The organism is Pseudothermotoga hypogea DSM 11164 = NBRC 106472 (assembly GCF_000816145.1).
Taxonomy (GTDB): domain Bacteria; phylum Thermotogota; class Thermotogae; order Thermotogales; family DSM-5069; genus Pseudothermotoga_A; species Pseudothermotoga_A hypogea.
In genome coordinates this window covers 1,786,027-1,843,697 of sequence record NZ_CP007141.1, presented here as the reverse complement: position 1 = coordinate 1,843,697, position 57,671 = coordinate 1,786,027, and the positions used below count along the sequence as shown (strand labels likewise).

Annotated in this window: 59 protein-coding genes and 1 pseudogene (2 of these 60 only partly in view); 42 read left to right on the top strand and 18 right to left on the bottom strand. The window is 48.2% G+C overall.

The window, feature by feature from the left end; all coding sequences use genetic code 11:
- The 3 genes from AJ81_RS09035 to AJ81_RS09025 all read left to right on the top strand — a co-directional run.
- Positions 1 to 854: the 3' portion of a P-loop NTPase fold protein gene (locus tag AJ81_RS09035; protein WP_407636280.1), read on the top strand. The gene continues 106 nt to the left of window position 1, outside the view; 854 of the gene's 960 nt are visible here — the last part of the coding sequence; the start codon falls outside the window, past its left edge; its stop codon occupies positions 852 to 854.
- A 582-nt stretch (positions 855 to 1,436) separates the two neighbouring features.
- Positions 1,437 to 2,834 (top strand): YfcC family protein, encoded by a 1,398-nt coding sequence (locus tag AJ81_RS09030; RefSeq protein ID WP_031505386.1) that lies wholly within the window; start codon positions 1,437 to 1,439, stop codon positions 2,832 to 2,834.
- Positions 2,835 to 2,849: 15 nt separating this feature from the next.
- A complete protein-coding gene (locus AJ81_RS09025) occupies positions 2,850 to 4,148 on the top strand; it encodes a M20/M25/M40 family metallo-hydrolase (protein WP_051368777.1) in 1,299 nt (432 codons plus the stop codon).
- Between the two features lie 16 nt (positions 4,149 to 4,164).
- Here the strand turns inward: AJ81_RS09025 and AJ81_RS09020 are convergent, their stop codons facing one another.
- The 4 genes from AJ81_RS09020 to AJ81_RS10930 are packed head-to-tail and all read right to left on the bottom strand — an operon-like array spanning position 4,165 to position 7,579.
- On the bottom strand, positions 4,165 to 5,007 hold the full coding sequence (locus tag AJ81_RS09020) for a class II fructose-bisphosphate aldolase (RefSeq protein ID WP_031505382.1): 843 nt from the start codon (positions 5,005 to 5,007) through the stop codon (positions 4,165 to 4,167).
- A gap of 1 nt (position 5,008) precedes the next feature.
- A complete protein-coding gene (locus AJ81_RS09015) occupies positions 5,009 to 6,448 on the bottom strand; it encodes an FGGY-family carbohydrate kinase (protein WP_051368776.1) in 1,440 nt (479 codons plus the stop codon).
- Complete coding sequence (locus AJ81_RS09010; RefSeq protein WP_031505379.1) at positions 6,445 to 7,380, bottom strand: 1-phosphofructokinase family hexose kinase; 936 nt, start codon at positions 7,378 to 7,380, stop codon at positions 6,445 to 6,447. Before AJ81_RS09010 ends, AJ81_RS09015 begins: the two co-directional genes overlap by 4 nt.
- 7 nt (positions 7,381 to 7,387) lie before the next feature.
- A complete protein-coding gene (locus AJ81_RS10930; protein WP_174375502.1) occupies positions 7,388 to 7,579 on the bottom strand; it encodes a hypothetical protein in 192 nt (63 codons plus the stop codon).
- Positions 7,580 to 7,697: 118 nt separating this feature from the next.
- Here AJ81_RS10930 and AJ81_RS09005 point away from each other — a divergent pair, with 118 nt between their 5' ends.
- From AJ81_RS09005 to AJ81_RS08995, 3 genes are all read left to right on the top strand, one after another.
- Positions 7,698 to 8,012 (top strand): YkvA family protein, encoded by a 315-nt coding sequence (locus AJ81_RS09005; RefSeq protein WP_157724370.1) that lies wholly within the window; start codon positions 7,698 to 7,700, stop codon positions 8,010 to 8,012.
- Positions 8,013 to 8,253: 241 nt separating this feature from the next.
- Positions 8,254 to 8,808 carry a hypothetical protein gene (locus AJ81_RS09000; RefSeq protein ID WP_031505377.1) on the top strand — a complete coding sequence of 185 codons (555 nt, stop codon included), beginning with the start codon at positions 8,254 to 8,256 and terminating at the stop codon, positions 8,806 to 8,808.
- 45 nt (positions 8,809 to 8,853) lie between these two features.
- Positions 8,854 to 9,897 carry a hypothetical protein gene (locus AJ81_RS08995; protein ID WP_039658584.1) on the top strand — a complete coding sequence of 348 codons (1,044 nt, stop codon included), beginning with the start codon at positions 8,854 to 8,856 and terminating at the stop codon, positions 9,895 to 9,897.
- A gap of 73 nt (positions 9,898 to 9,970) precedes the next feature.
- Here the strand turns inward: AJ81_RS08995 and AJ81_RS08990 are convergent, their stop codons facing one another.
- Positions 9,971 to 10,855: a fumarylacetoacetate hydrolase family protein gene (locus tag AJ81_RS08990; RefSeq protein WP_031505372.1), complete on the bottom strand. Its 885-nt coding sequence runs from the start codon at positions 10,853 to 10,855 to the stop codon at positions 9,971 to 9,973.
- A 552-nt stretch (positions 10,856 to 11,407) separates the two neighbouring features.
- Between AJ81_RS08990 and AJ81_RS08985 the strand changes: the two genes are divergently transcribed.
- The 18 genes from AJ81_RS08985 to AJ81_RS08900 all read left to right on the top strand — a co-directional run bounded on the left by AJ81_RS08985 (position 11,408) and on the right by AJ81_RS08900 (position 29,754).
- Entirely contained in the window at positions 11,408 to 11,896 is a 489-nt protein-coding gene (locus AJ81_RS08985; protein WP_031505370.1) for a hypothetical protein, read from the top strand.
- A 363-nt stretch (positions 11,897 to 12,259) separates the two neighbouring features.
- Complete coding sequence (locus tag AJ81_RS08980; RefSeq protein WP_051368774.1) at positions 12,260 to 13,312, top strand: LacI family DNA-binding transcriptional regulator; 1,053 nt, start codon at positions 12,260 to 12,262, stop codon at positions 13,310 to 13,312.
- On the top strand, positions 13,309 to 14,262 hold the full coding sequence (locus AJ81_RS08975; RefSeq protein ID WP_031505368.1) for a D-ribose ABC transporter substrate-binding protein: 954 nt from the start codon (positions 13,309 to 13,311) through the stop codon (positions 14,260 to 14,262). Before AJ81_RS08980 ends, AJ81_RS08975 begins: the two co-directional genes overlap by 4 nt.
- Positions 14,263 to 14,311: 49 nt before the next feature.
- Positions 14,312 to 14,953, top strand: a complete 642-nt coding sequence (locus AJ81_RS08970; RefSeq protein ID WP_031505366.1) for a DUF2291 domain-containing protein — start codon at positions 14,312 to 14,314, stop codon at positions 14,951 to 14,953.
- 6 nt (positions 14,954 to 14,959) lie between these two features.
- Complete coding sequence (locus AJ81_RS08965; protein WP_031505364.1) at positions 14,960 to 16,516, top strand: sugar ABC transporter ATP-binding protein; 1,557 nt, start codon at positions 14,960 to 14,962, stop codon at positions 16,514 to 16,516.
- Between the two features lie 27 nt (positions 16,517 to 16,543).
- Positions 16,544 to 17,578 (top strand): ABC transporter permease, encoded by a 1,035-nt coding sequence (locus tag AJ81_RS08960; RefSeq protein WP_169728252.1) that lies wholly within the window; start codon positions 16,544 to 16,546, stop codon positions 17,576 to 17,578.
- 3 nt (positions 17,579 to 17,581) lie between these two features.
- A complete protein-coding gene (locus AJ81_RS08955) occupies positions 17,582 to 18,421 on the top strand; it encodes a transketolase (RefSeq protein WP_031505361.1) in 840 nt (279 codons plus the stop codon).
- Positions 18,414 to 19,367: a transketolase family protein gene (locus AJ81_RS08950; RefSeq protein ID WP_051368773.1), complete on the top strand. Its 954-nt coding sequence runs from the start codon at positions 18,414 to 18,416 to the stop codon at positions 19,365 to 19,367. The genes AJ81_RS08955 and AJ81_RS08950 overlap by 8 nt, the downstream gene beginning before the upstream one ends.
- A complete protein-coding gene (locus tag AJ81_RS08945; protein WP_031505358.1) occupies positions 19,357 to 20,829 on the top strand; it encodes an FGGY-family carbohydrate kinase in 1,473 nt (490 codons plus the stop codon). The genes AJ81_RS08950 and AJ81_RS08945 overlap by 11 nt, the downstream gene beginning before the upstream one ends.
- Before the next feature lie 10 nt (positions 20,830 to 20,839).
- On the top strand, positions 20,840 to 22,243 hold the full coding sequence (locus tag AJ81_RS08940; RefSeq protein ID WP_031505356.1) for an L-fucose/L-arabinose isomerase family protein: 1,404 nt from the start codon (positions 20,840 to 20,842) through the stop codon (positions 22,241 to 22,243).
- 169 nt (positions 22,244 to 22,412) lie between these two features.
- On the top strand, positions 22,413 to 23,126 hold the full coding sequence (locus tag AJ81_RS08935; protein ID WP_031505355.1) for a DUF3298 and DUF4163 domain-containing protein: 714 nt from the start codon (positions 22,413 to 22,415) through the stop codon (positions 23,124 to 23,126).
- A gap of 57 nt (positions 23,127 to 23,183) precedes the next feature.
- Entirely contained in the window at positions 23,184 to 24,587 is a 1,404-nt protein-coding gene (pelF, locus tag AJ81_RS08930) for a GT4 family glycosyltransferase PelF (RefSeq protein WP_031505354.1), read from the top strand.
- Positions 24,568 to 25,965, top strand: coding sequence for an exopolysaccharide Pel transporter PelG (pelG, locus tag AJ81_RS08925; protein ID WP_031505352.1), 1,398 nt, complete (start codon positions 24,568 to 24,570; stop codon positions 25,963 to 25,965). Before pelF ends, pelG begins: the two co-directional genes overlap by 20 nt.
- Complete coding sequence (locus AJ81_RS08920; RefSeq protein WP_051368772.1) at positions 25,946 to 27,154, top strand: GAF domain-containing protein; 1,209 nt, start codon at positions 25,946 to 25,948, stop codon at positions 27,152 to 27,154. The genes pelG and AJ81_RS08920 overlap by 20 nt, the downstream gene beginning before the upstream one ends.
- Positions 27,135 to 28,001, top strand: coding sequence for a hypothetical protein (locus tag AJ81_RS08915; RefSeq protein ID WP_051368771.1), 867 nt, complete (start codon positions 27,135 to 27,137; stop codon positions 27,999 to 28,001). The genes AJ81_RS08920 and AJ81_RS08915 overlap by 20 nt, the downstream gene beginning before the upstream one ends.
- Before the next feature lie 91 nt (positions 28,002 to 28,092).
- Entirely contained in the window at positions 28,093 to 28,398 is a 306-nt protein-coding gene (locus tag AJ81_RS08910; protein ID WP_144316867.1) for an ArsR/SmtB family transcription factor, read from the top strand.
- A gap of 1 nt (position 28,399) precedes the next feature.
- Positions 28,400 to 29,488, top strand: a complete 1,089-nt coding sequence (locus AJ81_RS08905) for a permease (protein ID WP_031505345.1) — start codon at positions 28,400 to 28,402, stop codon at positions 29,486 to 29,488.
- 23 nt (positions 29,489 to 29,511) lie between these two features.
- Positions 29,512 to 29,754, top strand: a complete 243-nt coding sequence (locus AJ81_RS08900) for a thioredoxin family protein (RefSeq protein WP_031505343.1) — start codon at positions 29,512 to 29,514, stop codon at positions 29,752 to 29,754.
- A gap of 760 nt (positions 29,755 to 30,514) precedes the next feature.
- Here the strand turns inward: AJ81_RS08900 and AJ81_RS08895 are convergent.
- The 3 genes from AJ81_RS08895 to AJ81_RS08885 are packed head-to-tail and all read right to left on the bottom strand — an operon-like array spanning position 30,515 to position 32,450.
- Positions 30,515 to 30,997, bottom strand: a complete 483-nt coding sequence (locus AJ81_RS08895) for a C-GCAxxG-C-C family protein (protein WP_064462346.1) — start codon at positions 30,995 to 30,997, stop codon at positions 30,515 to 30,517.
- 54 nt (positions 30,998 to 31,051) lie between these two features.
- Positions 31,052 to 31,822: a sensor histidine kinase gene (locus AJ81_RS08890; RefSeq protein WP_231845470.1), complete on the bottom strand. Its 771-nt coding sequence runs from the start codon at positions 31,820 to 31,822 to the stop codon at positions 31,052 to 31,054.
- Positions 31,800 to 32,450 carry a response regulator transcription factor gene (locus AJ81_RS08885; RefSeq protein ID WP_031505339.1) on the bottom strand — a complete coding sequence of 217 codons (651 nt, stop codon included), beginning with the start codon at positions 32,448 to 32,450 and terminating at the stop codon, positions 31,800 to 31,802. Before AJ81_RS08885 ends, AJ81_RS08890 begins: the two co-directional genes overlap by 23 nt.
- Before the next feature lie 123 nt (positions 32,451 to 32,573).
- On the opposite strand from AJ81_RS08885, the gene AJ81_RS08880 reads away from it, so the two are divergent.
- The 11 genes from AJ81_RS08880 (at position 32,574) to AJ81_RS11050 (ending at position 39,579) form a co-directional block, all read left to right on the top strand.
- A complete protein-coding gene (locus tag AJ81_RS08880) occupies positions 32,574 to 33,413 on the top strand; it encodes a phosphate ABC transporter substrate-binding protein PstS (protein ID WP_031505336.1) in 840 nt (279 codons plus the stop codon).
- A complete protein-coding gene (locus AJ81_RS08875; protein ID WP_064462379.1) occupies positions 33,413 to 34,282 on the top strand; it encodes a PstC family ABC transporter permease in 870 nt (289 codons plus the stop codon). Before AJ81_RS08880 ends, AJ81_RS08875 begins: the two co-directional genes overlap by 1 nt.
- Before the next feature lie 4 nt (positions 34,283 to 34,286).
- Positions 34,287 to 35,090 (top strand): PstA family ABC transporter permease, encoded by an 804-nt coding sequence (locus AJ81_RS08870; protein WP_031505332.1) that lies wholly within the window; start codon positions 34,287 to 34,289, stop codon positions 35,088 to 35,090.
- Positions 35,083 to 35,838, top strand: coding sequence for a phosphate ABC transporter ATP-binding protein PstB (gene pstB / locus AJ81_RS08865; protein ID WP_031505331.1), 756 nt, complete (start codon positions 35,083 to 35,085; stop codon positions 35,836 to 35,838). Before AJ81_RS08870 ends, pstB begins: the two co-directional genes overlap by 8 nt.
- 13 nt (positions 35,839 to 35,851) lie before the next feature.
- Positions 35,852 to 36,535 carry a phosphate signaling complex protein PhoU gene (gene phoU / locus AJ81_RS08860; RefSeq protein ID WP_031505329.1) on the top strand — a complete coding sequence of 228 codons (684 nt, stop codon included), beginning with the start codon at positions 35,852 to 35,854 and terminating at the stop codon, positions 36,533 to 36,535.
- 144 nt (positions 36,536 to 36,679) lie between these two features.
- Positions 36,680 to 36,919, top strand: coding sequence for a sulfurtransferase TusA family protein (locus AJ81_RS08855; protein ID WP_031505326.1), 240 nt, complete (start codon positions 36,680 to 36,682; stop codon positions 36,917 to 36,919).
- A gap of 22 nt (positions 36,920 to 36,941) precedes the next feature.
- Positions 36,942 to 37,937 carry a YeeE/YedE family protein gene (locus tag AJ81_RS08850; RefSeq protein WP_031505324.1) on the top strand — a complete coding sequence of 332 codons (996 nt, stop codon included), beginning with the start codon at positions 36,942 to 36,944 and terminating at the stop codon, positions 37,935 to 37,937.
- A 3-nt stretch (positions 37,938 to 37,940) separates the two neighbouring features.
- Positions 37,941 to 38,297, top strand: a complete 357-nt coding sequence (locus AJ81_RS08845) for a DsrE/DsrF/TusD sulfur relay family protein (RefSeq protein ID WP_031505323.1) — start codon at positions 37,941 to 37,943, stop codon at positions 38,295 to 38,297.
- Between the two features lie 11 nt (positions 38,298 to 38,308).
- Positions 38,309 to 38,662 carry an intracellular sulfur oxidation protein gene (locus AJ81_RS08840; RefSeq protein WP_031505322.1) on the top strand — a complete coding sequence of 118 codons (354 nt, stop codon included), beginning with the start codon at positions 38,309 to 38,311 and terminating at the stop codon, positions 38,660 to 38,662.
- A 12-nt stretch (positions 38,663 to 38,674) separates the two neighbouring features.
- Positions 38,675 to 38,944, top strand: coding sequence for a sulfurtransferase complex subunit TusB (gene tusB, locus AJ81_RS08835; protein ID WP_031505320.1), 270 nt, complete (start codon positions 38,675 to 38,677; stop codon positions 38,942 to 38,944).
- Positions 38,945 to 39,009: 65 nt separating this feature from the next.
- The gene (locus AJ81_RS11050; RefSeq protein WP_051368770.1) at positions 39,010 to 39,579 is read left to right on the top strand and encodes a sulfurtransferase TusA family protein; all 570 of its coding nucleotides are present in this window, start codon (positions 39,010 to 39,012) and stop codon (positions 39,577 to 39,579) included.
- A 42-nt stretch (positions 39,580 to 39,621) separates the two neighbouring features.
- Here the strand turns inward: AJ81_RS11050 and AJ81_RS08825 are convergent, their stop codons facing one another.
- Positions 39,622 to 40,077 (bottom strand): peroxiredoxin, encoded by a 456-nt coding sequence (locus tag AJ81_RS08825; RefSeq protein WP_031505316.1) that lies wholly within the window; start codon positions 40,075 to 40,077, stop codon positions 39,622 to 39,624.
- A 253-nt stretch (positions 40,078 to 40,330) separates the two neighbouring features.
- On the opposite strand from AJ81_RS08825, the gene AJ81_RS08820 reads away from it, so the two are divergent.
- From AJ81_RS08820 to AJ81_RS08810, 3 genes are read left to right on the top strand one after another with little or no spacing between them, the layout of a single operon-like run.
- Entirely contained in the window at positions 40,331 to 41,701 is a 1,371-nt protein-coding gene (locus tag AJ81_RS08820) for an MATE family efflux transporter (RefSeq protein WP_031505314.1), read from the top strand.
- Positions 41,702 to 41,718: 17 nt separating this feature from the next.
- Positions 41,719 to 43,521, top strand: a complete 1,803-nt coding sequence (locus tag AJ81_RS08815) for an LTA synthase family protein (protein WP_031505313.1) — start codon at positions 41,719 to 41,721, stop codon at positions 43,519 to 43,521.
- The gene (locus AJ81_RS08810; RefSeq protein WP_051368769.1) at positions 43,508 to 44,233 is read left to right on the top strand and encodes a pseudouridine synthase; all 726 of its coding nucleotides are present in this window, start codon (positions 43,508 to 43,510) and stop codon (positions 44,231 to 44,233) included. Before AJ81_RS08815 ends, AJ81_RS08810 begins: the two co-directional genes overlap by 14 nt.
- On the opposite strand, the gene AJ81_RS08805 is transcribed toward AJ81_RS08810, so the two are convergent.
- Positions 44,205 to 45,344: a lysoplasmalogenase gene (locus AJ81_RS08805; protein ID WP_051368768.1), complete on the bottom strand. Its 1,140-nt coding sequence runs from the start codon at positions 45,342 to 45,344 to the stop codon at positions 44,205 to 44,207. The genes AJ81_RS08810 and AJ81_RS08805 overlap by 29 nt on opposite strands.
- Entirely contained in the window at positions 45,335 to 46,270 is a 936-nt protein-coding gene (locus tag AJ81_RS08800; RefSeq protein WP_031505308.1) for an inorganic phosphate transporter, read from the bottom strand. The genes AJ81_RS08805 and AJ81_RS08800 overlap by 10 nt, the downstream gene beginning before the upstream one ends.
- Positions 46,271 to 46,380: 110 nt before the next feature.
- Here AJ81_RS08800 and AJ81_RS08795 point away from each other — a divergent pair, with 110 nt between their 5' ends.
- Positions 46,381 to 47,082, top strand: a complete 702-nt coding sequence (locus AJ81_RS08795; RefSeq protein WP_031505307.1) for an IspD/TarI family cytidylyltransferase — start codon at positions 46,381 to 46,383, stop codon at positions 47,080 to 47,082.
- On the opposite strand, the gene AJ81_RS08790 is transcribed toward AJ81_RS08795, so the two are convergent.
- Genes AJ81_RS08790 through AJ81_RS08775 form a run of 4 tightly spaced genes read right to left on the bottom strand, consistent with a single transcriptional unit; the run spans position 47,074 to position 50,883 of the window.
- Positions 47,074 to 47,847, bottom strand: a complete 774-nt coding sequence (locus AJ81_RS08790) for an SDR family oxidoreductase (RefSeq protein ID WP_031505306.1) — start codon at positions 47,845 to 47,847, stop codon at positions 47,074 to 47,076. The two genes, AJ81_RS08795 and AJ81_RS08790, sit on opposite strands and share 9 nt — an antisense overlap.
- A gap of 24 nt (positions 47,848 to 47,871) precedes the next feature.
- On the bottom strand, positions 47,872 to 48,714 hold the full coding sequence (locus AJ81_RS08785; RefSeq protein WP_031505304.1) for a carbohydrate ABC transporter permease: 843 nt from the start codon (positions 48,712 to 48,714) through the stop codon (positions 47,872 to 47,874).
- The gene (locus AJ81_RS08780) at positions 48,711 to 49,598 is read right to left on the bottom strand and encodes a carbohydrate ABC transporter permease (protein ID WP_031505302.1); all 888 of its coding nucleotides are present in this window, start codon (positions 49,596 to 49,598) and stop codon (positions 48,711 to 48,713) included. The genes AJ81_RS08785 and AJ81_RS08780 overlap by 4 nt, the downstream gene beginning before the upstream one ends.
- 58 nt (positions 49,599 to 49,656) lie before the next feature.
- On the bottom strand, positions 49,657 to 50,883 hold the full coding sequence (locus AJ81_RS08775; RefSeq protein WP_031505300.1) for an ABC transporter substrate-binding protein: 1,227 nt from the start codon (positions 50,881 to 50,883) through the stop codon (positions 49,657 to 49,659).
- A 585-nt stretch (positions 50,884 to 51,468) separates the two neighbouring features.
- Here AJ81_RS08775 and AJ81_RS08765 point away from each other — a divergent pair.
- The gene (locus AJ81_RS08765) at positions 51,469 to 52,302 is read left to right on the top strand and encodes a DegV family protein (protein WP_031505296.1); all 834 of its coding nucleotides are present in this window, start codon (positions 51,469 to 51,471) and stop codon (positions 52,300 to 52,302) included.
- A gap of 234 nt (positions 52,303 to 52,536) precedes the next feature.
- Here AJ81_RS08765 and AJ81_RS08760 read toward each other — a convergent pair whose 3' ends face one another.
- Complete coding sequence (locus AJ81_RS08760; RefSeq protein WP_031505294.1) at positions 52,537 to 53,637, bottom strand: AAA family ATPase; 1,101 nt, start codon at positions 53,635 to 53,637, stop codon at positions 52,537 to 52,539.
- Positions 53,638 to 54,034: 397 nt separating this feature from the next.
- On the opposite strand from AJ81_RS08760, the pseudogene AJ81_RS08755 reads away from it, so the two are divergent.
- Positions 54,035 to 55,002: pseudogene (locus AJ81_RS08755) on the top strand (RNA-guided endonuclease InsQ/TnpB family protein).
- 25 nt (positions 55,003 to 55,027) lie between these two features.
- On the opposite strand, the gene AJ81_RS08750 reads toward AJ81_RS08755, so the two are convergent.
- Both AJ81_RS08750 and AJ81_RS08745 read right to left on the bottom strand, forming a co-directional pair.
- Positions 55,028 to 55,252 (bottom strand): hypothetical protein, encoded by a 225-nt coding sequence (locus AJ81_RS08750; RefSeq protein WP_031502277.1) that lies wholly within the window; start codon positions 55,250 to 55,252, stop codon positions 55,028 to 55,030.
- 104 nt (positions 55,253 to 55,356) lie between these two features.
- Positions 55,357 to 55,698, bottom strand: a complete 342-nt coding sequence (locus tag AJ81_RS08745) for a hypothetical protein (protein ID WP_197536862.1) — start codon at positions 55,696 to 55,698, stop codon at positions 55,357 to 55,359.
- 96 nt (positions 55,699 to 55,794) lie between these two features.
- On the opposite strand from AJ81_RS08745, the gene AJ81_RS08740 reads away from it, so the two are divergent.
- A protein-coding gene (locus tag AJ81_RS08740) for a vWA domain-containing protein (RefSeq protein ID WP_031502281.1) crosses the window boundary here: on the top strand, positions 55,795 to 57,671 show its 5' portion. It continues 601 nt past the right edge of the window; the window shows 1,877 of its 2,478 coding nt (coding positions 1–1,877); it begins with the start codon at positions 55,795 to 55,797; its stop codon lies beyond the right edge, outside the window.

Sequence of the window (57,671 nt, the reverse complement as noted above, 5' to 3'; positions counted from 1 at the left end):
AGATCAGAGAGTGGATCACCGAAGAAGTCGCAAGCGTTAGAGGTTTTGCGCTCGGATTTTCAATGGTCGCGAGCGCCAACGTGAACGTTCAAAAGAGCGAAATGCCCAGGTTCAACTTCTTCGCCGCGAAGGAAAAGCTCGCAGAGTTGATAGAAAAAACTGTACGAATGAAGGAAAAGCTGATCTTGCTCATCGATGAGCTCGATAAAGAGAGAAAGGAGGACGTTTTGAGAACGCTGGATGCCATCAAATCACAGATCGTTTTCGAAGGCTTGGTCGTCATCTTAGCACTTCCATACTCCATCTACAGAGAGTACAGCGCCGACAGGATGAGATGGAACGAAGCGGGGAACCTCGAAAACATCTTCAAAGACATCGTGTTCTTGGAACCCCTCAGTAAAAGCGATATAAAGGAGTTACTGATCAGAAGGATTCGTGAGCATTTGGACCTCGTATCGCAAGAAGTCCTCGAGATCGCGAGTGATTTCGCCGATGGCAATCCAAGGGACGCGATATGGATATTGAACAAAACGGTCTTCGAGAACGTTGAAGAGAAAAGAATATCGAAAGAACACATCGTCAGAACCATAGAAAAGTTGGTCGGTGAGTACTTCGTTCACCAACTCACCCTGACCGAGAATCAGAGAAAAGCGTTGAGAACACTCAGGAATTTCACAGGCTCGAAAGAACAGCTGGTGTCGGAGCTTCAAAAAGTTGGCATCAAACGCACGACGGCATATTCGGTAATCGAACAGCTGGTGCAAAAGAAAATTTTGCTCTTCAGGAACGGAGTTTACCGCTTGTCAGGCAAGTTCAAGCACGTAGACATGAATTCGCTCTTTCAGATTCGATGAGCTGTCGAGTCTGTCCAGCGATTGTCGAGCTTGTCGACGGTGTCGAATGTTAAATTCAAACTCGTACCGTCGAATACCATACCTCGCGAGCAAGCGTTGCAGAAGACGCGTTTCCGAAAGCTCTCGGCTTTTCGATTGGTCTTGACTCACGGGCAATTCATCTTTTCGTTTTCGTACCGTTATCCTTCTTCAACTTGCTGCTTCGTATATATCTTAATGGGAGCGCTCCATGAGAAGCTGAACCGTCCAGACGGTGGATGTGTACATTGGTGTCGGTCTAAAAAGTCGGGTTCGTCGTGAGCAAAAGATATCGAAAAAGGATTAAAGCGCTCCCGAAGTTGAGAAAGATTTCTCGTTAGCACGAAGTGAAGAAGCGAGGTCCATGAAGATAGAGACGCGGCACGATGAGAACGAGATGAAGGAATAAAAAGTAGATAATGAAAACCACAGCCCCAAACATGGGGCTTTTTTGTTTTGGTACGATCCAGTGATTGACCAAAGAAGCTTTGTTTTGCACAAGAGCTATTATAATATTCGAAGAAAAGCGAGTAGTGAGGCATAAATCGCTGTGGGGGAGATGGCATGAGTCAGAAGGCATTTTCATTCCAAAAGAAGATCTTCATCTCTTCCTTCTTGATACTCCTTTCTTTGGTTCTTTTGAGTGGCATTCTCACGCGCGTTCTTCCCATGGGCAGATTCGAAAGGTACGTCGTGGATGGTAGAGTGGTGATCGATTTTGACTCTTACAGAAGAATCGAAGCTGAGAGGTTGCCAATCTACAGATGGTTCAGCGCTCCAATCGAAGTGCTCTTCAGCTCGGACGGACCGAGAATCCTCGCCCTTCTCATCTTGCTTCTGATAGTCGGCGGGAGTTTCAGTCTTCTGCACGAAAGCGTGGCACTGAAGTACACGATAGATGTTCTCGTATCAAGGTACGCGAGCAGAAAGAACTCTTTGCTCTTGCTCACGACGTTTTCCTTCATGCTGCTTGGATCGGCGCTGGGTCTGTTCGAAGAAGTGGTGCCTTTCGTCCCCATCGCTGTGAATCTGTCTTTGCAGATGGGTTGGGACGAGTTCACAGGCTTGGGCATGAGCATTCTCGCTGCTGGGTTCGGTTTTGCGAGCGCGACGTTCAACCCGTTCACGGTGTTGTTGGCACAGAGTCTCGCGGGTCTACCGATCTTTTCTGGCCTTTGGCTCAGATTGATCGTTTTTGGCGTGGTTTACGTGATACTCGTTCTCTTCCTGATGTCACACGTGAGGAAAATAGAAAAGGGTGGGCGGTCGTTTCCGATCAGTTCGAACGTCTCTAAAGAAGGTTCGAAGAAATCTTACCGAGTCTTTTTGATCTCTCTCACCTTGATGCTTTCCCTCGTAGTGCTCTCTTTCTTCCTTAAACCAATTCAAGAGTATCTGGTGATCTTGATGGTCTTGATCTACTTCTTCATGGGTATCTTGTGTGGTCTTGCGGCGAAATTTGGGCCTTCTAAGACCTTCAAGATCTTTCTGAGCGGTCTCTTGACCATTCTGCCCTCAACGATTCTCATACTTCTGGCCGCGAGCGTGAAACACATCGTCGAGCAAGGAATGGTTTTGGACACGATACTCAGAGGGTCGGTACAGCTTCTTGAAGGTCGTGGGCAGATCGGTGTGGCGATGACGATATATCTTTTCGTCTTGGCGCTCAACTTCTTCATACCGTCTGCATCCGCGAAAGCATTTTTGTTGATCCCAATTTTGACGCCTCTCACACAATTGTCTGGACTCTCTCGACAGACAATGGTGCTTGCCTGGACCTTCGGAGATGGTTTTTCGAACATGATCTTTCCCACCAACCCAGTTCTTCTCATTTCGCTCTCCCTCGCGAGCTACAGCTATGTTCGTTGGTTCAAGAAGACCATTCTGCTTCAACTACTCGTGTTTTTGATCAGTTGTGGCTTCATCTTGATCGCGGTCTGGACCAACTATGGTCCCTTCTGAAGGAGGCGCAGAGATATGGGCGAGATCGAAAGACTTTCAGAGTCGATCAAGTTTCGAACCGTTGCGGGCAACTGGGAAGAGTTTTCCAAACTTGAAAGATTCCTCGAAGAAGCGTTCCCGTTGACCCACTCGCGATTGAGAGTGAGCAAGATCAACGAACACGCGCTTCTGTACGAGTGGGACGTTGGTTCGCAAGAGACCGTGCTGTTCCTCGCGCACACGGACGTGGTACCGGCGAGCGAAGAAGGCTGGGCTCATCATCCTTTCTCTGGGGATGTTGCGGATGGATTCGTGTGGGGCCGTGGCACTCTCGATGACAAATCCAGCGTGATGGGTCTTTTGGAGGCTGTGGAAAGATTGCTCTCGGAAAATTTCAATCCTAGTCACAATTTCATGCTCGCCTTCGGCTTCGACGAAGAAACGAAAGGATATATGGGAGCCAAGAAGATCGTGGAACATTTGCAGGAAAGGAAAATCAAGATAAAGGCGATCTTGGACGAAGGTTCTGCGATAGTGAAAGGTGTGATTCCGAAGATAGACAGACCGATCGCATTGGTGGGCATCGCTGAGAAGGGCTATGCGAGCTTCGATCTGGTCGCGAAGGGAAAAGGGGGACATTCTTCAACTCCAACGAGGAACTCACCCGTGGAGAGGATGGCGGTCGCGGTCCAGCGCATTTCTCGTTACAAGTCCAAAACCGTTTTGACCAGATCCACAGAGGAGTTCTTGAAGACTCTCTCGCACCTCTGGGGCTTTCCCTTGAACGTTCTTTTGAGAAATCCAAGACTGACACTATCTTTGTTGGAACCGATCTTTTCGAAGATTCCAAGCTTGAACGCGATGCTCAGAACCACCATGTGTGTAACGATGCTCAACGCGGGTGTTGCGGACAACGTTGTACCGGAAAAGGTCGTCGCCACGGTGAACTGCAGAATTATCCCAGGTGAAACGTCAGAGCAAGTGTTCGAGAGATTGAAAGAGATCGTTAAGGACCTCGAGATAGAAGTTGTGAAGAACGAGAATTGGCAAGTTTCTGATCCTGTGCCAGACAGCGATTTGGAAGGAGAGTTCTACAGACTGTTGGTGGAGACGATCCAACAGATGTTCCCAGACTCGGTTGTGTCGCCATATCTCACCATAGGTGCGACGGATTCGAGGCATTACAGAGGCCTGTGCCAGAACATCTACAGGTTCTCACCCTTGATCATGGACAAGGAACTGCTCGAAACTGTGCACGGAAAGAACGAAAGACTATCGATCGAATCGTACAAGAAGATGTGCGAGTTCTACAGAGTCTTGATGACGAAACTGTGACCTTGATCGAGACCGTTCAAGCCCTTCCAGCGCTGTTGAGAAGGGATATTTTGTGTTTCACCATTTCCGTAACGGCCTTGGAGGCTTCTTCGAGCAACTTGATCTGGTCTTTGAGTTGCGGCTGTTCCTGCAGGATCTTTCTAATTCTCTCGACATAAACGGTTTTCAGCACCGTGCCGATGTTTATCTTTCCAAAATTCATCTTGCTGATCTTGGTCAGATCTTCGTCAGGCACGCCACTGGAGCCATGTAGGACCAACGGAACATCCACCGCGCTTTGTATCTGTTGAACTCTTTCGAAGTCGATCTGCGCTTCTTGTTTCTGCATACCGTGTGCCGTGCCGACGGCCACCGCCAAGGCGTCGACTTGGGTGAGTTCGAAGAACTTCCTCGCTACGTCTGGTTCGGTCAAAATCTGTGTGGCTTCTTCACCCTCTTCCGACCTGCCGACCCTGCCTATCTCCGCTTCGACAGAAATTCCGAAGGCTCTTGCCACCTTGACGACGAGCTTCGTCTTTTCAACGTTCTCGTCGAAGGGGAGGTTCGAACCGTCGAACATCACCGAGGTGAAACCTGCCTTCATGGCCTTGAAGATGACATCCAGGTCCGTCGCATGATCGAGGTGCGACACGACTGGGACCTTCGCGTTCTCGGCGAGCTCGTTCATGATACACGCAGCGATTCTTATGCCCAAATGTCTGATCGCACTCGGAGAAGCCATCAGTATCACTGGTGATCTCATCTCTTCGGCACCCTTCACGATCGCCACCGCGTCTTCGTAGGTGTGGATGTTGAAGGCTGGGATCGCGTAGTCTGACTTGTACGCAACTTGAACCAGTTCTTTCAAAGTCACGAGCATCTCACTGACCTCCTCGTCTTTGCAAGAGTTTCTCGTACTGTTCAGTCATTCTCTCATAAAGCCCGTTCATTCTCAGAACATCCTGTGGGTGTGGCTCGATTCTTTGAAAAGTGATCTTCTCTCTGAGCGAATTCAGCGTTTCTTCATCTTTGACGCCTGTGATCGCCGCGATCGCCGCTCCGAGCGCCGTCAGCTCGGTCGTGTTCAAATAGTACAGTGGTTCACCGAGCATGGATGCCTTGTACTTCATGAAAACTTGGTTTTGCACCAGAGCACCGCCGACGACTATGGGAAGCTTGCCAAGCAGGCGTCTGAGATTTTCAACAGTGATCCTGCTCGTGTAGCAGAGATACAGATAGACACTTTGAAGCATCTGTTCTTGAGAACAATCGGGTGGGATCTGCACGAAGTTGATACCGTCGATATCTTCTCCCACGATGTTGTCGCCGTTTGCGTAGATGTAGAAGGCAGGATCGGTCGGTGTCTGCGAGATGGATTCGTTCAACCGTTCGAACCTCTTTGACGAAAACTTCAAGCCAAACAGTTTCAAGGTCATCTCGATCAATTTGCCGTAAAACCTCATTCCCGAAGCCAAGTAGTATTGTCTGCCTTGGAACGCTATGCCCACGTTACCACCTGTTTTCATGAAAGGACCTTCCATGTGGAACTCGTTGGTTTTTTCGGTTGCGACAGCCACCGTGTACGAGGCGGTGCCCATCGAATCGTAGATCAACTCGCTGCCGAATAGAGAGATCAAACCGAAAGTTCCCGTCAGATGATCGTGACCCGCGAGGAACACTGGTATGTCATCGTGATAACCAACGAAGGAAGAGGTGTAATCCAGTTTTCCAAGCTGCTCGATTCGTATGTTGAAAGCTTTCAGCAGTTCTTCGTTCCAGCATCTTCGATGGATATCCACCATGTGACTACGATAGGCTTGGGTCATGTCCCACACGGCGTTGCCAGTCAGTCTGTAAGCGATGTAGGAAGATATGGGGAGCCAGCACTCCACTTCACCCAGGTCCACCAGACCTTTTTTCTGCATGTACAAGATCTTGTACAACGAATAATAGTAGATGTCTCGCGAGCCAGAAATTCTGTAGGGTGCCAACTGATTCACCAAGTCGTGGTACTCTTCGTACAGAGATTTGGTGCACGTGTCGTACCAAACGATCGGATCGTGTAGCTTCTTACCTGATGCAACTGGCACGACGGATTCACCGACGCTGGTGCACGCGATTCCAACGATTCGATACGATTTTCGTATTGTTTTGAGCGTCTTTCTCACAGCCTTCTCGATACTGTCCATATCGAAGAATTCGACATCGTCGATTTTCTTCTTGACTGTTTGAAGCTTGTAGATCTTATCGATGCCTTTTTTCGTGACGACGAGAATCTTGGTGTTCGTGGTCCCTACGTCAATACCAACGTAAGCATTCATAATCTTTCCTCCGCGATCTCTACGAGCGGTAACTGTTCGTTCAGGTCTTTCAAATCAAAGATCGCCGCACCGTACTTCAACGTGTTCGCCATACCGCAGGCTGTGGCGAAGATCAGTCTTTCTTCCATGGATTTGCCCATCGCTTCTTTGTAGAGATAGCCCGCAAAGAAGGAATCACCAGAACCAACGGAGAAGTCACAGTGGACCAGCTTCGGTTTGGCATGGAACACTCTGTCTTCTGTGAGAGTAATGGAGCCGTCTTTGCCCAGGGTCACACAAAGAACGTTGATCTTGTAGCGTTTCTTGACTTCGTAGAGCTTTTCGACGCTCAGGTTGCTGAGCTCGAACGCCATCTTGAACTCGTCTGCATTCACTTTGACCATCTCTGGCTCGAACTTCACCAACTTTCTCAGCCATTCTCCCGAAATGTCTATCATGAGCCTGCAACCTCTTTCCTTCACCATCTGCGCGATCCTTGACATGTGCTTGGCCTCGAATCCTCTCGGTGCACTTCCAGAGATGACCAGCGTACTCTTTTCCTCGATTACGGAATCAAGGTACTGAATGAACCTTTCGATCTCGTCTGGTGTCATGACTGGACCAGGCTCGTTGACCATGAGCATTCTTTTCTCGTACTCGTACACAACTGCGGTGTTGATCCTGTTCTCGTCGTTGATCCAGAACTCCGCCGTTTTGATGTTCTCCTCGCGACATTTCGATGAGATGATCTTTCCCACATCGCCACCGAGCACGTTGATGCAGAGATAATCATGGAAACCAAGAAGGTTGAAAACCCTCGCGATGTTCAATCCTTTCCCATCCACGAGCTTCACAACGTAGTCGCCTCTCAGGACGTTTGGGGTCTTCGGAACGTTCGAAATGATGACCCAGTGATCGTAGCAAGGATTCAAATTGAGTATTTGGACGCTCAACTTTTCGCTACCTCCAATCTCTCTCGGAGACGAACTCAGCTACGTTACGCGCCGTGTTTGTGTCTGTTATCAACACGTCCGCCAGCTTTCCTCTCAACAGTCCCGCGATGCTCCGTGTCGCCGATCCCGTGCACCAGTCTATGAGCAAGTATATACACCACAAAGCTGCCAGATCAATTCTCCTAAACCCATGACTCATCTGCCATAACCCTTATAATATTAGCCCGATACACGAACGATGCTGAGATACAAGGTGAACTGAAAAGGGGTAAGAGAATGGTATCAAAGACATCAACCAAACCCTCGCCGCGTTGTACTTGGCGAGAAAAGATGAGCGTGTACCCAGACGATCGAAGATTCTGATAGCACTCGCGCTCGGTTACGCACTGAGCCCGATCGATTTGGTGCCGGATTTTATACCCTTGCTCAGTCAGCTGGACGATCTACTGATAATCCCAGCGCTCATCGCCTTGGCACTCAAGTCGATCCCAAAAGAAGCCCTGGACGAGTACAGAGAGAAGGCGCAACAACTGCGAATGAAGAGGCGATTCGGAATGGTGAGTCTTTTCATCTTGGCGTTCTGGGCCGTCCTTGCCATCTGGCTGATGAAACTTTTGTCGAAGCTCTTTTAGAGACGATGCGATAAAAAGCGACTTTCAATTCACGAGTCCAGCGCCATCCAACGGACAACGCGGTCTATCTCATTTTGTGGTACGTGGATCTCTGGGTGCATCGATGGATCATGGCTTGCAATCTGTCGTGGGAAAGGAGCGTCCTTCCGTTTTTGATTTCCTTCAAAACAAAGAGCTCTCTCTAATCTCCTTCTAATCTCGTCATGCGAGAATCTTCCAAACGTCCGAGGGGGGATGTGGCATGCTCAGAAGGCTCATGTTCGTAGTGATGCTACTTCTTGTCGCTGTACTCTTCGCAACTCAGTACACCAGAACCATCACGGAAAAGATCGAAGTGTACCACGACGGTCTTGCGATCATCACCAGACAGGAGAAGATCACTGGGGAAGATCTGCCCAAGTTCTATTCGGAATACTACAAGCAACTGCTCCAGGATGAAAAGTCGTTTAACGCCTTCCTCTACGAAGCCACAAAGGAGTATTACTTCCTCTACGGAACGACGCCTGGTTTCTCGGTCAAGGACATCAAGTTCTCGGCTGATAAGACCTTCACGGCAACGATCGTCATGAAGGTCCCTGGTTTTGTCAGGTACGACAAGGACAAAAACAGATTCGTGATAGCGAGAAAAGGGTTCGAGAACAACGAAAAACTCGCTGACTTGCTGTTGCCAAAGTACTTTGAGGACCAGATCGAGCAAAACATCTTCATCGCATCGTTCTTGAAATCTGAAAAGAACTCACTTGTCACGGAGAGAACGGTCGAGTTGGTCCTTCCAGAGGGTTCGACGCTCGAATAGATCGCTCCAACCTTCGTTTCAAGGACCGAGCCGGTTTCCTGGTACGTGGACTTCGGCGGTGGTAACACCTACAAGGCTGTGCTGAAGAAAACGGACAAAGGTTTCATACTCAAGGAAACCATGGTGATCAACGGTGGGACTCCGAAGAACTTGCTGGACGAAAAGTCGAGTGAAAAGGTTCTCCAGAGTTTGAGAGACTACACTGCCTTTCAGATCGGATTCTTCAACGACAAGATGAAGCCAGATTCACTCACAAAGCCTATCGAACACAAAGTGAAGAACGATTTTTCTGGAAGCTGGACCTTCACAGCTTCACAGTCAGGTCAGAAGACTTTGACTTTCACCACTTCGACAACACCATCTGTACAAATGACCGCAACGCCGAGGATCGATACGAGTCTGACCATGCAAGTTTCGCTCCTGATAGACCACGGATGGGTCAAGACGGGATGGTGTAGTTGGAGCTGGCGACTCAGGAGGTTCGAAGCGTCCGTTTCTCCGACGATAACGATCAAACCGTCTTTGGATATCAATGTGACTGGTACTTTAGAAAAGACCTTGTCTGCCACTCTGTTCTCTTACAGACCAGCGCCGATATACTTTTCAATCAGCTTTGTGCCGGTGTGGATCCAGTTCGAGTTGGCAGTGAACGCGGAGGTGTACGAAAAGTTCAGCGCGGGACTTTCGTTCACCGTGTCCACCAACTACAGTCACTATGCGTCTCTCAGATTCACTTACGATGGCAAGTGGAATTACTCGGCTTCTCGGAATGCATCGTACAGCGGACCGAGCTTTTCCAAACCGAGTGTGAGGGCCGGTGCGCTGGCGAAGCTCAGCCTGCCGTTCACGGTGTCCGCTTACATTTACAGCGTCGCAGGACCGTTTGTGAGGCTTTCCCCTTGGTTGAAGGGTGAAACGACAATTGCCACTGGAAACAGGCTGGATGCCAAACTAAGCGGTGGATTGACACTTTCTGGAGGAGTTCAAATGGCAGGCTGGTTGAAGGCTTTCTGTGACAATCTACCATCCGTCGAGTACAACATTTGGACTTGGGAGACGGTTCTGTATCAAGGTAGCTTCACTTACTGAATTGAAGGGCGGGGGAACCCGCCCTTTTCGTTTTGAGCTGTCGATGAACCTTTCACTCGGATCGCTTGGCGTCTCATCGAGCGTACATTTGGTTCTCTATGTAGCCTATCTTTTCGATCTCTATCCTCACCACATCGTTCGGTTTGAGTAATTTTGGAGGATTGAATCCCATTCCCACTCCAGATGGTGTTCCGGTGGCCAGTATGTCTCCAGGTTCGAGCGTCATTCCCTGCGAAAGGATGCTTATCAACTTCGCGATGTCAAAGATCATGTGCTTGGTGTTCGAATGCTGTCTGAGCTCGCCGTTGACCCAGGTGCGAATTTCAAGTTCAACTGGATAACCTATTTCGTCTTTCGTCACGATCCAAGGTCCCATGGGACAAAAGCCATCCAAGCTCTTTCCCTTGAACCACTGAACATGGTTCTTCTGAAGATCTCTCGCGGTGATGTCGTTCAAGATGGTGTAGCCGAACACGTAGTCGATGGCTTTCTCTTCGGGAATGTTGATACCTCTCTTACCTATGACTACTGCCAACTCTCCCTCGTAATCCACTTGGGATGTGATTTCTGGATGCAAATAAATCTTCGAGTATGGGCCGTTCACCGTGTTCGTCGCCTTGGTGAAGAAGTGTGGGTGTGAGATTTCCGTTTCTTTTGAATGACCCACCTTCGCCATTTCAGAAACGTGATCTTTGTAGTTCTTCCCAACGCAGATGATGTTTCTCACTGGATTCGGTATGGGCGCTACGATCTGAACCTGTTCGAGTTTCAACCAGTGATCATCTGGCTCTGGCTCAACGAGATTCGAGATCCTGTCGTGGTACAGCTCGATGAACTGCAGCAGTGTCTTCGGAGCGTCTTCACCCAGCCAGAGCCTGGATGGGCAAACCAGATTGAGTTCAGGTCTGACAATACCCCAGTCTCTCTGTCCATCGAGCTCGAAACTCACCAGCCTCATTGAGAACCACTCCTTCAAAAGCGTTCGTCTGAGATTATATCAGCGCCGTATTCCCAGTTGTTCAGGCACCCGAGTCAAAGTTACCCAACAACGAGAAAATGATTGATAGGGAAACCAGCGAAAAACGAGCGGACCTTTTTCGTATAACAGGGCAGAACAAATATTTTCTCTGCAAGCAAGATTCGTACGATTTGACAATTTTGATCATATGAGAGTATGAGAGATTCTGCGCACACATCTATCAAAGACTTCTTCAGAAACACACAGACACGATCCTGGCTGCCGTCTTACGAAATTTCTTGGAAAATCATGCACTGGCAATTTTCAACTCCACGAGCTTCTTTTCCTGAGACACGATGCCGAGCGAGATACTCGAGCGTATCTTTTTGGTTATCCCGCCGCACAGTTTGCCAGGTCTAATCGTTTTTAGTAACCTTTTGGCAAATTCAAAAGTGGGGGGGTCTTTTCTGGACAACTTAGAAAACGCGACAAAGCTTTGTCTGTAAGTTCTCAAATACACCCGTCTTCGAGGACGGGTAAGCAGAGGGGGAGATGTTCAAAAGGATGGTTTTCGTGGTGGTCGCTGTTGTCGTAATAGTTTTTTCAGTCGGCGCAACCTTCAAGAACAGAACCTGGAAAGCTGATTTTCCCTACATTGGCGCCTTCTTTTGTCACAACGGCGACTACGTGAGATTCTACTGCACCCAGGACATGCATCGCTTCTACTACATGACCGCTAAAGACTCCAGCGCGTTCGTCGAATTCTACATCGATGGAGTGAGACAGGAAGTTGTGAACGAGCTTCCGGCAAACAAATGGAATTCGAGGCACTTCTCCATCGCGAACTGGACGCACTTTGACCTTGGACCAGGTTTCATCGGGCACGAGGTGGAGATTCATTTTCGTGAAAACGTCACCGTCAATGGTGTTAGATGCCCCGAAAACGACATCATGATCAAGCTCGAAGACAACAGTTTGGCAACCTTGTGGAAGAACGTTGATTCGACGACATACTGCGACCTGGACCTGTTCGCTAAGTGAAGATCATTGTTACAGGCTGCCGGGAGGCAGCCTTTTTTTTATGATCCTCCCATAGCCGAGTTTATCACCCGACATCGCCTTTAACCAGCTGTTGTTGGCCATGCTGTCTGCGAGCTGATTCTTGGCAGTGTCGAGTCTCCCGGAAATGTTAACAAACAGAGAGATCAGGAAAAAACAAGAGCAGGGCAAAGAATAAATGAGAATTCCAGACGTAATTAAAGGTGGCTCCTAATTCTGAGGTAGATTGCCATTTATCTGGCCTTGACATGTGTTACGTGCTCGGGCAAGATATCAGTGGTTGGTTGAAAACGTTTTCAAGAACGTTTTCAGAAACGTTTTCACAGCACATTGTGAGGGGGTCTCATGACGAAGCAAAGAAATAACTCCATCAACATAAGAAGCGTGGCTCAACTTGCTGGTGTCTCAATTTCCACAGTGTCAAGAGTCATAAATTCTCCGGAAAGTGTCAGCGAGGAACTGCGAGAGCGTGTCAGAAAAGCCATAGAACAGCTCGGGTACCGTCCAAATCAAATAGCGAGAAGTTTACGAACCGGGTCAACCAAGGTGGTTGGATTCATAATACCCGATATAACGAACCCCGCATTCCTGCTGATGGTTAAAGGCGCGGAGGATTATTTGAAACGGAAAGGTTACATGTTCATAGTTTGTGGAACAGACCACAACATCGAAGAAGAGACGAAGCTTTTGAAGACACTTCTTTCGCAGAGTGTGGAGGGGATCATTGTTACATGTTCTGGTGGTCGCAACTCCAGTTTTGCGAAGGTAATACAAAACTCAGGGGTCAAGATGGTGTTCATGGACCGACGTTACGAGGATATCGACCTTCCTTATGTCGGCGTTGATAACACTGCCGGCGTGGAAAAAATAACCGATTTCTTGGTAAAAACGGGCCACAGGTCGTTCGCTTATCTCAGCGGTGAAAGAAACACGTCGAGTGCCAAAGAACGCTTGCGAGGTTTCATGAAAAGCATGAAAAAACACGGCGTGGAAGATTACCAAGTTCTGTATGGAAGATTCACATTCGAGAGTGGTTACGAGCTGACCAAGAAGCTCAAGAAGATTCCAGACGCGGTGGTTGGTGGAAACGATCTGGTCGCCCTTGGTGCCATCGAAGCCCTAAACGAAATGGGCTACCACGTTCCGGACGATGTGAGCGTCGTTGGCTTCGATGACATGTTTTATAGCAAATACTCGAAACCCGCACTCACAACCGTGAGACAGCCAATATACGAAATGGGGTACATGGCCGGTAAGGTCCTTTGGCAGCTGCTTTCGGGGAAGAATATCAAAAAGCGCGTCACGATACTTCAGACGGACATCGTCGTGAGAGAAACCGTAAAAGAAAGAAATGCCCCCAACAGGGGGTTCACTGAGAAGGTGGAGGTGGTTTTATGAGAAGGTTGATCGTTCTGGTGGTCGTCGCGGCTATCTTCCTCGTAGGAGTCACCAGTGTCTTTGCTGAGTCTAAGGGGAAGGTTGCAGTCGTCATTTCTACGCTGAACAACCCGTGGTTCGTTGTGCTTGCTGACGCAGCAAAACAGAGGGCAGAAGAGCTTGGTTACGAAGTGACTGTCTTTGACTCTCAAAACGACACAGCAAAGGAATCTGCTCACTTCGACACGATCATCGCGGCTGGTTTCAACGCAATCCTTTTCAATCCAACAGATGCAGATGGTTCGATTGCTAATGTTCGGCGAGCAAAAGAAGCAGGTATCCCAGTGTTCTGCATCGACAGAGGTATCAACGCGAGAGGTTTGGCAGTAGCTCAGATTTATTCTGACAACTACTACGGTGGCGTGCTTATGGGCGAATACTTTGTCAAATTCATGAAGGAAAAGTTCAAGGACATGAAGACGATACCGTATGCGGAACTGTTGGGAATCCTCAGCGCTCAACCAACGTGGGACAGGTCGAACGGTTTCCACTCTGTCGTCGACAATTACAAAGAATTTGTGATGGTGGCTCAGCAGTGTGCAGAGTTCGACAGGGACACCGGATTCAAGGTGACGGAACAAATACTTCAGGCGCATCCAGAGATAAAGGCAATTTGGTGCGGTAACGACGCCATGGCTCTGGGTGCTCTGAAAGCTGTTGAGGCAGCTGGAAGGAAAGACATCTACATCTTCGGGTTCGACGGCGCAGAAGATGTGATTTACGCGATTCAGGAAGGCAAACAAATCGTCGCAACGATCATGCAATTTCCGAAACTGATGTCGAGACTCGCGGCTGAGTGGGCAGACCAGTATCTCAGAGGCGAAAGGCAGTTCCCAGAAATTGTCCCAGTCACTGTCGAACTCGTCACAACTGAGAACATCGAGAAGTACGCACCTTACGGACGCAAGTGAATTTGACACCCCGGGCCTCTTTGGCTCGGGGTGCTTTGGGGGAGCATTCATGAGAAAGAGAGTCATCCTGACGTCATTGATCGTGCTGGCAGCGTTTTTGATATACAGATCCTGTAAGGTGGTGCCGTTGAGCTCAATCAAAGCGAGCTTTGACCCAAAAGCTTATGCACAAACTGTTGTTTGGCCTAAATTGCAAAGTCAGCTGGCAGATCTTAAAAAAGCCGACGCTTACGAGGTGCTTGAAACCTTTGACATCAATCCTGAAGAAGCGCACGAGAAGTTCGCTAAGACCGTTGGTGTATCGAACTACAGGTACTACATAGTGGAGGGTTCAGGACAGATCGTTTCCGTCGATGAAGACGGCATTTTGGTGCAGGTGCGCCCTGACTCCGAAAGACCTGAATTTTACATCACATCCCGCGTGTTTGGCAACACGATCGTTATGGCAACGGGGATCATCAAGATGGAAGATTTTGATAGGATCATGGACTTCAATCTGGTTTCTACGGCGCTGAATCAAATCGTTCGCGATGAAGTGGCCCTACCACTTATCAATTCGCTGAAAGGAGCAAACGTTCAGGGGGCGGTCATCAAATTTCTGGGCCTTTTCAACGTTCTCAAGGACGATCCCATCAAATACCCGATCAACGTCATACCTTTAAGACTCGAGTTGAGCCAAGGAGGTTACTGATCCGACATGAATGGCACGATCGGTGATACTAAAGTCATCCTCGAGGCGAAAAACATAACGAAAACCTTTCCTGGTGTCGTGGCGGTGAACGATGTTTCTTTTGCCGTGAAGGAAGAGACCGTGACAGCTATAGTGGGGGAAAACGGTGCAGGTAAATCAACCCTGATGAAAATTCTCGCAGGAGTTTATTCTGATTACGTTGGGAAAATGTTCCTCAAAGGGAAAGAAGTTCACTTCAAGAATCCACGAGAAGCGATTGATGCTGGCATCGTGTTGATACCACAGGAGCTCGATCTTGTACCGAATTTGACCGTGATGGAGAATATCCACCTGGGCAGGGAACCACTTGATTTTTGGGGATTCGTGAATTACAGAAAAATGTACGCGGAGACTAAGGATCTGTTGTCGAGGGTACGCCTCAGGATTGATCCTAAGAAAAAAGTGGCAGATCTCAGCACCGGCCAACAGCAATTGGTCGCGATCGCCAAGGCTTTGGCAAGCCAGGCGATGATAATCATCATGGATGAGCCAACTTCAGCCATAAGTGAGAAAGAAATCGAGAATCTCTTTGAGATAGTGCGGGATCTGAGGCAGCAAGGCAAAGCCATTTTATATATATCACACAAGCTGGACGAGGTTTTCGCGATAGCCGACGAAATCATGATAATGAGAGACGGTAAACTTGTCGCTCGGGGCGATATCAAGGATTTCTCGTACGATGACGTTGTGCGACTCATGGTTGGTAGAAGCATCGAACAATTCTATGTGAAGGGACAGAGCGAGATAAGAGATGAAGTACTGCGCGTCGAAAACATGTCGGTATTGGATCCTGATAGGGAAGACCTGATAGTGGACAACGTGTCTTTCTCTGTCCGAAAGGGTGAAATCCTCGGTGTATACGGATTGATTGGAGCGGGAAGAACAGAGCTCATGGAAGCCATATTCGGCTTCCACCATCCGAGTAGAATCAGTGGAGATGTCTTCATCGAGGGAAAAAAGGTTTCGATCAGGACTCCCGCAGATGCGATAAAAGCCGGAATCGGTTATGTTCCAGAAGACAGAAAACTGTCGGGCTTGATTCTGCAACTGACGGTTCTTCTCAATTTCTCCCTTCCAAACTTGAAGAATCTCTCCAGATTCGGGTTCATCCGCATGAATCAAGAGAAAGATCTCGCACGTGAATACGTCAGGAAACTTGGTATAAAGACGACCTCGTTGAACCAACTCGTTGAGAACCTGAGTGGTGGGAACCAGCAGAAGGTCGTACTTGCGAAGTGGCTGGCTTTGAGACCAAAGGTACTACTGCTCGACGAACCTACAAGAGGCATCGATGTGAATGCAAAATCAGAGCTGTATTCACTGATCAGTGAGCTTGCCAAGGCCGGGCTCGGTATAGTGCTGGTGTCCTCAGAATTACCGGAGGTCCTGGCCATGTCTGACAGGATCATGGTCATGTCAGAAGGAAAGAAAACAGCAGAATTCACAAAAGAAGAGGCCAGCGAAGAGAAACTCTTGAAGGCGGCGATCCCAAGAAGTTTCAGATTGGTGTCAGCATCGTCTTAACCTCCCGGGAAGGAGCGTGCTGTGAGAATGCAGAAGAACGGCCAAAAGGTTGACAATCAAACACAAATGGTGCCTTCCGTTGAAGCACAGAAAAAAGCCTTTGACCTCAGGTCAATTTCCAGATACCAGTCACTGATCATTCTGGGCGGTCTCTTTGTAATCTTTGCGATACTCAGCAATCGTTTTGTAACGCCGGGAAACCTGTGGACCATACTGAGGCAGAGCTCGGTCAATCTATGTTTGGCGATCGGAATGACGTACGTGATACTCACCGGCGGTATCGATCTTTCTGTTGGATCTGTTCTTGGTTTCACCGGTGCCGTAGCAGCAAAGTTGCTCAAGTACGGCCTGTCTCTTACTGCTTTTGGGGTTGTTCTCCAATTCGGTGTCTTGGGCGCTTCCATTATAGCGCTGATAGTTGGTCTTGCCATAGGACTTCTCAATGGGTTGATCATAACGGTGTTCAGCGTTCCACCTTTCGTTGCGACCCTCGGTACCATGACGGCTGTGCGAGGCTTTATAATGCTCTGGACCAAGGGTTATCCCATAACGAAGCTTGGTGAAACATTCAACTTCATAGGTTCTGGCTGGATTCTCGGTGTACCCACCCCCGTTTGGATTGCCGCAGTCATAACGGTTGTAGCATCTGTTTTTCTAAGATTCACAAGGTTTGGAAGATACGTCTATGCGGTTGGCGGTAACGAGAGAGCCGCGGTTCTTTCTGGAGTGAATGCAAAGAGAACGAAGCTCATAACGTACATGATCTCGGGTTTCCTCGCAGCAGTTGCGGGGTTGATCGTTACGGCAAGACTCGATTCGGCGCAACCCAACGCGGGATTGATGTATGAACTGGATGCCATAGCGGCCGCCGTGATAGGTGGTGCTTCTCTGTCGGGAGGCAAAGGAACGATAGAAGGAACGATTATAGGAACGTTGATCATAGGTGTACTCAACAACGGTCTTGTTCTGACGGGTGTCTCACCCTTCTGGCAACAGGTTGCGAAAGGTTTCATAATCATAGCTGCGGTGATCGCTGAGAGGATTGGAAAAGGACGTGAATGAGTGATGGAACAGACCAAAATGTTGAAAAAGAAAGCAGTACAAATCAGAAAGATGGTCCTTGAAATGATCTACAGGGCGAAGAGTGGCCATACTGGTGGATCGCTTTCGTGTGTCGAGATCCTCCTCAGTCTCTTTTATGGGGTCATGCAAATAGATCCGAAGAACCCCAAACTGCCTGATAGAGACAGGTTCATTATGAGCAAAGGCCATAGTGTCGAAAGCTACTACGCTGTTCTCGCTGATCTCGGTTTCTTTCCGGTTAGTGACCTCGAGAGTTACTGTCAATTTGGATCCTATTTAACAGGGCATCCCACAACGAAGGTTCCCGGAGTGGAAGTGAATACCGGTGCTCTTGGACATGGTTTGGCGGTCGGAGTTGGCATGGCGATCGCTGCCAAGATTGAGTCTGCCGGTTACAAGGTTTACGTGTTAATGGGTGACGGTGAACTCGACGAAGGTTCTGTGTGGGAAGCCGCTCAAATAGCTGCTCATTATCGTCTGGACAACCTCATCGGGATTGTGGATAGAAACAGACTTCAAATAAGCGGTGACACGGAACAGATCCTGAAACTCGAGAACCTTGAGCAGAAATGGACAGCGTTTGGCTGGCATGTCATCCACGTCGATGGCCATGATATAGAACGCTTGATCGACACCTTCAAAGGTTTACCAGTTGAGAGGGGGAAACCACACCTTATCATTGCACATACTATAAAGGGCAAAGGTGTTTCCTTCATCGAGAACAACAAAGACTGGCACCACAAAGTTCCAAACGATGAGGAGTTGCGAATGGCGATGATGGAACTGGACGAAAGGCTGAAGGAGCTCGATGCCCATGAGTGAGAAATCAAAAATGGCATCAAGGCACATGGTTGCTCAAGCTCTAATGGAGTTGGCAAGGGAAGATGAAACGATCGTGGTTGTCACCTCCGATGCGCGTGGATCAGCGGCGATTACGAAATTCTTCGACACCTTCCCGGAAAGAGCGATAGAAGTTGGGATAGCTGAACAGTCCGCGGTTGGTATTGCAGCCGGACTCGCTCTCTGTGGTAAAAAAGTGTTCGTTCTTGGACCTGCATGCTTTTATTCGGCGAGGGCATTTGAGCAGGTCAAAAACGATGTGGCGTATACTGGGGCGAACGTGAAGATCATAGGCGTCAGCGGTGGTGTGAGCTATGGTCCTCTTGGCAGTACCCACCACGCATTGCACGACATAGCGGCTTTTCGTGCCATACCAAACATGGACGTGATATTACCCTCCGATGCAAATCAGGCCTACGCCGTTGTCAAACACATCGTCAACAGAGAAAGGCCCGCTTACATAAGGATCGGTAGGAACCCGATACCATTCGTTTACGATCAACCGTCCTTCGAGATCGCTAAAGGGTATGTTCTGAGAAACGGATCTGACGTGACCATCATTGCTTGTGGTGAAGTTGTCTGGCATGCGCTGAAGGCTTGTGAAATCTTATCTAAAGAGGGCGTCGAGGCTACTTTGATAGATATGCCGAGCATAAAGCCAATCGACGAGGAGATAATAATAAAATCTGCTCGGAAGACCGGTAAGGTCGTTACAGTTGAAGAACACAGCGTTCACGGAGGTTTAGGTGAAGCGGTCTCGGCCGTTCTTGGGAACAACTTTCCTGTACCCGTAGAAATCATAGCTATACCTGACGAATTTCCCGTAACTGGAAGACAGGAGGAAGTCTTCTCACACTACGGTCTCGATTCAGTGGGCATTGCCACGAGGGTCCAGGCATTTTTGAGGAGGCTTTCGCATGGAAGATAAGGGGTTCATTCTCTCAGTCGATCAGAGTACTGCAGGGACAAAAGCGTTTCTTTTCGATACGAAGTTGAATTTGGTAGCGAAAGCAACGAAGAATCATAAGCAGTACTATCCTATGCCAGGTTGGGTTGAACACGATCCAATCGAGATAGTGAAAAGAACGTACGAGGCTTGTCACGAGGTTCTTCATAGCGTTCCAAAAGGCAAGGTACTGGCTGTTTCAGTAACCAATCAGCGCGAGACCATCGTGGTCTGGGATGGTGGCGGCACACCACTTTACAACGCAGTTGTATGGCAGTGTCAAAGGGGAAAAGAAATATGCGAATCACTGAGAAACAAAGGATACGCCGACATCGTGAGGGATAAAACAGGGTTGTTGATCGACCCATACTTCTCAGCGAGTAAAATAACATGGCTCGTGAAGAACGTGAAGGAAGTCAAGGAAAAGCTGCTCGAAGGCGATTCGTACGTCGGCACGGTAGACAGCTGGCTGGTGTGGAACCTAACAAAAGGAAAGGCGCACGTCACCGACTACTCAAACGCGAGTAGGACACTCCTTTTGAATATAAACACACTGAAGTGGGATGAAGAATTGATCGATATTTTCGAAATCTCCGGAATAAGATTGCCCGCTCTGGTCGATTCCGATTATGTCGTTGGCTATACAGATCTTGATGGAATCCTGCCCCACGCGGTTCCAATATTGGGTATAATGGGAGATTCGAGTGCATCTCTCTATGGACAGCTCGGGTTCGATTTAGGAAATACGAAAGCGACCTATGGCACGGGCACATCCATCATGATAAATGTCAAAGACACCAAACCGAGGCTAAAATCTGGGGTTCTTTCAGTCGGTTGGTCCCAGGAAGGCAAAGTCGATTTCGTTGTCGAAGGTAACATACACAGTTCCGGTGACACGATCAAATGGCTCGTTGAGCAGATGGGGCTGGCAAGTTCAGCCGAAGAAATTGAAAGACTCGCAGTATCGGTCGAAGACAACGACGGTGTTTACCTTGTCCCAGCTTTCGTTGGTTTGGGCGCACCATACTGGGAAAACGATGCGCGCGCGCTGATATGTGGTATGAGTCGTCGAACAAACAAATCTCACATTGCGAGGGCCGCCATTGAATCAATTGCCTATCAGGTTTATGATCTCTTCACCGCGTTGTGCGAAGAGGCAGGTGTTACACCGCGAGAACTGAGAGCTGACGGGGGCGCCACAAAGAACACGTTCTTGATGCAGTTTCAAGCTGACATCTTGAACGTGCCCGTCGCTGTGAACAAATTCGAAGACTGCTCCGCCTTGGGAGTTGCACTGTTGGCAGCGAAGAAAATGGGAGTGATCGATCCAAGGAACTTTGAAGTTGAGCGCACGTATTACTATCCCAAAATGAGGGAAGTAGATAGAGAAAAATGTATAAGAGGTTGGAAAGAAGCTGTTCAGAGGGCCATTCTTAGAGTGTGAGGTGAAGGACATGAAGAAGATGTGTTTCGGTTTGATCGTGGGAAACAGGGACTTCTTTCCAGATTCTCTGGTTGCTTCCGGTAGAGAGAAGATCATGAAAAAGCTCGAAGAAATGGGCTTCGATGTCGTCTGCCTATCACCAGCGGACACAAAATTGGGAGCAGTGGAGACTTTTGCGGATGCAAAAAAATGTGCGAAATTGTTTGCTGAAAACGCGAGTAACATCCACGGGATCATAGTGACCCTACCGAATTTTGGTGATGAAAAATCGATCGCACAGGCGATAAAGATGAGTGGTCTGAACGTTCCGGTGCTTGTTCATGCCTTCAATGACGATCCTGAAAAGCTTGATTTAGCCCACAGGCGGGATAGTTTCTGCGGAAAGATATCTGTCTGCAATAACCTCAAGCAGTTTGGTATTCCTTTCTCTCTGACTTCAAAACACACTGAGGACATCGATTCGATGTTCTTCGAGCAAGATATAAAATGGTTTGCCAGCGTCTGCAACATTGTGAGATCCTTAAAGAGAGTAAGAATTGGAGCAGTTGGGGCCCGTCCGAACGCGTTCAACACTGTTAGGTTCTCAGAGAAGTTGCTTGAAGCTATTGGAGTGAGCGTGGAAACTATAGACCTGTCCGAGATACTTTTCAAAATCCAACAGATCAACGATCAAGAGAAGATCGATCAGTGGATCGAGGATGTCAAGAAAAAGTATGTGGTTCGGATCGTTCCAAGAGAAGCTTTGGAGACGATGGCGAAATTGTCCATAGTCCTGGAAAGGTGGTTAGAGGAGAATGAAATAGATGCCGTTTCGATACAGTGCTGGACGATCCTGGAAAAACAGTTGCACATCACTCCGTGCACAGTTATGAGTTTGTTGAGCGAAAGATTGAAGCCGAGCGCTTGCGAAGTCGACGTGATGGGAGCTCTCTCCATGTACATATTACAAGCGGCTTCAGGCAAGCCATCAGCGATCGTCGATTGGAACAACAATTACACTTCAGACGATGAAGCAATTCTGTTCCACTGTGGGAATTTCCCAATCTCCGTGTATGAGAGCGCTGAGATAAAGTTTGCCGATGTGATAGGTACAACCGTCGGTAGTCAGAACGCGTATGGAGCTTGTGCGGGAAAAATCAAGTCTGGTCCGTTCACGTTCTTCAGATTGTCCAGTAACGATCTTGAAGGTAAGCTCATAGGATACGTTGGGGAAGGTGAAATAGTTCCTGAGGATCCAAAAACTTTTGGTTCGAGGGGTATCGCTCGTGTTGAGAATTTGCAGGAGCTCATGAATTACATATGTTCAAACGGTTTTGAACACCATGTGGCGATCAATCTCTCACGAGCGGCCAAAGCTATCAAAGAAGCCCTGGAGAAATACAAAGGTATCGAGATTTACTGGCACAGGGGGTAAATGACCTGGTGTGAAAGTGCTCTCTGCAGGATCAGCCCACAAAAGCCCGTGGGCCGTCTCGTACGACAATAGGTGTTGCCTTCCACAATTGCCTCCACAATGAAGAGTAAGGTGTCTGAACTCTTTTACCTATGACGAGATGATACAATATCGATCAGGAGTGGTGAGCGTGAGAAAGCTGCTCCTGATCTTTTTTCTTTTTCTCCCGATCTCAGTAGCTGTATCGTTGAGCTTTCAAGGTGAATTCACCGATCTGATCGAGCTGAAGATCTTGGAAAAGAGGTTCGAAAACGAACTGATCAAGGTGGATCTTCGAATACCTTGGTTGAAAATTGCCAAGGATGTGGAGTTTTCGAAGAGTTTCAACGGGGAGATCGAAGAAAGGTTCACGTTGCTCGTGAATCGCGTGCTCGAGGATGCGAAATGGGTACAAAACGATCCGATACTGTCTTCGAGCCTGCCTTACAGCTTGTGGTCCAGAACGATCGTGACGTACCTGTCAGGCGAGCTCTTGAGTTGCGTCATCTACGTTTCTCACTACACGGGTGGAGCACACGAGCATTTGAACGTTTTCAGCTACACGGTCGATCTCGTTGAACGCAAGATTTTGAAACTGAAGGATCTCTTCAACGACTCTTTCGACTACGAAGGACTCATGAAACAATATTTGATTGAACAGTTCAAGAGCCAACCAGAACTGTTCCTTCCGAACGCCGTGGATGAACTGCGACGGTTGAACGTGGAACAGCTCGCTTTCACCGTTTCTAAAGTCGGTTTGACGCTGTACTTTCCACCATACGTTGTTAGCCCTTTCGCGCTTGGAATCTTGGACATCACGATTCCTTGGTCGAAGTTTCAAGATGGTCTGAAGCTCTCGTTTTGACATCTAAAGATACTTTAAGCCGATAATAATTAAAAACCGGCCGCGAGGGACTATGAGATGCGTGTGTGCATCCTGGTGGAGGGAACCTATCCCTACATAACAGGTGGCGTTTCTTCTTGGGTTCAAATGCTCATCGAAAACATGCCAGACATCGAGTTCGACGTGGTCCATCTGGCACCTTGGCGTTGGAACAGGCCTTTCAGCTACAAAATGCCGAAGAATTTGAAACGCATTTATGAGTATCTCCTCTTCTCGTGTGACTTTTCGAGGTCGAAAGATTCGTTGAACGAGCAGGAGATTGTCGACAACGTGAGGCAGTTGATAGCACTCAAAGAAGACAGGTCACACTTCTTCGCGCGCGTGCTCCGTTCAGTTGCGGGGAAACACTTGGATTGGGTGCTGCAAGAAAGATCGTTTTGGAATTTCATTACGGAGATCTACGAGAAGTACTTTCCTCAGGAGGGTTTCACGGGTTTTTACTGGACCGTGATAGGTTTCATGGTCCCCATACTCAGCGCCATCCAGTCGCTCCCACCGAAAGCCGACGTGTACCACGCGACCACGACGGGTTACGCATCACTCAGCGCTCTGAGTGGAAAGTACGTTCACGGAGGAAAACTGATCGTGACGGAGCACGGAATCTACCACAGGGAGAGGGAGATCGAGATAACGAAGTCGTCAAGCGTGCCAGAGGTGTACAAGAAACCCTGGATAGAAATCTTCAGACTCATAAGCGAGACGGTCTATATGGAGTGCGATGTTTTGACAACCCTTTTCGAGAAGAATCAACTCTTCCAGCTGGAATTGAACGCGGATTTCGGCAAGATGCGCGTGATACCCAACGGCATCGACGTGGAGAAGTTTTCGAAGATACAGAGAACCGAGCACGACGGATTCAACATCGCGATCGTCGGACGGGTCGTGCCGATCAAAGGGATAACGACGGGTATCAAAGCGTTCGACATAGTGATCAAGGAAGTGCCGAATTCGAAACTCTACATCATAGGTCCCACCGACGAAGACGAAGACTATTACAGCAAATGTGTTGGACTGGTGAGACGACTCGGCCTGGAAGACAAGGTCGTTTTCACATCTCGAGCCGATGTGTCGAAGTATTACGGTATGATGGACGTTCTGCTCATAAGCAGCGTCTCCGAAGGTCAACCCTTGGTTCAACTCGAGGCCATGGCGTGTGGATTGCCCACCGTCGTAACCAACGTCGGAAACTGTGCCGAGATCGCGCTCGATCCTGATGGTCAATCGGGTTTCGTGGTTGAACCTGGTGATTACGTGTCCATGGCCGAAAAACTCATCTTGCTTGCCAAGGATAAATCGTTGTGGAAGACCTTTTCTGAGAATGGAAAAAGGATCGTCAAGGAAAAATACACGCTTCAGCGGATGATAGAAGCGTACAGAGAATTGTACACGGAGGTCGTCAAGGGTGGCTGGAATAGGTTTTGAGCTCAACAAGCTTCTGAAGAAAAACTCTTTTTTGATGGACATCGTCAGCATCTTCTATTCAGCCAACGTGAGCGCGGGACCTTGGATCATGTGTTCACTCACACTGTTTTTGTTGATAGTCCTTCTGCCGAGGAACGAAACTCTCTTCTTCACCTCAGCCGTGGTGTACAGCTTCATCTTTTCGACGCTGCTCTTTGGAGGCGTGTCGATCTCTGTGACCAGGTACCTCGCAGATCTCATATACAGGAAAGAATTTTCGAAAATGTACGAACTCTACTCCTCGACCGTGCTGTACGCGGTCCTCTCCAGTGGCGTCTTCTTGACGATTTTCTCACTTATCAGTCGGATCGACGATTGGTTCAAACTCTTGCTTTTTTCTTACTCTCTGGTCGTTCTGACAGTGGTGTGGGTTCAGACGATCTTCGTCACGACGATGATGGTCTTCACCCCCGTCTTGGTGGGATTCGGGGTGGGTAACGTGCTCGGGTTGGTCATGGGCGTGCAACTCTTCAAGATCAAAGGCGAGAACTTCGCTTATCTTGGCTACAATTTCGGACTCATGTTCATACTCTTCTTCCTGCACGTGTTCGTGAAGAGATACCTGTACACTGGAAGAAAACCAACGAGAAGCTTACTTTTCTGGCAGGCGATCCGTAGGTTCAAATCACAAGCCATCACCGGGGTCTTGACCTATCTGGGCGCTTGGGTGGATGACTTCGTTGCGTGGATCTACATAGGAAAACCCATCGTCAAGGGGTTCGTCTTCGCTCCATCCTACGACATTCCCATGTTTCTGTCCTATCTGTTCATAATCCCCACTCTTACCCTCTTCGTGCTCAGCTTGGAGACCAACTTCTACTTGAAGTACAGAATGTTCTACCAGTCGTTGGAGGAGAACAGGACACTCAATTACGTGAAAATCAACAAGCGCATCTTGGACGACAACATCTCTTCAACGACGAAAACCATCTTTGCTGTTCAGTTTGTGTTCGTGCTCTTGGGTCTCACTCTCTCTGGCTACATCGCCAGGACACTTCAGTTCGACGAGTACAGCTTGAAGGCGTTGCGCTTTGGCATCCTCGGAGCGGCCGCCAATGGGGCATTCTTGTACGTCTCTCTGCTGGCGTACTATTTCGACTTGGCCGAGATACCCATGCGCTCGGCGATGATGGCTTCTGTTGTGAACCTCGTGGTGTCGCTGTTCTACCTGAGAACCTTCCCGGCGTTGGGTTTCCTTGTTGGCTTTTCCGTTGCCACACTGTACGGGTGGCTGAGTTTCAAGAGGGTGTACAAAGATCTTCTGCACTTCGAGTTCATTCGTAGAGAGATAGGGATCGCAAATCGGCAGGTGATCGTGCATGAGAACGTTGAGGAGTGAACGAAAGAAGGTTCGAGAACTGAGAGATTGGCAGAAGATGATCTTTCAAGTCGTTGAGTTTTTGATCTTTCTGGGCTCTGTTTGGTTGGCTCAGAAGGGCTTTCATTTCGACGTGAAAATCGCAGTGTACATCTCAATCGCACTCGTTTTCCTCTGGTCTGCGAGATACGGTCTTTTGATCTTTATCTCGTGTCTTTTGATCTTCGAAGTTTTCCCCCTGATTGCGAAGGAGATCGTTATCGAAAGCGAGTTGAGGATCTTCACCATTGCGGTGGGTGCGATGGTGGGGATCATTGGCGAAACCTTCAACAGACAGATCAGGGACCTGAGAAACGAGATCAAAAAAATCGAGTTGGAAAAGAACGACTTGATCCAAGGCATCGAGAGAATGAAGGTGATTATCACCCAACTGCAGTCGAGGATATACTTCGAAGGCGAAGGTTTGATCGTCCTCTTGGAAAGGTTGAGAGAACTCGAGATACTGGATTTCGACGAGATGCTGACGAGGGCCGTGGAGGTCATCGCGCAGTTCTTCGAGCTGGACTCTCTGAACTTGTACAGGTACGAAGAGAAGCGGTTTCTGAGGTTCGTCGCTGGAGTCGGTGCGAAGAAATTGCCGAATGCATTGGAGGTGAGCCATTCCAAAGTGATCGAAGATGCGCTCGAGAATGGTTATTCAACGCTTCCAAGGGTCTTGCTGAAGAAAGAGATAACTTCGTATGAGCCTTTCTTCGCAATCGTGATGGGTGAGGGGTCGAACCCGTTCGGGGTACTGGTGGTGGAGGATGTCCCTTACGAGAAGTTTTCCGAAGTGCTTGTGAGGTACATCAAAGCCGTCGCAGATTGGATGTACGCCAATGCGAAGATCATCTTTGAACAAGAGAAGATCGCACGGATGAAACACAAAAAAGACGATGGCACTTGGGATGAAACATATTACATCAAGAAGAGGGAAGTGTTGCAGAAAAGGAAGGATCGGTTCGGCATACCATTCGAGGAGATTTGCTTGAAGTACAGCTCAGAGCTGCACAACGAAGTAATTGGCAAATTCAGGAAGACCGACGTTCTGTTCGCAGAAAGGCAGGACGGTTTCGTCGTTTTGAGGGCGCTGTTGCCCGTGTGTGATCGTAACGGAAAAGCCAGAGTGCTCGAGAGGTTGGTGAAAATCAGTGGTTTGGAGGTTTGTTGATCGTCCCGACGAAAAATCGACGAACGAGCCGAAGGTGAGGAAGTTCTTGGTCGCGCTGAACTTGTTCACCGTGATCTCGTCGTTGATTCTGTTGGTCTATGAGCTCATCCCGCTCAGCGTTGGTCTGATCGTTGTTTCAACTGTTTTGTTCTACTTCAATTTCGAGAGCTTGTCCGAAACGGCGCTGCTCGCGCTGGTTTATCCCTTCTCGTGGTTCTTCCTCGTGGTGCCGTTGAGGAATAAACGTTTGGAGGGTTTCTTTAAGCTTGAGCTTCCGAGCGAAATTCGCACAACCGTTGAAGAGGACGTTTTATCAACACTCCCCATCAAGGCGATCTTGGCCGTGGGGAGCATTGAGGAGAAGAAGAAGGTCGTGAGGGACATCGTCAGGAACGTGATTTCGGGATTGAATGTGGAACAGAACATGAAATATCTTAGAACTTTGCTGAGAGATCCACATATGGATGTGGCGCTGCGGGCTACTATGGCACTCGAAGAGATCGAGAACCATTTCGATCGAACGATCGCACTGTGCGCAAATCCAAAAGATTTCTGTGCACATTTGTACTTCTATCTCAAGACCGACATACCCAAGGGGACTTTGAGAGAGGATCTCGAGAGGATACTCAGACAGTCTCTTGAACGCGTGAGCGAGCATGAGCCAGTGCGCTACGAAGTGTTGCACTATCTGACAAAAGATGAACAAGAGCTCTTGCTAGGTTACGAAAAAACTCACGACAGAGAGCTCTTAGCAAGGTATCTGTTCGAAAAACTGAGAAAGAGGGATTATCAGACCCTTGCAAGATACTTGAGCGAGGTGAGCGATCTAAAGCTCTTCCTGCCTTGACACGGTGGGCGCGGTTGAGTGTTTCGTTTGAAGAACGATACACCGGGTTTATGAAAAATTTCGAATATACTGATATATTTAAAACGGAGGATTGATTGCGTTGGATCTTCAAAGGATGGCGGAGATATTCAAAGTTCTGTCTCACCCAACGCGACTGAAGGTTGTGTTGCTTTTGAAAGAACACGGGCGAATGTGCGTGTGTGAGCTCATGTCGCATCTGAACACGACCCAGTCGAACCTTTCTCAACACCTCGCGGTCCTGAGGCTGACTGGATTAGTTGAATCACAGAAGACTGGAAACACGATTCATTACAGACTCGCAGAGAACGAATTTCTGCTACATCTTTTGAACGACGTTGAGAGTTTCTTAACCAAGGAGATGACGCTGAGTGAGTGAACTGAAGATCTTTCTGCTCATCGCACTGGTTTTTGTACTTTTCTACTTTGTACCTTTCGACTCTCCGATCGTCGCTCAAAGCATCCTCAACGGCTTTAAAATGCTCAACGACTATGCCAGACAGCACGTTCTGTTGTGCTTGGTCCCTGCGTTCTTCATCGCCGGTACGATATCTGCGATGCTTAGAAAAGATGCTGTTCTCAAACTTCTTGGTCCGAACGCGAAAAGATTCGTATCCTATCCAGTTGCGGCGGTGAGTGGAGCAATCTTGGCGGTCTGTTCCTGCACGATTCTTCCGCTTTTTGGAGGTATATACAAGAAAGGTGCTGGGATAGGACCGGCCACCACGTTCCTCTTCGCTGGTCCTGCCATAAACGTCGCGGCGATATTTCTGACTGCGCGCGTGCTTGGATGGGATTTGGGAATCGCAAGAATGCTTGCCACGATCACGGCTGCCGTTTTTATCGGATTGACCATGGAGCTTCTGTTCAGAGAGAAGGGAAGTGGTGGGTTCGTTACTGCTCAAGGGAATGAAGGTGATCTTCGCGGTGTGGTCTTCTTTCTCTTGCAACTGTCTTTCATGATCCTTGCGGGTTTGAGGATCAACAACAACGTGAAGAACGTTGGCTTGGGCTTGATAGGAGCTTCCACACTGATGATGGCAACGTTTGGTTTTGAAAGAGAAAAAACTAAGCTCTGGCTTTCTGAAACTTGGGACTTTGCCAAGAAGATCTTACCCTATCTCTTCGTTGGAGTGTTTCTTGCGGGTGTGATCACCAAGCTCTTACCAGAGGAGATCGTCGTCCGTCTGCTTGGAAGAAACGATCTTTGGTCGACTTTAGTGGCCTCGGTGATAGGTGCATTCATGTACTTCGCAACCTTGACAGAAGTTCCCATCGTTCAAGCACTCAGAGAACTTGGAATGGCGAAAGGTCCAACGCTCGCTCTGCTCATGGCTGGAAACTCGTTGAGTCTGCCGAGCATGATCGTGATAACGAAGTTGCTCGGAAAGAAGAAGGCGTTCACGTACTTCGCCTTGGTGGTGCTGTTCTCCACAATTTTTGGAATGTTGTACGGAGTCGTGGATTGAAAAACTCGAAGGAGGGATCTCGAATGGCTAAAAAAGTGGAAGTGTTCGGCAAAGGGTGCGCGAGGTGCAAGCAGACTATCAAGATCATGGAGACGGCGATTAAGGAACTCGGTGTGGATGCCGTAGTGGAGAAAGTGGAGGATATCAACGAGATCGTAAGCCGCGGGATCGTCGCAACACCCGCCATAGCGGTGGATGGAAAAATCGTGCTCACCGGTAAGATACCCACATTGGAGGAAGCAAAGGAGATTTTGATGCAAAACTGAGAGTTTTGTGAAAAGTCATATCGGGCGGCTATCTTGTCAGCCGCCTTTTTATTTGTGCTTAAGTGTGCTCGCGACAGCTCATTTCAGACGAGCGCTTTGACAAATCTTATAGAATAGGCGACGTCCGTTAGGTAGGCAGATTTTTATTGGCGTGGTGCCTCAGGAAAATCTTGGCTAACGGCAACACTGCAAAGAGCATCTTCATCTTCGCCATTCTGTTTGTGGGATGAGGGTGAGTGATAATTTTCTCACCGCCTCATGCTGGTTGCTTACGAAAGGGATGTGATGAGTGTGAGGTAGCTTTTTGGTGGAATCAGTTGTTCTAAGTGAGTGTGGCGAACGCAATATAATGTACCTTATATTGCACACAGCAACGGTGAGTGTTACCCTGCTGCGGGCCCTCTCAGGTGTAGTCGTTTTCTCACTTAGGCTCTCATTGCTCAGGGACTAAACCAGCGAGTCAAGTTGATCTACAAAAGACGAGGTTGAGCAGCTGTGATAGAAATGGGGTGAGTAAAGGTGTGAGTCAGAAATGATTAAGACTGGAATGTTTTTATATATAACAGAATAGATCTTAGTAGGTGTGCCGGCAGGTATAGATATATTATGATTACAATAAGTACATGACAGGTCACGCTCTTAGATACAGCATTAAAGGATGACGTATTGACTATCTTGTCTTTACGGTTAAGAATCAGGCTACCTATACTGGCTTAAGAACATATAGTCTTATCATCATATGATTATTTCATAATATGTTCTATTTCTTGCCGGCCGTTGGCTTGATGAAGATCCTCGACGTTCGTTGATCTACGTATTGAGCATGTAGCAGCTCTTTCACGATGTTTGCTGCCGCTTTCACATACTTGGGACAGATTGTTTTGAATCTGTTTTCTTCTCTTGCTCTTTTCAACTCTTGTTCTTTGCTTATGTCGCATCCGAGCAATTCGGCACAGAGTATGGATCCATGTTCTGATCTGAAACGCTCGACAAACTCTTTCGATATCGCGTAAAGTTGTTCTCTGGCATCCTTGTCTGCGCTGTTCATTGATATACCAAGGACCATGAGAGCTCCTGAGACCACACCGCACACGCCGTTACATCGCGACATACCACCTCCAAAAGCTGCGGCAACTCTGAGCGCAATCGATTCTTCCAGACCGAAACTTGGCGCGAACGCTGCAAAAACAGACTGAGCACAATTGAAGCCCTGATCGAACAATTCCAGTGCTCTATCCGTCATACATAAACATCTCCTTTCTTGTCCTTTCTTGAAGTTTGGGACCAACACGATGAATTATTCTTCAACCCCAACGAGTTCCAGGAACACCGTCGTTCCAACGTTTAGTTTTGAGTGTATGGCCCATGTGACGTTCAGTCTCCGAAGGATGTGCTTGACGATCGCAAGTCCAAGCCCTGAACCAGAGATGCCTCTCACGTTCTTAGCCCGGTAGAAGCGGGCTGTGACGTTCTTGAGTTCCTGCTCCGGTATGCCAAGACCTTCGTCACGGACCGAGAGCAGATCCCCGATTGTCTTGATCTCCACGTGACTTGATTCCTTCGCATACTTCACGGCGTTCGAAATGAGGTTTCTGAGAACTATTTTTAACGCTTCTTCATCAGCCTCGATCATCATGTTGGTTTTTTCAAGCGATAGCGAGAGCCTTTTCTGAGCTATTCTCTGTTCGTACTCATGTACGACTTCTTTGAGGACCTGTCCAAGATCGATCTTGCGAACGAATGGTTGGTAGTTCTCCTGTTCTATCTTCGAAAGGAGTATGAGCTGTTCCAAGATGCGTTGCATCCTGTTCAAGTGTCGTTCCATTTTCAACAGATTTTCCTGAACACGGTCTCCTTCCTTGGCGAGTTCCAGAAGACCCATCACCGCGCTCAGTGGAGAGAACAGCTCGTGGGCGACTGCGTTCACAAAAAACGTTTTTGAGTCCGACAGGATCTGTTTTTCAGTCCACGGATCGCCCTCAGATGGATAGAAAACCAGCACGTCTGGTCTGATGAGAAGAACTGGTCTGTGCTCTTTGATGATCTCACCCCAACTTGTAGCCGACACCCCGTACCGTCACCAACCTTTCCTTGCCGATCTTCTTTCTCAGCGTGCTCATGTACACGTCCACGATTCGATCGCTCCTCTCAGATCCACGCCACACGTACTCGAGTATTTCGTACCGGCTGAAGACTCTCTTGGGATTTTGAAACATCAAAAGCAGTATGTCAAACTCTTTGCCGGAAAGACTGATCGCTTCTTCGCCTATCTGTAGAGCCCTCTGGTGCACGATGAGTTTCATGTCCTTGTAAGTCAAAACCTTCTCGAGACTGCCCTTTCGCCTCATCACCGCCCTCACCCTCGCAACGAGTTCTCTCGGGTTGAAAGGTTTGGTCACATAGTCGTCTGCGCCGAGCTCGAGACCCAAAATCCTGTTACGGTCCTCGCGTAACGCCGTCAGAACGATGATGAACGTTTCTGGGCACATGATCTTGATCGAAGAGATCTCATCCATGGCATCACCGTCGGGCAACAGTAGATCGAGCACGATCAGATCGACACAACTTTTTTCAAGTACTTCGTACATTTCTTCCAAACTCTTTGCGGTGAGGACCTCGTGTGAATCGAGCTTCAAATACCGACTGACCACTTCAAGTATGTCTTCTTCATCCTCTACAACCAACACACGCGCCACTTTCTCGATGCCTCCCGACCCAGATCATGCCACGAGTATGTTAAAGAATTTTGATACTACTACACACCCACTAAAACTTCTTCATTTTGAATGTCTTTGGACGAATTCGAAGGAGGTGTAGTTATGAAGAAGTGGTTGTTCGTTTTACTCATTGGTGTCGTGACTCTCATTGTGAACGCTCAAACTCTCGTGATCAAAGGCTCCAACACGGTTTATCCCATCGCACAGCTCTGGGTCGAGGAATTTCAAAAGATCCATCCGAATGTGGTCGTCACTCTGGAAGGAGCAGGTTCGACCACGGGAATCAAGGCGTTGTTCAACGAAACAACGGACATAGCGAACGCCAGTAGGTTCCTCAAACCGAGTGAGATCGAAGAGATGCAGAAAGCCGGCGGGTACTTCGTGCCCATCCTGATCGCTTACGACGCGCTCTCTGCCATAGTCCATCCAAGTCTGCCACTGGAAGACATATCTATAGAAACGCTGAAGAAGATCTACACCGGCGAGATCACCGAGTGGAACCAGGTTGATCCCAAGCTTCCGAAGAGACCAATCGTTGTTTACTCGAGGAACACCGCGAGTGGAACCTTCGAAACTTGGGTGGAAAAAGTTCTCGGTGGCGCCAAACTGAGCCCGAGAGTGCAGATGCTCGAATCCAGCCAAGCTGAGATCGAAAGCGTTGCGAAAAACCCCAACGCGATAGCTTACACGGGCATGGGTTACGTCACATCACAAGTTAAGGCTCTCAAGGTCAACGGTGTTGCAGCAAGTGTGGAGAACGTCATCAACGGAACGTACCCCATAAGTAGACCTCTGTTCGTCTTCATCGATCTGAAGCGTTTCAACTTTAGCTGGCCAACGGAAGGCGTGGTGGCCGATTACATCAGGTTCATTCTCTCACCCAAAGGGCAGAAAATAGTGAGAGAAGCAGGTTACGTTCCGGCGTACGGAACGGGTGAATGATGAGAAAAACGGTTTCTTTCATATTCGTTTCGCTCACGAGTTTGGCTGCCGTCGTCGTTGCGGCAGCTCTTTTCGCGATAGTGTTTTTCATCTTCAGCGAATCCGTCCCGGCGATCAAAGAAGTTGGGCTTGGTTTGTTCTCTCCCAACTGGTATCCCGTCTGGGAAGTGGAACCGGAGTTTGGGATCGGCACGATGCTTTTGAACTCTCTGATCCTTTCTGTCTGGACAAGCGTGTGGGTTTGGACCATCGGTCTCGGCGTGGCGATCTACCTACACAAGTACGCTTTGAACAAAGAGCGTGAGTTGATTCTGAGGGTTTTGGAATATGTGAGTGGTATTCCGTCAGTTGTTCTTGGGCTTTTCGGAGTATTGATCCTTGGAAACTGGTTCCTGCGTCTTGGCGCATGGTCGGCACAGAACTTCCTGAATGCATCCATCGTGCTCAGCGTATTGACGTTGCCGTTTATGGTGAGCTTGACGTTCCAATCTCTCGAAAAGGTACCAAGACAGCTCACAGAAGGTGCCATTGCGCTTGGGGCAAAGGATTTGGCGGTGACGTGGATCGAACTGAAACATGCAGCAGCAGGCATAGTCAACGCTATGCTCACTGTTTTCAACAGAATCTTTGGAGAAACCATGATCGTGCTTATGGTAGCTGGGGGTGCAAACATGTTGTTGAAGTCGCTTTTGGATCCAGTGAGGCCTTTAACTGCGACTCTGGGCAGTGAGATCGGTGAAGTTGCTGTCGGAAGCTTGCACTACAGCGTTCTATTCTTCATAGCTTTTCTTGTGCTCACTGGGTGCTTGATATTGAACGTACTCAGCAACATGATCACCAGAAAACTCGAACGATGGATCAAGGGCTGATCGTATGAGATGGACTTTGAGAATCCTAAGCTATGCAGTCTTTCTCGCAATGTTGTTTGTTCTGGTGAGCATCGTTGTTTCGGGTCTGCCGTACCTTTTCAGGCCAGGTTTCTTCACAGCGTGGCCGAGACGCGCGATGAGCGAGGGAGGAATATTCCCGATGCTTGTCGGTTCATTGATGCTCATGGCTTTAGTATTCGCAATCTCGATACCTGTCGGATTGGTTGGAACGATATTCTTGAGCGAGATAGCGCCAAGGAAGTTTTCGCTCTTCCTTCAGTCACTTGCGGCTACGATGAACAGTGTACCGTCGATAGTTTATGGTGTCTTTGGCCTCGCTCTCTTCTGCATCAAGCTCAATTTTGGAACTTCCTTGATCTCCGCTTCTCTGACACTCTCCACCATGTCCATACCGTTCTTCATGAACAGCGCCGTGGAGTTTTTAAGGGCCGTACCAAAGGAGCTGAGAGAAGGTGTGATATCTCTCGGTGCGAACAAACTCCAAGCAACGTTGATGGTTTTGAGAGCCAGCAGAAACGGTATCTTGACGAGCCTGATGCTCACGCTTGGGAGAGCTTTCAGCGAGACTGCTCCTATTTTGGTTACGGGAGCCGTTTTCTACTCTACAAGATTGCTGGGCAAACTGACAGATCCAGTTATGACGCTTCCCACGAGCATCTATGCGATCGTGATGAATCTGGGAGAGAGTTCGCAGTGGATGGCAAAGGGCATGGCCAGTTTGATGGTATTGATCATGATGTTTATCTATTCCGTAGTGCAGATAACAAGGAGGAATAAACGTGAGTGAAGTTGTGTTTGAGATAAAAAACCTATACGCTTTCTACAACGATCACTGTGCGTTGCAAAATGTGAACTTGAAAATAAGAGAGAAAGGCATAACTGCGATCATGGGGCCTTCTGGATGCGGAAAAAGCACGTTGCTCAGATGTTTGAACAGGCTCAACGATCTGATCGTTGGTTTCTCTCTGAAGGGACAGATTCTGTTCAGAGGACAGGACATATACCGGATCAAAGATCTCACAGAATACAGGAGAAGAGTTACCATGGTTTTTCAAAAACCAAACCCTTTCCCAATGTCGATCTTCGATAACATCGCGTACGGTTTGAGAATACACGGCGTTACAAAGAAAAGCATCTTGAGAGAGAAGGTTGAGCAAGCCTTGCGCATGGCGGCTCTGTGGGATGAAGTGAAGGATAAACTGAAAAAGCCTGCGGTTCAACTTTCGGGAGGTCAGCAACAGAGACTGTGCATCGCAAGGGCGTTGGCTGTGGAACCTGAAGTCTTGTTGCTGGATGAGCCCACCAGTGCGCTCGATCCGATAGCCACGACGAAGATCGAAAGGTTGCTCGAAGAACTCGCCCAGCAATACACTGTGGTCATAGTCACACACAGCATGGGACAGGCACTCAGGATAAGCGACGAGGTAGTGTTCCTCTACGAGGGTCGACTCATAGAAAACGGAGAGACGTCCGCCATCGTGAAGATGCCAAGGCACGAAGTCACGAAGCAATTCCTGACGGGTAAAATAGGCTGAGGAGGAAAACGACGTGACAGAGAGGACTTTACATTACGAAAAAGAAATGCTCTTTCTGAACAGCAAACTCATGGAATTCGTCGACGGTGTAGAAGATTTCTTTGAAAAAACTCTCTACGCTGTTAAATCGGGCGATGAGAGGATCATTGCTGAGATAGAACAGATGGACGATTACTTCGATGAACTCGATGTGCAGATTCAGTTGACGGCCTTTGACGTGATCGCGAAGTATCAACCGCTCGCGGAAGATTTGAGGTTCGTCGTTGCGATGATAGGTCTCTCAATAGATTTGGAGAGGATTGCGGACGAATGTGTCAACATCGCGCGGTTGAGCCGACAGGTTCAAAGGAGTCTGGAAAGTTTCTCGAGTTGGGAGACCCTGAATCAGATGATGAGGATCATCAGCGTCATGCTTCAGCAGACAGTCGATGCGGTGAAACACAAGGATCTTGACCTTGCCATCAAGGTCTGGAAGAGAGACGATGAGGTTGACAAACTCCACAACGAAGGACACGACAACCTCATCGATTTGGCTTGCCACGAAACCAATCCAAGAATGATGAGAGTCTATCTGGAAGAAGCCTTCCTGATAAGACACCTCGAACGCATCGCGGACCATTTAACGAACATCTGCGAAAAGCTTTATTTCATGCAGACTGGAGAGCAACTCAAGAAAATCATGAGGCCCCAGCATTGAACAATCTTTCCTCCTTGGGATTCCTGCCGTCCTTAACTTGTCATAGTTGCCAAATCGTAACGTTCACTCAAGCCAAAGTAAAACAAATGGATTTAGCATTTAGTTGGCGATTGATACTTTTTTCACAAACAGGAGGTGGATCAAATGGCGAAGTATCAGGTGAGCAAATCCATCGATGTTCGAGGAGAAGTCTGCCCAATACCGGACGTTGAGACGAAGAGAGCCCTCAAGGACATGAAGCCTGGAGAGATACTCGAGGTGTGGATCGACTATCCCCTCTCTAAGGAAAGGATCCCGGAGACAGTGAAGAAACTCGGCCATGAGGTTCTCGAGATCGAGGAAGTCGGCAAGAGTGAATGGAAGATATACATCAAAGTTAAGTGAGAGCTGAGAGGAGGTAGAGATCGTGATCTGGACCGGACTCTTGATAGGGATCATCTTCGGCGTGATCCTTCAAAGAGGTAGAATCTGTTTCAATTCAGCCTTCAGGGACGTTCTCATCTTCAAAGACAACTATCTCATGAAACTCGCCGCCTTGGCGATCGCTCTGCAGTCGATCACACTGTTGCTCTTCGCTCAGATGGGTGTTATAAAGCTTGCACCAATGCCTCTGAACTGGGTCGGTAACATCGTTGGTGGTTATATCTTCGGCCTTGGAATGGTCCTTGCCGGTGGTTGTGCCTCGGGTGTAACTTACAGAATCGGTGAGGGCATGACGACATCTTGGTTGGCAGGACTGATCTTCGGTCTGACCGCGCAGGCTACCAGTAGTGGCTTGTTCTCGAATTGGAGGAACTGGCTCACAAACTTCAGCGTGACGGTGACGCCCAACAGCACTGTTTATGCACCAAAAGTTGGGCCCAGTTTGGCCACGATCTTCAACGTGAATCCGTGGATCGTAACATTGATCTTTGCCGCAATCTTACTGTGGTATGCCTTTGGAACAAAGACGTCCCAGCGCGAGACAAAATTGAACTGGATTTGGGCCGCGATCTTGATCGCGATTCTTCAACCCATAGCTTGGTGGGCGAGTGCTGCGACTGGCAGAAACTACGGCTTGGGCATCACAGGTGGTTGGACAAACATACTGTCCGTCTACACCACCAACAAGCAAGTGAACTGGATCGGCGCCGAAGTGTTGGGTATCATCATTGGTGCGATGATTTCTGCTATCGCAGCGAAGGAGTTCAAGCTCCGCATGCCAAGAGATCCGAAGACTTATCTACAAGTCATGGTGGGCGGGGCACTCATGGGATTCGGCGCAGTAACCGCGGGTGGATGCAATATAGGCCATTTCTTGACTGGTGTTCCTACGCTTGCAATCTCGTCAATCTTGACCTCGATCTTCTTCATCCTTGGGAACTGGACAATGGCTTGGCTCTTGTTCGGTAGGGAGAGATGAGTTATGAAGATAACGATCCAAGTGATGGTACCTCCTTACACGTACGAAGATTTGGACACGGCACTCAAGATAGCCGAAGCGGCAGTAGAAAAGGGACACGAAGTGAATCTGTTTCTTTTCGCGGACTCAGTGCTGTGCATCAACAAGAACATCAAACCATTGCGGGTAGATAGAAACATCCCCAGCAAGATCAAAGATATGATAGCTGCGGGTAAAATCAAAGTTGACATCTGCGGTATATGCATGGATTACAGGGGCATCACAGCAGAGATGATCGTGGACGGTGCAAATCCCAGCGGCTTACCAGAGCTCGCAGAGTTGCTCGCGACCAGCGATCGTTTCATAAACCTCATGGCTTGAGGTGATAGATGATGAAGAAGCTGTTGTTCGTGGCGTATCAATCTCCCGTGGGTAGTATATGGGTGAACGAAGCCTTCAGAACCGCATTTGGTATGTACGGTGAAGATTTGGAGCCCGCCGTGCTCTTGTTGGACGAGGCGTGCGTTGCGGTTTCTAAGAACACGAAGCCAGAAATGCTTGGTCTACTTCCACTTTCCATTTGCCACAGATACATAAGGAATTACGGCACGCCTGTTTATGTTGTGAAAGAAGATCTCGAAAAATTCAGGGTGAAAGAGATCGATGAAAACTTTGCACCAAAGATCATCAACAAAGATCAACTTACTGAGCTCTTCCAACAGTTCGATCACGTCATTTTCATGTGAGAGGTGATGAACGTGGCTTTGATCATTGTGAAGTATGGCCCAAACAACCCAGCAGAGAAAATAAAACTTGAAACTGCCACAGAAAACGACGACGTCGTGCTGCTGCAGAATGGTGTATACTGGATCTTGCAGGACGTAAAGAAATACACCAAAGCGAACGTTTACGCCTTGAGGGATGATTTCTTGGCTCGCGGCTATGATGAGTCAGATTCGAGCGTTCCACTGATAAGCTATGCACAATTAGTCGAGCTTATTGAAAAGCATCCCAAATCGATCGGTTAAAATTCATTCGATAGTGGGCGCGCGGGCCAAAGAGCCCGCGCTTTTTTGAAACGGAGTGAAGGATCTTGAATAACAACGAGTTGGTAGAATTCTTCAAACTGCTTGCAAATCAGAGACGACTCGAAATACAGATGCTCTTGAACGAAAGTTGCATGACAGCTAACGAGGTCGCGAAGAGTTTGAAGATGGACATCTCAACGGCTTTCAGATATCTCGATCAGATGGCTCGTAAGGGCCTTTTGAGGGTGATCCACACTAAGGACGGTGACAGATTTGACCTCGCCTCTGAACACATCATGCACATTCTCGAAGAAGCGTCGATGCTCTTGAAAAAACCCGGAATATTCAGCGGAAACGCAGTTTTTCATTACAGCGTCGATACGAAAGAACTGCCAAAACCAGACATCGTTTTAGACGTGCGTGGAGAAATGTGTCCTATACCCGATCTACAGACAAGGAACCAACTGACGAAAATGCAGCCAGGCCAGATACTCATGGTAATCCTGGATTATCCCATATCGAAAGAACGAATCTTGAATCACTGTAAAAAACAAGCTTACACAGTGTGGATTGCTGAAAAAGGTGCCGACTGCGTGCTCTGCATACAAAAACCTATCGAATATCGAAAAGATTGAAGGATCATCGTACACGTGTTTTCAACAGCTTTCCAGCAAGCTTCATTCCGATCTGAGAAAACTCAGTATCTCGCCAACATCGGGAAGTTGTTTGATCGGATACACTTTCATCCAGATAACCTTGCCCTCTTCGTCTATCAGCACGTTTGCCCTCTCGGAAAAGCCATCCTTGTCTCGAAATATGCCGAAGGCTTTGGCAACTTCTCCGTGTGGCCAGAAATCTGAAAGGATTCGCAGCTTTTTCAGTCCCAGCGCGTCAGCCCAAGCCTTCTTACTTGGAACAGGATCGACACTGATGCCAAGCGGTACGACCTTCAAACTCTCAAATTCTTCGTACGCGAGCTCCAAAGATTTCATCTGATCCGCACAGACTGATGTCCAGGCCAAAGGATGAAAAGACAGAAGCACCTTCCTGCCTTTCAAACTCGAGAGCTGAATCAGATTGCCATCCTGGTCTTTCAGAGTGAAGTCGGGTGCTGTCGAACCAACCATCAACATGGTTTCACCTCCACTGTTTGGGTGAGAAGTTGCTGACACGTTCGCGAAGATTTTTTCAACATGGGCCACATGAATTGCATTCACGATTACAGTATAACACATTTTATGAGGTAATGAAATTAGAAATTCATCCACTTTGGGTTTGAACTTAGAAGATTTGACCTTGGTCTCGCAGCGCAGGTGAAAACGATTGGCGTCGATGTTAGAATAGTTCCGTTCACGAACTGGTGTGTTAGATCCGGAGGTGTTTTTGATGGAAACGACGCACAAAAGTGTCGCAACTCTGCTCGGAGATCCAAAGAAGGCCATACTGAGAATGTCAGGCCCCATGATGCTGGCCATGCTTATGCAAACTCTCTACAACCTTGTAGATGCGATCTGGGTTGCGGGGCTTGGACCGAACGCGCTCGCGGCGGTCGGAGGTTTCTTTCCGATCTTCATGATCATTATCTCTCTCGCAGCGGGTCTGGGAATAGGTGCGAACGCTGTGGTCGCCCAAAGGATCGGCGCCCGGGATAAAGCCGGGGCAGAAAATGCGGCGAAGACAGCCGTGGTGCTTGTGATCCTGCTTGGAGCAACCATGACTCTACTTTCCCTGATATTCATAAAACCTGCTCTGATTCTGATGGGGCAATCGGACGACGTACTTCAGCTCTGTTTAGAGTATTCCTACATAATACTGCCCTTCACGATCGTATTCATGCTGACGAACCTGGCCAACGCGATCCTCCGAGCCGAGGGCGACGCCAAGCGTGCCATGGTTGTGATCGTCGTCGGATCCATTCTGAACATGGTACTCGATCCGGTACTCATCTACTCTTTCAAACTGCACGTTGCTGGTGCAGCGTATGCGACTGTGATCTCTGCTTCGGTGGGGCTTTTCATGAGCATCTACTGGTTTCTGATTCGGAAAAGCACGTATTTGAGTCTCAGTTTTGACAAGCGTCACCTCGATCTGTCCTTCTTGTGGAAGATTCTCTCGATTGGAATTCCTGCATCTCTTGCTCAATTATCCATGTCCGTGGCGATCTTCATACTCAACAGATTTGCGTCCATCGCCGCTGGAGCGAAAGGGCTCGCCGTCTTCACGAGCGCCTGGAGGATCATCAACTTCGGTACCATTCCAATGCTTGGAATAGCTGCCGCCGTAACGTCCGTGGTTGGAGCAGCTTACGGAGCAAGAGACATCGACAAACTTGAAAAAGCGCAGATGTACGCAATCAAGCTTGGCTTGATCATAGGCATCTGTGTCATGGCGATAATACAGATTTTTTCAAAACAAATAGCCTTTCTGTTTGCCTATTCGAGCGAAGGTGGTGTCATATTCCACGACATTGTCAGTGCATTGAGAGCTCTCAGTCTTTTCTTACCGGGTACACCTTTCGGTATGTTCACATCGGCGATGTTTCAAGGTATTGGTCATGGAGTGAAGAGTCTGGTCGTTACCATATTCAGAACTCTCATAATGCAGGTGTTCTTCTGCTGGCTCTTCGTCAACGTCATGAAGATTGGATTGGAAGGCGTCTGGTGGGGCATCGTGATAGGAAATCTTACGAACGCTGTGGTCGCCTTCAGCTGGGGCAAGAGTATTGTTCGAAATCTCAAGCGAAACAAATCGCTATAATAAACTGGGTGAAAGCGTTGACAAAGCAAAGCAGATACACTCTCCTTCTTTACGTGTTGATCAATGTGAAGCTCTTTCTGTTCTACCTTTTTACGGTGGGCATCACGCGCGCGCAGAGTTACATCGTAAGTATTCTATGGTGTTCTATGCTGTGGGTGATCTTCATCACCTTCATCGAAAAGAAGCAGTTTGTGCTGTACTCTGTTCTCTCAGCTACGTTCATTGTGGATTATCTTTACTTTCAAAACTTTGGAACCTTGCCTTCGATCAAGCAGTTACTCTTGCTTCCACAACTTCCGAAGGTTGGTTCCAGCATAAAGTACTTCCTGAACCCTGTTTCCCTATCCTTCGTTGGGGATATACCTTTTTTGATATTGCTGGACAGAAAATTTCTGAAGAGCCTTTCAGATCGGGAAAAACCGTCACAGAAAATCGTGGTCGTGCTTGTGACACTTTGTCTGGCCTTCGCTTTTTTTCCGGCCTTCCTTCAAAATTTGAAGCCCATGCAGTTTTTCAACAGATACGGCTTGGTCGCTTACCACCTCTACGATCCTGTGTATCTGCTGGCGTTCGAAAAACAAGACTTCTTGGCGCCCCCTGCGTCCACGCAGTCCAAACCCGAATCGAACAAGAAGGCTTTCTCGGCCATAGCCAAGGACAGGAACGTGATCGTGATTCAGTTCGAATCGCTTCAAAATATCTTTCTTCAAAGATCCTACGATGGTCAAGCCATAACGCCAAACTTGAACGCCCTGCTCGAGAAGGATTCCATCTATTTCAGCAATTACTTTCAGCAGACTGGGACGGGGAACACTGCGGACGCAGAGTTCGTCACTTTGACATCCTTGCACGTGCCGGGGAATCATCCTGCGTACGAAACCTACAGCGATATCGAGCTGGATGGACTAATTCGCTTGCTCAAGAGAGCCGGATATTATACGGTTGCGTTTCATGGGAACGCTGAAAGTTTTTGGAACAGGGTGCAAGCGTACACGCACTTAGGATTCGACGATTTCGTGAGTTTGGAGGACCTGCATCAGGATGAGATCGTGGGCATGGGATTGAGTGATTTTTCTTTATACAGGCAAGCGGTCGAAGTGCTGAAGAAGTTGCCTCAACCATTCTTTGCTTTCGTCGTAACTCTGTCGAGCCACACACCGTTTATACTGCCGCAAGAGCTGAAGACACTAATGCTGGAACCAAAACATGTAAACACACTGTTCGGAAACTACCTTCAGGCGATTAACTACGCAGACCGCGCGTTTGGATATTTTTTGCAACTCTTGAAAGAATCAGGACTGTACGAAAAATCAATCATCGTGGTGTACGGCGATCACGCCGGATTGTACCCCTTCCACAAGGAAACGAAGATGCTGGTCAGTGAGTGGCTGAACGAGGAATACGATTTTCTCAAGGCGTTGAACGTGCCCTTGATCGTTCATGTACCGGGACTCGGCAAGAGTTACGAAGTGAAAAACGTTGGCGGACAGGTGGATTTCACTCCCACCATTCTCAACATGCTCGGACTGAAGTGTGATTTGGAGCTGTACGTCGGCAAGGACCTGTGCAATGACGAAAGCTTTGTCGCGTTCAGACACCACCTTCCGGATGGTTCCTTCTTCGATGGAGAAAGGCTTTTTGTGGTGTCCGAGGAAGGCACGATAAGAAAGAGCGTTGGAATCGACGTCAAAAGGAACGAACCGATGCCTTACTACGAATTCCTCGATGGATACCAGCGGGCTATCAAACAGATCGAAGTTTCAAGACATTTCTTGGAAAACTTGAAATCGAAAGGACCGGGTAACCTTGAGGCTCGATAGGTACCTCGCGAACAGTGGTGTTGGGACAAGGAACCAGGTGAAAAAGCTCATAAGGAATGGACACGTTTCAGTGAACGGTAAGATCGTGCGAGATCCATCGTTCAAAGTGAAAGAGAACGATGCTGTGGAGTGTCTGAATCAGCGTGTGGAACCACCCACACATATCTATCTGGCGCTGTATAAACCGACCGGATACGTTTGCGACAGAGTGGACGACGCGAACATTTTCGACTTGATCGTTCATGCCAAATTTCGAGAGCTCCACGTGGCCGGAAGGTTGGATAGAGACGTCGAAGGTCTGGTTATCCTGACCACGGACGGTTCGTTTACTCACCTGTTGATCGATCCAAAGTCACGCTTAGAGCGAGAGTATCTAGTGTGGGTGGAGGGAAAGATCGACGATGAAATGAAGCACAGGGTGGAGCTCGGGCTCGAATTGAAACAAGAACGCTTTGCGCCTGCGAAGATCGAAGAGGTGGAAGAAGGACTCGTCAGACTTGTCCTTACCGAGGGAAAATACCACGAGGTGAAAAGAATCATCACAGCGATTGGTTTGAGGTACAAAAGGATCGTACGAACCAGGTTCGAAAACATCACCCTTCAGGGCCTCACACCCGGTGAATACAGACAACTAAAGGACGAGGAAATCAAAGCGATCGTTCAAGTCGCAACGAAGAACAGGCTCAAATCACGACAGCTGAAAGGGCTATGAAAAGCTGACCAAGAAAGTACGCGGAGAGCACCACGAAGTTTCTCATTGGAAGCTTTTTGACGAACTTGTCCCAAGCCAGATACGAATCAGAGAACGCGAAGAGTATCGCACCGATCGGAATCAAGGTTCGTGCGTAGTATATCTCATGCTTCAACACGGCAAAACTCAAAGAAAGCATCGTCGCTATCATGACTGTGTAGAGCAGAACGGGGACCTTCATTTTTCCGAGATGGTTTTTTAGAAAGACGTACTGGAACAGAACGACAGCGTAAATGAGGACGAAAATCCACCAGGCGCTCGCTCCAAAGAGCTTAAAGAAGGCGATGGAATAGAGTAGGTGTGTCGTGAAAAACGCGAGCATGCCTTGAAAGAAAAGAGAATCGAACTCCAGAAAGACGTCTCCCATCAAGCTGAAGATCAATCCTGCGAAGATGAGCCATTCTGGTCCTTGTGCGTTGAGCATGGCGATGGTTGCAATTAGAGTCGTTGTGAGGCCTTTGACAACGATGCACAATTTGGAACGACCCTTCAGTAAGATCGTGGTCAACATCGAACCCAGAGAAGCAAAGAACAACCACAGAGTTAGCTTGAGTTTCACGTTCTTCCTCCAACTGTACTTTCGTTCAGCATCGTTCCTCGTCCCGAAAGCAGTCTTCTCAACCTTGTAACTGAGATAGCTCACACCCCTCAAGGGTTTGTTTGAAAACATGTGGTTCCATGTGCTGATGTAAACCACAGGCTTGCCGTTGAAATGTTCAAACTGATCCAACGACAGTTCCGCCTGATTGTGTAAGTTTTCAAGCTGGAAGTAAGTTTCACTGTCACAAAAGTCGTCGGGAAAATGAATTCGATCTGGGTAGAGGAAGAAGGTCTCTATATCGTAGAACCTGCCCCACTTGTAGAACCGATAGAGATCGTACAGCAAATCCGTCAAGGTATGAGGATGGTCTTCATCCCAGAAAACGATCGTGTATTCGATCCTATCACCGTGATCGTGGAGGAAAACTTCCTTGATGCCGTTCTTTCTGTCGAACTCTGGCAAGCGTAGTACAAGAGCCAGTCCGTAGATCGACAGCAAGCATAACATGACGATCAATTTTCTCAAAACCATGACTTCACCCCCAAACACAGTATGTAAGAGATGAGCCCAGCGACCAGAGGTGTTGCGACCCAGGCCAGCACAATGTTCACGACCGTTCGGCGATTGGACAACTTCGCACCCTTTGCGTATCCCAAACCTATCACCGCTCCCACGATCGCCTGCGAGGAGGAAACAGGAATGCCAACGAGACTGTAGATCCAGACAGTGATCGCCTGCGCCAGAACAGCGATCATGCCAGAGAAATGATCCAGCGCGACGATGTTTTTGCCCACAGTCATGACGACACCTTTGCTGAAAGTGATCATGCCCAAACCGATACACAGACCTCCAATCAAGGCAGCCTGAGTCACACTCAACATGTTACCAACCAAGGCACCTGTCACGTTGGCCACGTTGTTCGCTCCGAGCGCATAACAACCATAGAAACCGACAAGCCAGGAACCAACCGTTATGAATCTGTCCTGGATCTGGACCGACTTGATGCGGCGAAACACGATGGCCAAAAACTTGTACAGGAAAAAACTTATTACAGCTGCACCGGTCGGTGTGAGCACCCACACAACAACGAACTTCGACATGGCCATCCAGTTGACGTTCTCAAAGCCGAATCTCAGAATGTTGGTTCCCACGATACCTCCGAACACAGCCTGAGAAGTAGAAACGGGAAATTTGAGAAGCGTCATGATGGTGACCGTCAAGGCTGCGGAGAAGACAGCCAAAGCGCTGTCGAGCACCAGTCCAGTAGTGATGCTTGAGACGTTCAGAAGGCCTTCCGATCCACCCACGACGGCTCCGAGGACCACGAAGAGGGAACCAAAGATCATGGCGGGTTTGTGAGGTATCAACCCAGAAGCGATCGTTGGACCAAACACGTTAGCCGCATCGTTCGCCCCGAGCGACCAACCCAAGAAAATCGATGGAAGAAGGTACCACACGTGCCAACACTCCCGCCTCGGTTTTACGATACTGTGATAGATTTTACAGAAAAACGGCATTGATTGCAACATGTGAGCTTCTTCTATAATACCTTGGAGGGGAACGAAAATTGATCTATGGGATCGTTCTCGCTGGGGGAAATTCACAGAGGTTCGGAAGTGATATTCCAAAGCAGTTCATCGATTTAGCTGGGAAACCTCTTGTACTTTGGAGCGTTTCGACGTTTTCAAGGGTCAGAGATTTCAGAAAGCTCATCGTCGTGTTGCCAGAAAAATGGTTTGAATTCGGAAAAATGACTGTGCTCTCATATCTTCAAGATGAAAGATTGCAGTTTGTTGCGGGCGGTTCCACAAGGACCGATTCACTGGTGAAAGCTCTTGCGTTTGTGAAAGAGAAATACGGTGTGAAAGATGAAGACATAGCAGTGACACACGATGCTGCCAGGCCTTTCGTGAAGAGCGAGCATATCGTGTCGAGCATCAAAATGTGTGAGAACAGCTCGGCCGTAACGCTTGCTTTACCGGTGATCGACACCATTGCGATATGCGAAAGAGACAGAATCGTCAGTCTCACCGATAGAAAACGTACCTTTGCTGTTCAGACACCTCAGACGTTCAAAATAAAAACCTTTCTTGAACTTTTTGAACGACTCACGGAAGAACAAAGATCAGCTTTGACCGATGCAACAGGGGTCTTCGTCGTGAACGATGTGCCCGTATCAATCCTTGAAGGTGATCCGCGGAACATCAAGGTTACAACACAGCTCGATATGGTGATGGCAGAAGCGATCGCCAGATCGCTTTCAGAGTGAAGCGTGGACGAAGCCTCCATCCACTTTCAGCGTCGTACCGGTTATGTAAGAAGCTCGTTCGCTCGCAAGGAAAACGACCGCGGCTGCGATTTCTTCAGGTTTTGCAAAACGTTTCACATCGTTCTCTTCGGCCATCTGTTTTATGACTTCCTCCTCGCTCTTTTGCATCCTGACAGCCGCTTCTTTAATCAAATGCTCCAGCCTCTCGGTCATGGTGTGGCCTGGCGCAACGCAGTTAAAGGTTATGTTGTATCTGGCGTACTCTTTGGACAGAGATTTCATCAATCCTGCTATGGCCATTCTGAGAGAGTTCGAAAGTAGTAGTCTCGGAAGCGGTTCAAATACCGAGACCGACGTTATGGCGATGACTCTGCCCCACTTTCTTTCGATCATATCCGGCAAGAAGGCGTTGATCAGCCTCACAGTACTCATGATCAAAAGATCGAAGGCAAGGTACCAATCTTCATCGCGCAAATCGAAAAAATCACCGACTTTCGGGCCTCCAGAATTGATTATCAACACATCCACCTGACCTACGGCCTTTTTCACCTGCTGTATGTCCTCGGCTTTCGAAAGGTCTGCATCGAAGCCGAAAACCTTCGCAGAGTATTGGACCTCGATCTGTTTGGCGATCTCCTTTGACTGATGACGTGCGACGATGAAAACTGTTGAGCCTTCCTTGGAAAACTCCTCTGCAATGGCTCTACCAATGCCTCGGGTACCACCACAAACCAGCACCCTTTTGCCCGACAACTTGAGATCCATTCGATTCACCCCAAGACTATTTTCTCACATTCCAGACAGACTTCCTGATAACAGACCTCTCATGAAGAGCTTTCCAAGAAAGATGTAGACGATGAGCGTCGGGAGAGCTGTTATTAGCGCTCCAGCCATCTGAACGTTCCACTCGACGAAATAGCTACCGGCCAAATTGTTGAGCGCCACAGTTATCGGCTGGACGGACGGGTTGGGCGTGACGACAAGGCCAAAAAGGAAATCGTTCCAGATCGATGTGAACTGCCAGATCGCCGTCACTGCGAATGCCGGACCAGACAGTGGAAGAATGACTTTAGCGAATATCTTCACAAAACCAGCTCCATCGATCTTTGCTGCTTCGACGATGTCTGTTGGAATGGTGGAATAATAATTCCTGAAAATCAAAGTTGTGATGGGTATTCCATAAACGCAGTGGACGAGAATCAAACCGGGTATACTGCCATAGAGTTTCGTCTTCTGCAGAACTTGCACGAGCGGTATTAGCACGCTTTGATATGGAATGAACATGCCGAAGAGTATGAGAGCAAAAACCAAATTGGCCTTTCTGAACTTCCATTTCGTCAGGACATAACCGTTCATAGAACCGAGCACCGAAGAGATCAGTGTCGCCGGGACGGTCAAATAGATGCTGTTCATGAAGTTTCCCGAAAGACCCCTCAAACCTATCGATCTGTCGCCGTACCATGCTCTTAAGAAACTCCTGAAACTCACTTCCTTCGGCGGAATCCACATCGTGCTCAAACTTATTTCCCTGAAGCTCTTCAAGCTCGTCATGAGAAGGACGTATATGGGCATGAGGTAGAAAGCGACAAAAACGATCAACACCAGATACAGTAATACCCTGCTCGCTTTCATTTTCTAACCTCCGATCTGATGCTGTACACCAGATAGGGGATTATCAGAGCGGCAACACACAAAAGAAGTATCATCGCTATCGCTGCTCCTTGAGAAAAGTAGTTGCCCCTGAAGGTCGTGTCGTACATGAACAGTGCAGGAACATCGCATGAGAAACCTATTCCACTTCCAGTCATGGCAAACACCAGATCGAAAATTTTCAAAGAGATATGACCGAGTATGATGACAGCGCTCAGCGTGACGGGCCTGAGGAGTGGCAGAACGATGTATCGGTACAGCTGAAAGACGTTTGCACCGTCCAATTGGGCCGCCTCGTAGAGTTCGTTGGGGACTGATCTAATGCCAGAAAGATAAAGGGCCATCACGTAGCCCGACATCTGCCAAACCGCAGCAATCACCACAGCCTTGATTCCTATGTTCGGATCGGTGTACCATCCACTTTTCAAGAACCCAAGGCCTATCTTCTCCAATAACCAGTTCAATCCAACGCTCTCCCCACCCGTGCCAGGATTCAGTATCCATCGCCACACGACACCGGTGACGACGAACGACACAGCCATGGGGAACAAATAAACCGTTCTGAAGAAACCCTCGAAGCGAACCTTTCTGTCGAGTAAAATGGCAAGCAACAGCCCTATGCCTATACTCGCGATCAGAAACAAGATCGTGAAAACGAGAGTGTTCTTCATGGATATAGCAAATCGAAAGTGCTGGAAAAGTCTGCTGTAGTTACGAAGACCGACGAAAGTAAAATCCGGGAACACATCCCGCCAGTTCACCATGGAGACCCAGCCTGTCCAACCAATGAATCCGTAGATGAAGATTCCAATCAGGATCAAAGAAGGAAGAATAAAAAGAAGCGCAACGATTCTGTCTGTTTTCACTGTTCACCATCCCTCCAGAAAAGAAGGGTGGGGAGCGAGCCCCCACCCTCACAAATCATCACTGAGGAACACCCTGAGCTTTGGCTATACTGACAAGAGCTTTCTGGGTTGTCTTCACGTCCGGGCGAGCAACGAACAACGAGATGACATCCTTGAATTCGGTGACCCAGCTTTCAGATGCCGCTGCTCCGTGCATAACACTCGGTACGATCTCGTGTTTGAGCCAATCTTCCATCGCGGACCTCTGATACTCTGGGAACAGGTTCTTGTCTATGTCCGTCCTGGCAGGGATGGAACCCTTCTTGATGTTGAACGCGAGCTGTCCTTCTTTGGAACCCAAGACTCTCAGGAAGTTGATCACATTTTCTCTGTTCTTTGCACCCTTTGGCAGGCCGAAACTGTCAGACAGTGCGTCGAATATTCCCTCGTTGCCAGGTGCGAGGACCCAACCAAAATCGTAGAAGTTCTTCGCGTAGAAGTACCCGACCGCCCAGTCACCCATGATGTTCATCGCCGCTTTGCCTTCAACGATCAAAGCACAAGCCTCATCCCACGTTCGAGCAGCGTGGTCGGAGTTCACATATTGAAGCATCCTGGCAAAGGTTTCAAGCGCATCCGTGACCCTTGGATCCGACCATTTGGTCTTGCCGTTCCAGAGTCCCCTGTAACCCTCTGCTCCAAGTTTTCCGATCAGAACTGTTTCGAAAGCGTGCGCTGCTTCCCATCCATCTTTGGTACCAAGGGCCAACGGAATGATGCCGTGGGATTTGAGAACCTCGGCAACTTGGAAGAACTCCTCGAACGTCTTTGGTGGTTTCAGGCCATACTTCTCGAAAATCTTCTTGTTGTACCAGAGCACGTTGGCCCTGTGGATGTTGACTGGCACAGACCAATACTCACCGTTGTAAGACACGATGTCCAAGATGCCCTTGGGCATCACCTTGTCCCATCCTTCTTCTTTGTACAGGAACGTGATTGGTTCCATGAACCCCGTCTTGACCCACGTATCGATGAGCTCGTGTCCCGCATGGACCTGGAACGTGTCGGGTGGATCTCCTCCGAGCATTCTGGTCTTCAGCACTGCTTTTGCCTGCGCGCCTGCGCCACCAGCCACGGTCGCATTGATGATCTCCACACCTGGATACAGTTTGCTGTAAATGTTAAAGAGTTCCTGGAGACCTTCCGCCTCTCCACCTGCAGTCCACCAGCTGAAGATCTCGATCTTAGCCGCGAACACTGTTACAAGCAGGCTCATTGCTACGAGAAGAACCAGCTTACGCCACATAACCACACCTCCCCTTGAGTGTTGTGTGTTTCACCCCGATAGATTTTCAGTGAGTTTGTTTATCGCCATGAGATTGCAGTCGAATCGTACCTTCAATGAAGCCATATTCATCAAACCGCATCCGCTGCTCGATCAATCTCTCCTTCACCAGATCATCGATCATATGTCAAACGACATCACTTACAGGATCTGTCTTTGCGACCAGAACTGTCCTGCTGGATGGTCCATGTTCCAGGAAATACTTGAATCATATGTTCGTTCGAAGTTTTCTTGGCTTTTGAGACGGCGTTTTGATGTTTTTCACCCGATCTTTCTGAGAGACGTGCGTAAATCTTTCTGGAAAAGATAATCCTTTATATAGTGAAGCAGATTTAACCAAATCATGCAACCCTCTTCATACCCAATTCTGGAACGGTAGGGATGAATTTTGCTCTTTTCACTTCATTGTCTGAACTTTTTCGCTTTGTTGCTTCTGATTTCTCACGTTTACTAAGTCTTGTGAAATCTTTTCGATAGCTAATCGAAAGGGAAGGTTCGTAGCATGATAGAATGAACTTGAGAATCTTTCGTTGGAGGGTTTTCTGCATGGACAAGACCGCTTTTGTGGTGGATAGTACTGCTGATTTTCCGACGGATTGGAAGCCACCGCTGGATCTGTACAGGTTGCCGCTGCGTGTAATCGTTGATGGGAAAGAATTCCGTGATGGCGTGGACATTGATGTAGACAAGCTATGCTCACTCATGAAAGAACATCACAACATCTCAACTTCGCTGCCGAGCATGGAGGACATAATCAAGTTGTTCGAAGACATAAAAAGCAAGTACCAACAAATCTTTGTCGTAACGCTTTCACAGAAACTGAGTGGCACCTACAACGCGGTCAAAATGGTCATTGAGAATTTTGGTCTGAGAAACTTTCTCCTCTTCGACTCGAAAGCCGTCAGCGGAAAGATCTTCTACATCGTGGCGAGACTCATGAGAGACGTTTTGAACGGCAAGAGAATCTCTCAGCAAAGCGTTATCGAGTATGGGCGAGACTGTGAGATGTTTTTCTTGCTCGAATCTCTCGAGTATCTCAAAAAAGGAGGAAGGATCGGAAAGTTGTCGCTTTTCCTTGGAAAGTTGTTGCATCTAAAGCCCGTTCTGAAGATAAACAGGGAGGGAGAAGTGTCCAAAGCAAGCCTTGCGATGAGCCAAGAAGACGCCATAGCGAAACTTGTAAACATGGTAACGTCCTTCGTTGAGAAGGTTCCCAACTATGTCCTGTATGGTGGCTACGGTGCGATCCACATGAAAGAAAAGCTTGAGCAGATCCTGTCGAAGTTCAACAGGTGCGACGGTATCGCGAGGGTTGGCGCAACCGTATTGGCACACACGGGTCCGGAAGTGCTCGGCGTTCTCGTGGGCAAAGCGTTTTGAGGTTGGAGAGTGTGATCAGGCTTCCGAGAAACACGTCGCTTCCACGTATCAAGGCGATTGAGATCGTGGCGCTTGTTTGTATGATGATCGAAAGACTGTTCCTCAGGCACCGTTCTCCAAACCTAAGGAACACAAAAATAAGTCTTTGTTCGAGCGCTGGTATATGTTTTGTAGGCGAGATAGCGTCATTGGGTGTCTTTTGTAGTTTTAGCCGTCGAGACGTCGAGTACTCACTCAAGAGAATCTTCTCAGGATGTACTCTTCAAATATGGGATCGATGATTTCGTAGTTTCCACGCGAGAGCTTTTCGACAAATCCAAGCTCGATGAGTTTTTTCACGGTCTTGTTCGCGATGCTCGGATTTGGGATCTCAAACTCTCGGAGTGCCTCAATACTGAAGATATCTTTGTTGGAAGCGATCATGATCAAGACCTTGCGTACGTATTTCTGCCCGAGTACATCGAGTGCCATATCGTAGGTGTGTCTTTCGCGAAATATGAGTTGATTCAGTGCCTCTGTCAAATCCTTTTCCGTCGCTTCCTTCAAGCACGTGTTCCAAAGTTCATAAGCCATGATTTGAACATAGTACGGATGACCTTTGGTGATTTCATAGAATCTTCCGGCAACGCTGGATGAAATACGTTTGCCAGAAGCTTCGAACTTCCTCACCAGGTAATCGGTTACCTCTTCTTTTGGCAGGAAGGAGCTCAGATCAAGTTTGATTCCGCAATGATACATGAGACCTTTTGACTGGAAAAAGAGCTCTTCTATCATGTGTCGCATCGAACCTGAGAACACAAAGATCACATTTGGTGTGGTTTGGAAAAATCCTCTGATCGAGCCTGGGAGTTTTTCAGAAACCGTTCTGTAAGCTTGAAATTCATCGATACAGACGATCAAAGGCGCCATGGGGTCCCCGAGTTTTTCGAGTAATCTATAACTCTCTGACAGAAGTGATTCTTCGTCAATATCTTTTCCAAGAGTGAAGTTCACTCCGTCTGCACCGATCGAAAAGCTCACATGCCTTGAGAGATTCTTTAGATACTCTCTTATGAACTTCACAGGGTCGTTCAATTTGAGCAGCTCGAAAGATTTCGAAATCATCTTTGCGCAAAGATCTCTCAGCGAAATCACGCTCAGAAGATCGAGATAGATGCACTGAAAACCGCTTTCAGCAACGAATTTTTGAAGCAGCCATGTCTTGCCGAATCTCCGCGGTGCAACCACAACAACATTGTTTCCACTTTGAACAGCGCTCAAAAGCTGTGAGTACTCTCTTTCTCTATCTACGAAACAATCTGGATCGTAGTGCCTTCCGAATCTGAAAGGGTTCACAACAACACCTCCCGGAAACATTATACCTCACGGGTATAATAACTTTTGCCCCATTTGGTTAGTAACTTTTTGGTACAAAGGTTGATAGATGAGAACGTCTTTCGCCGCGAGGAACTAAGCACATAAGTAATTAGGAAATCTTTTTCCGAGGGCTCGTATATGCTTCTGTATGGTGAGACGTCAACATATTGCGCAATTTTTACAGTTTTGGATCTGGGGCGGCCCAGTTGTTCGTCAGGATGTGGTTCTTTCAATATTTGACGAGATTCACACAACGCATCTTTGGCTTGAGAATTGTTGACAGAAAATAGTGTTCCGCAACCCCTTCTCCTTCAGGGGAATGGGTAAAAAGCTTGTTCGTTATTAGCATGTGTTATAAATTGTATAGGGCGAAACAATGTCAAGATATATAGTCAGAACTTACAAAGTGCCTGTTCCGAGAGAATTGTATCCTCTGTGTTCTGAGCTGAACAGGCTCGCTGGTCGAATCTACAACAAAACCATGTCGCTGGTCAAGAAAGTAAAAAGCAAGAAAGGTTTCTGGCTTTCACCAGGAGCAGCACAAAAATATATCCTGCGTTGGAGTAGCACCATCGATATCCATACCCATTCCAAACAGGCTATAGTTCAGCAATACTTTCAGGCGCTTAACAGTTACTTTACTGCAGACAGTCTGTTGAAGTTATGTCTGTAGACCTTGGCATAATCCGTCCAATAACTTGCTTTGATGGCTCTGAAGTGATTTCGTATCACGGTGGTATTCTCAACAGTCTAATCAGATATCGCAATAAGAAGCTGGCAGACTTTCAGCGGACGTTAAGCAAATGCAAGAAAGGTTCCAAGAGGTATAGAAAACTGTTGAAAGCAAAGCAGCGAATGCTGAAACGAACAAAACATCAAATAACGGACATACTGCACAAGATAACAAGCAACTTTCTTAAGATGTGTTTACAGAAAGGGTATGGGACTATTGTAATTGGTGATATCACAAATATTCGAGAGCGTGTAGAAGGGAACGATAACTTTAATCAAAAAGTTCATCAGTGGTGTTTCAGAAAGATGGTGGACATGACAACCTACAAAGCACAGCTACTGGGAATTGAAGTGAAACTTGCTTCAGAAGAATATACGAGTCAGGTCTGTCCTGTATGTGGTAGCAAGAATCATGCGGTTGGTCGCAACTATGAGTGTAAAAGTTGTGGATTTAGTTATCACAGGGACGGAGTAGGAGCGATAAACATCTGGCAGAGGTATCTTGGGAAGAAGTTCCAAGTAGTAGCGGGATTGGCACCCGTCAGAGGTGTGAGGTTTAAACCACACCTCTGTGGCCATGGAGTATCAAATGCTCCGTGGAAGGCAGCCTAAGGAGCTGCTAAGAATCCCATCTCCTTCAGGGAATTGGGAGTGTCAAGCAGGTATCTTTCGCTTCTACAAAGTTTAGAACCGTCGTCTTTCCTACACCCGTCTCTCCCGCGACGCCGTAAACACCGTAGCTTTGAAACTCTGCGAACCTGTTGAGAATCTGAATCTCCTTCTCACGATTGACGAGCAAGTTTCTGGTCTCAAGGTCCAAAGGCTTATCCACAAGATGCCTGACCAGATCCTTCAGCGACACGTCGCATCACCTGAGTCGAGTATAACACGAAGGATATTAATCTAACATTCGACACAGTCGACAAGCTCGACACTCTTTGGACAGACTCGACAGTGTATGAACCTTCACTTCGTTTCACTCAATATCTTCTCGATCTGTTCTATTGTGGGGACTCCTTCGAAAACCTTCTTGCCGTTGTACACCCAGGTCGCCCTTCCACCTTTGACCTTGTGCTTCAGCACTTGGAAAGTGAACAGAGGGTTCCTCGGATCCACCGTCTCGACCTCGACGTCTGGATGCTTCTCTCTGATGTACTTCAACACTTCGCTGAGCTTCGCTGGATCGTCGAAGAAAGAAGGAGCCTTGAAATCGTTTATCTCTTTCAGATCCAGCGGGGTGCAACTGACCAAACTTGAAGCCTGTTCCACAAAAACTATCAGACGTTTCTTGAAGCCTTTTTCAGCCACACGCATCCCTCCCAATGTTTTAATGACATCATTTTTTAATATTTTACCACACCTTGAAACAGTGGTACAATCTTTCCAACAAGGGGGGGAAATCCAATGCTAAGGGTGCTGAGCCTTTTCTTCGCTTTTTTCCTCTGCCTCCTGTTCGCCACTCAACTTCAACTCACACACCACGAAGTCTGGTGGCCAGACGGGTTGTGGAACGCCCTGTGGTGTTCTGTCGCGGTGAAGGACAATGCGGGAAACTTCGTGAGAAACCTCAAACTTGAAGATTTCAAGATAACGGAGAAAGCCTACGGGAGGAGCGGAGAACTGCTCGGCGAAATGCTCGTCAAGTTCGATCGGTCCGATTATCAGTTCAAGGGTCGCGGTTTCTGGGAAAAGTCCATCAACTCAGACAAACTCGACATCGCCTTTTTCATCGACGGAACTGGCTCGATGGAAAAGCACATCGATTCGATCAAAGAGCAACTGAGAAATTTTCTGAACAGGTTGATCGAAACGGGCACCGACTTCAGAATCTTCATAAGCATGTACGACACCGAGAACGAGCCAGAATGGACCGTTCCGAACTACGTCACCAGGTTCTTCGGCCCCACCATGCTCGAAGAGATCGAAGAGGCTATAGAGGAGATCGAGACGGAGGGTGAATGGTGGAACCTCACGTGGGGTTACGATGCCTATCTGTGGTCTTTGAACTTGGATTGGCGCGAAGACGCGAGAAAGATTGTCGTAATCATCACGGACGTTTACACAGATTCCGTCTATGGTCCGAACTGGTACTTCGCTTCGGGTTGTGTCACGTCGATGTACGCGGTGGACATGGCGATCAGAGACACGAAGATCCAACTCTACTACTGTCAGCCAGACGAAGAGCACATGGCGAAGACAGAACTTTCGGAGAACTACTCACCGCAGGTGAATATCGCGGTGAAGGAGAACAACTTTGACAAACTCGCTGAGAGGAACCCTTTGGTCAGGAGGCTCTCTTGGCCGTTCAACCAGGAAGAAATCGAACTAAAACAGCTTCCCATCGTCGACTCGAAGTACTACTTCGCCTGGGTGAGCGATTGGAGAAAGTACAGTTTCGTCAGCAGAGTTGAGGTGGAGATAGCTCTTGTTGCAACAAACGAATCTGTTCATTTCGTGTTCTACCCACTTGAAAAACCAGACGGCACGAAGACGAACGTCTGGGCAAAGAATCCCGTCGTCGTTGTGAAAGACGAAAGAGGCCTTTCTCTGTCTTTCAGGCGCAACGTCGCGGTCCATCTTTACAAGGTCATGGGAGATCTTGATAGGATCGCGGAGCGAAAGATAGAGAAGGATGAAAGCGGAGCCGTAAATTTCGGAGGAATCAGACCAGGAAGGTATTATTACATCCTCTACGCGAACTACGGTTCGTATCTTTTACACAGATACCACCATCTGGGTTACACCTCGAGCGGATGGATAGACATCACAGTAGATTCGATCACTCCCAGCGAGATCTTCGCATACACCTACGGCAAAGCCATGGAACTGTACCGCACGAAGGGTTTACTGTACGAACTTGAGAACTCGAAGATCGCAACGGCAGAGATGAAATCGTTCGTGAAAGATGCGTCAAAATGGCTCGAAGAGATAACTCAAGACGGCATAACACTCATGGAGATGGAAACGATCAAGAGATTCTACGTCGGCCTTGGCTCTTTCGTCAACATGATCGGCTACGCGTCCACAACACAAGAAAGAGTGACGCAGGATCTGGAACAGATCGTTCAGAAAGCCACAGACATGGTGAGAAAGGCACGCGAGGTGATCGGGAAACTCGAATCTGCGAAGAATTTGATTTTGAACGTGACGAACATGTTCATAGACGTAGTCACGACCAACTGGAGTGGCATCGCGGCGAACGTGACGATCGAACAACTCATAGATCGATTGGTGAGATACGTTCGAGACGAACTGGTCGACGACACCATGAACACTGTCTA

Coding starts and splice junctions, on each gene's coding strand:
- AJ81_RS09030 (WP_031505386.1), top strand. CDS start 1,437: ATGAGTCAGAAGGCATTTTCATTCCAAAAGAAGATCTTCATCTCTTCC.
- AJ81_RS09025 (WP_051368777.1), top strand. CDS start 2,850: ATGGGCGAGATCGAAAGACTTTCAGAGTCGATCAAGTTTCGAACCGTT.
- AJ81_RS09020 (WP_031505382.1), bottom strand. CDS start 5,007: ATGCTCGTGACTTTGAAAGAACTGGTTCAAGTTGCGTACAAGTCAGAC.
- AJ81_RS09015 (WP_051368776.1), bottom strand. CDS start 6,448: ATGAATGCTTACGTTGGTATTGACGTAGGGACCACGAACACCAAGATT.
- AJ81_RS10930 (WP_174375502.1), bottom strand. CDS start 7,579: ATGAGTCATGGGTTTAGGAGAATTGATCTGGCAGCTTTGTGGTGTATA.
- AJ81_RS09000 (WP_031505377.1), top strand. CDS start 8,254: ATGCTCAGAAGGCTCATGTTCGTAGTGATGCTACTTCTTGTCGCTGTA.
- AJ81_RS08990 (WP_031505372.1), bottom strand. CDS start 10,855: ATGAGGCTGGTGAGTTTCGAGCTCGATGGACAGAGAGACTGGGGTATT.
- AJ81_RS08985 (WP_031505370.1), top strand. CDS start 11,408: ATGTTCAAAAGGATGGTTTTCGTGGTGGTCGCTGTTGTCGTAATAGTT.
- AJ81_RS08980 (WP_051368774.1), top strand. CDS start 12,260: ATGACGAAGCAAAGAAATAACTCCATCAACATAAGAAGCGTGGCTCAA.
- AJ81_RS08975 (WP_031505368.1), top strand. CDS start 13,309: ATGAGAAGGTTGATCGTTCTGGTGGTCGTCGCGGCTATCTTCCTCGTA.
- AJ81_RS08970 (WP_031505366.1), top strand. CDS start 14,312: ATGAGAAAGAGAGTCATCCTGACGTCATTGATCGTGCTGGCAGCGTTT.
- AJ81_RS08965 (WP_031505364.1), top strand. CDS start 14,960: ATGAATGGCACGATCGGTGATACTAAAGTCATCCTCGAGGCGAAAAAC.
- AJ81_RS08960 (WP_169728252.1), top strand. CDS start 16,544: ATGCAGAAGAACGGCCAAAAGGTTGACAATCAAACACAAATGGTGCCT.
- AJ81_RS08955 (WP_031505361.1), top strand. CDS start 17,582: ATGGAACAGACCAAAATGTTGAAAAAGAAAGCAGTACAAATCAGAAAG.
- AJ81_RS08950 (WP_051368773.1), top strand. CDS start 18,414: ATGAGTGAGAAATCAAAAATGGCATCAAGGCACATGGTTGCTCAAGCT.
- AJ81_RS08945 (WP_031505358.1), top strand. CDS start 19,357: ATGGAAGATAAGGGGTTCATTCTCTCAGTCGATCAGAGTACTGCAGGG.
- AJ81_RS08940 (WP_031505356.1), top strand. CDS start 20,840: ATGAAGAAGATGTGTTTCGGTTTGATCGTGGGAAACAGGGACTTCTTT.
- pelF (WP_031505354.1), top strand. CDS start 23,184: ATGCGTGTGTGCATCCTGGTGGAGGGAACCTATCCCTACATAACAGGT.
- AJ81_RS08920 (WP_051368772.1), top strand. CDS start 25,946: ATGAGAACGTTGAGGAGTGAACGAAAGAAGGTTCGAGAACTGAGAGAT.
- AJ81_RS08900 (WP_031505343.1), top strand. CDS start 29,512: ATGGCTAAAAAAGTGGAAGTGTTCGGCAAAGGGTGCGCGAGGTGCAAG.
- AJ81_RS08895 (WP_064462346.1), bottom strand. CDS start 30,997: ATGACGGATAGAGCACTGGAATTGTTCGATCAGGGCTTCAATTGTGCT.
- AJ81_RS08880 (WP_031505336.1), top strand. CDS start 32,574: ATGAAGAAGTGGTTGTTCGTTTTACTCATTGGTGTCGTGACTCTCATT.
- AJ81_RS08875 (WP_064462379.1), top strand. CDS start 33,413: ATGAGAAAAACGGTTTCTTTCATATTCGTTTCGCTCACGAGTTTGGCT.
- AJ81_RS08870 (WP_031505332.1), top strand. CDS start 34,287: ATGAGATGGACTTTGAGAATCCTAAGCTATGCAGTCTTTCTCGCAATG.
- AJ81_RS08855 (WP_031505326.1), top strand. CDS start 36,680: ATGGCGAAGTATCAGGTGAGCAAATCCATCGATGTTCGAGGAGAAGTC.
- AJ81_RS08845 (WP_031505323.1), top strand. CDS start 37,941: ATGAAGATAACGATCCAAGTGATGGTACCTCCTTACACGTACGAAGAT.
- AJ81_RS08840 (WP_031505322.1), top strand. CDS start 38,309: ATGAAGAAGCTGTTGTTCGTGGCGTATCAATCTCCCGTGGGTAGTATA.
- AJ81_RS08825 (WP_031505316.1), bottom strand. CDS start 40,077: ATGTTGATGGTTGGTTCGACAGCACCCGACTTCACTCTGAAAGACCAG.
- AJ81_RS08820 (WP_031505314.1), top strand. CDS start 40,331: ATGGAAACGACGCACAAAAGTGTCGCAACTCTGCTCGGAGATCCAAAG.
- AJ81_RS08805 (WP_051368768.1), bottom strand. CDS start 45,344: ATGGTTTTGAGAAAATTGATCGTCATGTTATGCTTGCTGTCGATCTAC.
- AJ81_RS08790 (WP_031505306.1), bottom strand. CDS start 47,847: ATGGATCTCAAGTTGTCGGGCAAAAGGGTGCTGGTTTGTGGTGGTACC.
- AJ81_RS08785 (WP_031505304.1), bottom strand. CDS start 48,714: ATGAAAGCGAGCAGGGTATTACTGTATCTGGTGTTGATCGTTTTTGTC.
- AJ81_RS08775 (WP_031505300.1), bottom strand. CDS start 50,883: ATGTGGCGTAAGCTGGTTCTTCTCGTAGCAATGAGCCTGCTTGTAACA.
- AJ81_RS08765 (WP_031505296.1), top strand. CDS start 51,469: ATGGACAAGACCGCTTTTGTGGTGGATAGTACTGCTGATTTTCCGACG.